Here is a 55,993-nt window from a genome sequence, read left to right on the forward strand (position 1 = left end):
GACGTCTTGCTGTCGGCGCTTCCTGGTAGGCACGCACGGAGGGCCATCGAATGCGAGTCGGAATTGTGCACGGGGAAGGCCATCTCGGGGATTCAATGGCGTCCGGGGCATGACGAAGTGCTGTTCACTGTCACCGATCCCCGCCAGGGTCTGGCGCAGTCGATCTTTCGATGGAATGTCGGGACCGGGAAGGTGCGTTTGGTCGTGGAGGCCAAGGGACTGATCGATGGCGGGCGCGATCCGGCATCGGAGTGTGGCGTCTCGGCCCAGGCGTTGGTGTGTGTGACGGCGGAAGCCGATCGTCCGCCGCGGCTGGAGAGGGTCGATCTGGAAAGCGGGCAGCGTCGTGTGCTGTTCGATCCCAACGCGGCGCTCGCGATGGACATGGCCAAGGTTCCCGTGCGTTTGCTCCGATGGGACGACAAGCAGGGCCGATGGTTCACGGGCCAGTTCTATCCGGCGCGACGCAGTGGCACCGAACCGGTTCCATTGTTCATCACTTACTACAGTTGCCCGGGCTTCGTACGTGGTGGGTTGGGGGACGAGTGGCCATTGGCTTCCCTGGCGCAGGCCGGTATTTCGGCGCTGTGTATCAACCGGCGGCCGGGTTACACGATGGACGCGGTTGCACGATACGGAGAGGGGCTGGCTGCGGTGGAGAGCGTGATCGATCTGTTGGTCGGGGAGGGCGAGGTCGACCGTGCGCGAGTGGGCATGGGCGGATTGAGCTTCGGCGGAGAGGTGACGATGTGGACGGCCATGAAGTCGGATGTGTTGGCCGCCGCATCGGTGGCCAGCCCGACGATATCGCCTCTCTACTACCTGATGAGAAGCCTGAAGGGCAAAGAAGCCTTCCTTAAGGGTTTGCGGGATATGTGGGGACTGGGTTCGCCAAGCGAGACACCGGAGCGCTGGAAGACGCTCTCGCCGGTATTCAACCTAGACAGCATCCGCGCGCCGATCCTGATGCAGACGCCCGAACAGGAGTATGTGTACGCGTTGGACTACGAGATTCCGCTGATTCGCGAGCACCTGGCGGACCTCTACGTGTTCTCGAACGAGTCGCATCAGAAGTTCCAGCCAAAGCACAAGCTTGCCGTGTACGAAAGGAACCTCGACTGGTTCCGGTTCTGGCTGCAGGGCTACGAGGATCCGGCACCCTCGAAGAGGGCACGGTACATGCGCTGGCGTGTCATGCGGGAGCACACACCGGAGAGGCGTCGGCCCCCAGTCTTCACGGCTCCCGGCTAGGCGTGGTTTCTTACCCAGTTCTCGATCATGCACAGGTCGAAGATGCGCATGAACGAATGGTCGCGGGCCGGTAGTGGACTTTCCAGAAAGAGATTCAATTTGCGCGGATCCAGCAGGCCGCGGGAGCAGAGATGGCCGTCCAACAGGAAGCGACCGATCGATTCTTTGTTCTTGCGGTAGACAGCGAAGGTGTAGTTCATGAAGGTGCCTTTGCTGCGTCGCTCCAGCACGTCTTGCGGAAGCCGTGCGGCGAATGCGGATCGGGCGGCGGCCCGGTTCTGGCCGCCCGATATCCACATCCAGGAGGGAACGCGCAGGCAGGCCTCCATCACCGGTTGAGAGAGCAGTGGCATCCGCACCCTTCGGTGACCGGCTCGAAGCGTGGCGTCCGCAAACATCTGGTTGCCGGCGAGATCGAAGATCCGTTCCCGATCGCCGTGAAGCGCATCGGCCGGTGCGGAGAACCATGGGTGGAGTTCCAGAGGGGGAATCTCGTCGGTTCGTGGCAGCAACGAGTAATCCGGTTTGTACGGGGCCTTGGGGCCAAGGTACAGCTTCCCCAGCGCCAGCCGTGCGGCTTTTGTCACGGTGCATCCATGCAGTCTGCTCAGATTGACGATGGCTTTGCAGCCTGCCGCCACCCCGCGCGTCTTGAAGGCATCGGCCGCGGGTGCGGCGGATCGGAGATAGCAGAAGACCGTATCGCCACCTCCTCCAGAGAACAGGCTGTTCACCCCCTGTGACTCTGCTGCATCGTCTATGGCGCGAGCGACTGCGCGGCCCAGCGCCCAGACCGCTGGTCGCGGTGAGTGCCTTGGCAGTTCGAAATCGATATCCGCATCTGCGAAGTCGAGTGGTCGCTGTAGCAGCTCGATGCCGAGCCGCTCTGCGATCTGGCTTGCGTAGCTGCGTTCGTCGGCGCCTGGTAACGGTGTGATGACGGTGCAACAGGCCACTCGCGCGTTCGCATCCGACAGGCAGGCGCCGACGATCGACGAGTCCAATCCTCCGGAGAGCTCGAGCAGCACGGTGCGGTCGGTCTCGGCCATGGCGTGGACCACCGAAGTCGTGGCCTCCCGAATCGTTCGCGCCGCCATAATGGGGTCGCTCTGCCGGGCTGTTGGCGTGACGAAGCGCCACGGGGACCAGGCCAGGCTGGTGGATGTTTTTTTCCCGTCCACCGAAAGGACGCAGCCGGGCAGCAGCTCGCCGATACCGGCAAGACCGGTACGGGATATCTTCATGTGCGGATAGGCCAAGCTGTGCCGCACGAAATCCCAATCGATCCGATCGCGATGCAGGCCGAGGCCCGAAGCGATCGCCAAGTCGGAGGTGATGAATCCGTTGTCTTGCTGCAACGAATAGACGCACGCAATGCCGCCGGAAGGATCCCGCGTGAGAGTGATGCTGTTGGCGTCCTCTTCAGTGGGCTGGAACAGCAGGTACTCGCCCCAGTAGTGGTCGAGAAGATGCTGCCGAAGTGTCGACTGTGTCGACAGATGTTGAAGGCCCGCCAGATCGTTGACTGGCCTGCCATCCTTGTCATACAGGTCGCCGAGAAGTATGCCGCCACCTGGCAAGTGCAAGGTGGGAGTCTCCTTGGACGCGAACAGTGCAATGCTGCCGACGCGGCCACGGCATTCCATGCCCAAGTTCTGCAGCGGATCTGCGAGTGGCCATTCGGAGGCTTCCGGACGGCCGACAGAATTGCCAGACAACGCGATATAGGGATAGCACATCAGACTACCCGGATCGGGACATGGGCTTGGGCAGTCCCAACGGTTTCGTTCAACACCAGCGGACCGTGTTGTACCCAGGCATGGGCGGAGAACGGATCGCAGGCCACTCCCATGACGAGGTGGGCATGCAGGCCTCGCTTGGCGAGGAACCTGACCATCGACAATGAGTCGATCAGACAGCTCATTTCGATGGGCACGTAGGGACGCGCACGGTTGAATGTGCTCGCGGCTTCCGACAAATGCTGCCGGAATTCGGTCTGGTCGCGGACAGGTGGCGACGTTCTGCTGTTGCGGTAGTCGCTCAGGGCCTGGAGGATGGACTTCAGGCGCCGTACTTCCAGTTGCCAACGCATCATGGCAACCATGAGAAAGACGTCTCGCACCGCATCGATGGGGACCCGTCTATCGGGACAGGGCATTTCAACCGCGCTCTCGCTGGGGAGGGCAATGTTCGTTGCCGCCCCATCGTACTCTGCTGCCGTGGTTGGCGGGATGAGGTTGTGTTTGACCAACCCACTGATGTCGACGCCCGAGTTCTCAGGGGCTTCCAGATAGCTGAGAAGGCTGCGCTCGAGTGCCCTGGAAAGTTGGAAGTATCGGTCGTTCTGTATATCCAAGAAGAACAGCCGGCCATCGAGTTCGCAGAACGATACGTCCGAATTCAGATGCCTGATCATTGGCGCTTCCCCTGAGGAAGGGGCGCGCTTTTCAGCGCGCCCCTTGGGGGTCAATCTTCGGAAATGCCCGGAAGGACGGGGCCGGCGCCGATCCCCTCGCCGATTGCAGGGCCTCCTTGGGTTTCGATGCTCGCGACGCCGAGCTCGATGGCATCGTCCTGCGCATTGCTGCGGATGTTCTCGTTCGTGTCCATCTCAGTCTCCTGCGGTTGTGTCATGGCAGTCCCATGACGCGGGCAGCGTAGGAGGCGGAGATTTTGATTTTCAAATGATTATTGCGCTGTCATCCGGTAATTATCCGGGAGTGTGATGGCCGTCCTGTCATGACGGATTCTGCTTCGACGCTTCTTCGGCTGATGCGCGCTAGTGGAGGTGATTGCTGCGGTCGCTGAGCAAGGCCACGATGCACGGGACGAGCTGCTTGCGGCGCTCGTGATAGTCGCGCAGTGCGGATTTCAGGGCCGGCATGTCGCGTGCCTGCCAGTGCCGGTTCAACCGCGAAAGCTCTTCGCCGGTGTGCTCGAACAATTCCTGCTTGGCGCGTCGTATCGGTGCCAGCTGATCGTTGGCCTGCTTTACCGCGCGGTGCAGGGGTTCGTGGGCTGTCGCGCGGGCGATCGCGTCGAACAGCTGCCACGTCAGTTTCACCAGATCGCCATCGGCGGCCACGAGCTCCGGTTTCCCGGTCTTCTGGAATGTCGGCGCCTCGCCGATATCGCATGCCATCAGCAACAGTCGCTCCATCCAGTCATAGAGGTTGCGCAAGGCGACTTCGTTGAGTAACGGCACGCGCAGGCCATTGCGCGCATGGTCGGTGACCATGCCTTCGCCCACCAGGCGGTACAGCGCGAATCGAACCGGCGTCGGGCTGGTGTTGAATTCGGAGGCGAGCGTGGCCGGATCGATTCGTTGCCCGGGAGCGTAGCGTCCCGCCTGCAGGGCACGCCTGACCTGTCGGTAGACGAATGCACTCTTGGAATCCACGACGGGACCTCCCAAGGCCGCTTTTAGCACGAAGGTTATTGCGATACAACGCAAGATATTTCAGGCGGCTGCCGCGTGCAGTAGCCGCAAGTGGGATCCAGGCAGGGGGCTGGCGATTGCGGCCTCGTCGCGGGGGAATGATGGTGTCCAGCCGGCCGATCGCCCTGGTTTTTCACACGACGCGTGGATTCATCCTTCAGATCCAGCTTGACGATGGCGTGGATGAGCCGAATTTCATCGGTAGGATCATTGATGTAGTTGTGCCGGTTCGGTCGAGGTCATCTAACTTCTTGCCTGATTGACGCTGGCGCGCGGCCGACGCGATGATGCGCGCAGTCGTCCGCCGCCTCGCGGTCCGTGATGACGCCGTGGAAGTCAGGACTGGGGGTCACTGATGTCAGGGAAGACCAGGAGCCGGAGTGCAACTGCCTGTCCGATCACAACGGACGGATTGATCGTGCGCATTGGCAGTGGACTGCAGGCTGTCGCCCGGCTGGCGCTCGTTTGCCTTTTGGCCAGTTTCAGCGCGTACGCTGCAGGAAGCGACTCCGCGCCTTTCGACTGCAACGCAGACCACTGCGGACTGCTCGTCGATGGCGCTTATCCGAATCTGGTCATTGGCCGGCTCGACCACGTGGACACCGCCGTGGATATGGCTCGGGCCTTTCATTGGGCCAGGGCGCACGGATACTGGAAGGCTTTGCCTGCGTTGACCGAACCCTAGATGCGCTCGTGACTGACCGCCACCTCGCCATGGCCGGCAATCTGGTCAGGACTCCAGTCCCCGCGAAGACGATCCTCCATCTGCAACCACGTGACTTCGTCGATGCGCGGCAAGGCGTTGGCGGCGTGCCGGCGATGAACACTCATTCGGTGCGCCGAGCGCGACTCATAGTCGCCTCGCTGGCGGGCATTGCGCCGCAGCTCGCGACTGATGGTGCTGTCGGCTCGCCCTATCTCACCGGGGATTGCCGGAGCGAGAAACCTGCCTTCTTCAGCCACTGGATCTGGTAGCGTTCGCTCTGGCTCAGGCGCGTGTAGCTCATGTGCAGTTCCACTTGGCGGTGAAGCTGCGCAGGCTACCGTACCTGCGCCACTTCAATGTTGAGGGTGCTGCACTTCAAAGTTGAATCCGCCTAGGGCCGACCTGCATGACGTCTTGTTACGTCTGCCAGCCAAAGTAGAAATTTCCGACTGGTTGAGCGCACGATCAAACAGCATCACCTGCGCAATCTTTCCGACGAAGCCATCCCCGATACTCAACGGGAAGGGATTGGCGGCCGGCTGCTTGTCGTAGCGGGTTTCGCGGGCCAATTTGCCGTCAACGTACAAGCGCAGGATGTTGCCATCGTAGGTAACGGCTACATGATGCCAACCGCGAGCGAGCTGCTGTTCGACCATCGCCCCCGCGGTATCCTCCGGGGCTTCGCTGCGATAAAGATAGTCTTCACCAGCGTTCACGAACCCCGACACGCTTCCCGACGCCGACATCCCGATGCCGTAAGAATCCCCTTTGCTCAGGATATTCGAGCCGGAATAGGCAAGAATGCCACTCTCGTGCCTCACGGTACGACCATTGCTTTCAACATAATGAAGTCTGTTGACGTCGTAATATGCCTTGCCGCCAACAACATCCAACATCTTGTATCCGGTCAGATAGTCGTCTCCATCGCCCCCAATGTGACGCTGTTGGGTCCAATGATCGCCATTCAGATCTGTACTCGCGGTCCAAAATGATATGCCAGATGATCCAACCTTCAGCATGGATTTCGAAGGCTGCTTGGTGGCAGAAAATGCATACAGGACTCTGTCGCCCACGATTTGAACACCGGCGGGTGTCGCATTTCCTATACCAAATGTCCGCTGGCGCTCCTGGAAATTGGAACCATCCGTCGCCATGCTTCCTGTCCACAGGTGCGCATTTCCTTTCGAATCGCCTTTGGAAAGCGAGAAATAGATAATATCCTTGTCAACCCTCAATTGAGCAATGATCCACCATGAGGAATCATGAATGCGGCGGATTTCGCTCCACCCGGAGCCATCAAGATTTGATGAGGCAATGATTACATCGTTTTTGCCATAAACGTGATCTTTCGATACCCCGGCAAGAAAAATATAATATATTTTATTTCCGGATACATGAAAGCTGGGTATCAATCCACCACTTGTCGTTTGCTGCCGCGCTTTCCAGGACGAACCATCGAGATTGGAGGTGGCCGTCCACAATTGCCACTTTCCGTTTCCATCTTTCATCGGAAACGCATAATAAACCTTGTTGCCTACGACCTGAACGTTGCGGGCCTGCTCTACATCATAGCGTCCTTTGGTGGACGTCCTCTGACTTGACTGCCAATCCTTGCCATCTGTCCGGCTCGTGCCGGTATAGATCTGCCAAGTGCCATCGGCAGCGTTTCCAAAGTATTGGAAAAACATGCGGTCTGCGACAACCTGCAGTTTCGGTTCGAGGCCGCTCATGGGCAGCTCTGTTCGTTTCTCATCATTCCATGAGCCGAGATTGACATCGGCAACCCCCGACCAGATAACAGACTTCCAATAAAAAGGAACTTTTTTAGGCGAGTCATAGCTGTCTACAGGCGGATCCGAATTTGTCACAAAATAAATATGGTCGCCAACGATCTGAAAGTTCGGGCTCCTCATGCCGGGTAGTTCCAAAGTACGAAACCGGACTCCTGATCCTTCCACCCAGGCCGCGGCCGAAAAGGCATGGTCAAAATTCAGGAGATTATCCGCGCTTACTGAAATACGGCTCTTTCCATCAAACTCTGCAGCGCATCCAAATGATGAGTCAACCTGACTGACGTTCCCTACAACGGCACTCCTTCTATCATGCGAGATAGCGTCTGCTCCCAAATTATTCATGTTTCTGAAGTCGAATGATGCAATCGATTTCATCCCAACGGTCGAGTTCGCCTCCGGGCGCGCAGCACCTGCTATCGAATGGCTTCCGATAGAAAATAGAACGAAAACTGCTGTCAACAGGATGAAATGATTCGATTGCCTTTGCATTGCTAAACCCTCTTTAGTTGTGCGACCTGTTGTTGGCCGCGATTTTCCCGACCTTGCCAACCTCTTTGCACACAGCACCCGCGCTGTGTATTTCGATACCCTGCTTACAGTCTCGGTACTAGGCCACGAATATTCATCGGATCACAGTGTGTGGATGAATCCGTGCTCGTTTTTAGTCACAAACCGGCATCACCAATGCTTTGATACGGAGAGGCTCAGGAAACGCCCCACCGCCGAATAGTTGGTGGGATCGTAAGGTGTGTAGGTCCACGAAGTGGGAGTAAACAACGGCGGAGCACGATCGAGTAAGTTCTGCACCGATAACTCCAACGCCAGATTCGACCATGCGTCATCGCGCGCGCCGGTGTTGTAGCGCAGCGTGGTATCGAAGGTGGTGAACGAAGCGCCCTTCTTGCCGTCGGCGATGTTGGTCACTCCGCTCTTGTAGTTTCCGAACAGCGAAGCGGTGAAGCCGCCCTGCTGCCACACCGCTCCGATCCGGCTGTTGATCCTGGCCGGATTGAACAAGGTGCCGGCCAGGTCGTAAGGGCTTTGCGCCGCCGTCAGCGCTTGGGTACTGTCCAACCAACTGGCCGAGCCGCGGAACGTCAACCGCCCCGGGCCCAAGTCGGCTCGATATGACCCTGACAGATCGACCCCTTTGATCCGTTGTCGGGCGGCATTGACATACCGGCCATCGACGATCGCCACGACCTTGCTTGCATCGTAAGGTGCGCCAACGTAGTTGTAGAAGTTGCTTGCGTTTGCAACTGCCTCAACCAGCACTGCTTCGGCAGGGTCGTAATGGACAAAATCCGCGTAGATCGGATTACCGAATACCCTGTAAGTGGTGATCGGTTGCAGAACACGCTCGGTGTAGTCGATATCGAACCATGTCAGCTCCGTTTCGAGCTGGGGCAACGCCTCCGGGTGGAATGCCAACGAGGCACTCCGTGTCCGGGCCCGCTCAGGACGCAGGTTTGCGTTGCCGCCCGACAGCCACAACGCCGTGGCATCCGTGGGATACCCCGTGCCAAACGTTGATGCCGGATAGTAGATGGCGTTCTGGGCGAGATAGCGCTGCACCAACGTCGGTGCCTTGAATGACTTGCCCCATGAGGCCTTCAAGGAGACATCGGCGCTGGGCGAATAGATCACACCAAACTTGGGCGTGGTCACCCTCCCGTAATCGCCATCTTCGGTGCGAACCGCGCCTGTCAGCGCAAATCGCTCAAGCCCGCCGATGCCCTGCTCTGGCCCGACCAGCGGCAGGCTCAACTCGGCATAGGCGAAGCGGCTGCTCTCGTCGCCATCGGCGTTGATCTTGTTACGGCTGATGCTCAGGTACAGAAAGTCGTTGTATCGATAGCCTGCACCCGTGGCCAGCCTCGCTTCGCCCCCGGGTAGCGTGAACAACGGACCCTCCGCACCGATCTCGTAAGTCAGGCTTTTGTTCCTGTACGCGACGAGGCCTCTGGGAGTGACCGCTCCGTCTGCCCTATTCACCATCGGTTGAGCAACAGAATTCTTCTCTTTCCCCACGGCCCCACTGAGCGTGAGCGTCCAGTCGCCCGGCAGCCATATTTCGAGACTGGGTGCCAGCAGGGTGGTCTTCGTCTTTACGTTGTAAGGGTAATAAATGCTGGGATACGCCAAGGCTGTGTGACTGTTCCGATCGTTCCCGAGCGCGTCCAGATGTAGTTCGACGGCATTTCCCAGCGACTGATGCAGGCTGAACAAGCCACTGCGAAGATCGCTGCCTTGCCACAGTGTCGAAGGCCGGTACATCGAACGGGTGTAGTCGCGCTGGTCCGAATAGATCGGATCGTTGGAGGTTTTCTGCCCCGTCGCGATCAAGCCTCCCGTGGCCCAGGTCGTGCCGGCGGTGGCGTTGTACTCGCGCGTGATCAGCCCACCGTCGGTGGCGCCGCCATAACGTGTACCAATGGTCACCCCGTCGAAGTCGCGCTTGAGGATCACGTTGGCCACGCCACCCACCGCATCGGAGCCATAGATGGCCGAAGCACCATCCGGCACGATCTCGAGACGCTCCACCGCCTCAACCGGAATCGCACTGATATCGACTGCCTGTGCGAAGCCGCCGTAGGACATGCGATGACCATTGAGCAGAGTCAGGGTCGCATCCGGCCCCAGGCCGCGTAGATTCGTGCCCGAGCCACCGGTGATGTCTTGATTGCTGGGGCTTCCCTGAGCAGCGCCTAACGAGACTCCCGGATTCTGTCCCCCACTGAAGTTCTGCGGGATGCTGCGAATCACCTCGCCGAGGTCGGTGAACCCTTCATCCTGGATCCGTTGCGCGCCGATGGTGATCGCCGGCGATGGTGTCGTGCCACCACGGATACGCGTGCCGGTAACGCTGACGGTATCCAACTGCGTCACTTTCTGCGCAGCAGCGGATGACGATGCCTTGGATTTCGACGCCGGCCTTTGATTGGTGTTCACCGGTTGTGGCGGCGGCGCCTTCTCGAGCGCATAGGTTTGCCCATTGACGCGCTTCCACGCGAGCCCCGTCCCGGCGAGCAACTGCGTCAATGCCTGCTCAGCGCTGTATTGGCCCGAAACACCTTTGGCCTGTTTGCCGGCAATCAGGTCCGGCGCGAAGACCACTTGCCTGTCGCTTTGCGCGCCCCACGCGCCGAGCGCGCTGGACAGCGAACCGGCGGGGATGTCGTACTGGCGAATCGATTCGCTCGATGCAGCGGATTGCGCATAGGCGACAGGCAGAGTGGCAACCAGCGCCCCGCATAATGCCGCGCACAAAACCTTCCTGACGATTCCCGGCCGATACTGATTGCCCGCTGTGTTCATGCACCCCTCCTCATGTAGGCGAACGCCGAAGCAGCGCCCTCTTGCATGGGGTAACAATCGAACGTCGCGCAACCCTACCTGCGCGGAAGCGATGCACAGCGAGGTCAGCGCGGCATCAGCACGATTTCGTGTGTGTCGCGGCGGGCCACGCGCACCGGGAATACAGCGGAAAGAGCTGCAGCGATGGCGGCGTTGTCGCCGGCACGGAAACTGCCACCCACCGGCAGCCTGGCCAGCCTGGGGTCGCCAAGGCGCAGCTTGACCGCGGAGTAGCGGTTGGCCTCGGTCACGGCCTGGCCCAGCGGCAGGCCGCTGAAATCCAGGCGGCCACGCATCCAGCTGGTGATCGCGGCCGTGTCCACACGACGCACGTCAATGCCGGTGGTGCCGGTGCCGTAGCGGGCCTGTTCGCCCGGCACCAGCTGCTTGTGTTCGTCCCGCGCAACGACCTCTACCCGCCCTTGCAGCAAGGTGATTGCGGCCATGTCGTCTTCATTGCGCACCTGGAACTGTGTGCCGAGATCGGTGACGCTGCCGTCGCCCGCGATGACCTTGAACGGGTGCCGGTCATCGTGCACGACATCGAACATCGCCTCGCCTTGCTGCAGCAAGACTTCGCGCTGCCGAGGGCTGTAGCGCACCTGCAGCGTGGTTTGCGTGTTGAGGACGATGCGGGTGCCATCGGGCAACTGCTCGGCACGTTGCTCGCCCAGGCCGGTGCTATAGACCACCGGCTGCGTGTGCGTCATCAGCGGCAACCACCGGATGCCACCGAATACCGCGATTGCCGCCAGACACGCCGCCGCCAGCAGCGGCCGCCAGCGACTGCCGTTCACTTGCCACCGCCTGGACGCGGTGGCCGCCATCGCTGCAGCCGCCATCTCGCGCATGCGCGCGGACCCCTGCAGTTGCTTCCACTGTTCCCAAGCACGCTCGGTCTCGGCGTAGGCGCGCGCATGCGCTTCACTACGGCCACGCCACGACTCGAAGGCCGCCTTCTCGCTGGGCGTGTGCAGACCGTCACGACGCCTGGCGAACCAGGATGCGGCTTCTTCGCGGATGGCATCGTTCGTGGGGTTCATATGGTTGCCAACACTCAAAGCTCGAAGTCCCCTACCTGTGCACGACACTGGACGATGGCCTTGGCGAGGTGTTTTTCGACCATCTTCACGGAGATGCCGCAGCGCTGCGCCACCTGGGCGTTGCTGAGTCCCTCGATGCGGCTAAGCAGAAACACCGTGCGGCATTTCGCGGGCAATGCAGCGACCGTCGCTTCCAGCGCATCCAGTTGGCGCCTCGCCTGCCACTGCCGTTCGAGGCCCGGTGCCGCGGACGCCACATCCACCTTGGAGAAATCGGTGGGCTCTTCGATCTGGTGCAGCGCATGCCAGCGCCAGTGATTGTTGAGCACGTTGCGTGCGATGGCGAACAACAACTTGCGCAACGACTCGGCCGTCTGGCCGTGCCGATAGCGCATCAGCTTGCTCCAGGACTCCTGCGCCAGGTCGGCAGCATCCTGTGCATGCGTCACACGACCGCGAAAGAAATGGAGCAACTCGGCCTGGTGCTCGCGCGCAAAGGCATTGACGTCGATGTCATACGACGGCGTTTCCGCTTCGCTCCATTCGGCCGATAGTTTCGACACACCAAGAACCCCGCCCCTGCCTGATTTGGCCCACTCAATGTGATGCTGCCCCAAGGTTCATGTCAACGCCTTGCCATATAAAAATCAAGAAAAAACCAGCATTTATGACCATTGAAGGTCATGGCCGCATGAGGCACGTTTGCAGTAAACACGCGAGAGCGGCCTGACCCTACCTTTGCTCTCGCTCGATCAAATCTCTGGGCCGGACCGGCTGCCGCCGATCACAGCACAATCCCCCTCACGAACGCCCAGCCGGCCTCTGATCGTACCGGTCGTACGGTATTCGCGTTTCCAGTACTCGTTACATCTAGCCCATCGATGTCGCGCTGAATGCCAAGAGCTACTTGGCCGACCCGTACTCGTCGTGGCAACGCGGCACCAACGAGAATGGCAACGGCCTCATCCGCCAGTACTTCCCCAAGGGCTGCAACCTGGCCTCCTTCGACGACGCCTTCATCCAGCGCATCGAGGGCAAAACCAACAACCGGCCGCCGAAGCGGCTAGGCTATCGCACGCCGCAAGGAGTGTTCGAGCGGTCGTTCAAACGCGCTGCACTTCGAAGTTGAATCCGCCCCTGGACATCCTCACCATGAAAAGCCGCTTCGCGCTTGCAGTCACGTTGTTGCTGCCGTTTTTGCTGCTGCCGCGGACAAGTTTCGGCATGCGCCATGAGATCGCGAACGGATCTCTGGTGTTCTCGATCGACGATGCCACCGGCGCCTATGCGCTCGACGACGGCGCGCTGCATTTTGGCGGTCGTTTGCCTCGCGGCGCGGCGCGCGTGACGAAGTCGGCGGGAGGGCTGCGCTTTCCGCTCATCGAGGGGATCGAGGCGAGCGTGGCCCCGGCGCCCGGCCGATCGAATGCTCTGTTGTTCTCATGGCGGGTTGCAGACGCGGGCCCGGTGGCGACGCCACCGGCGTTTCCGGATTTCGTGACGGTGCCCGCCGGGCTGCATTCGCTTTCGCACCGGCAGATGAATTTCGCGCCGCCGGTTTTCGACGATCCGCAGGACGTATCGACGCCCTGGGTGCTGTTCACCGGGGCCGGCCACGCCCTGATCATCTCGCCGGCGTCGGATTTCTTCCTCGCGAGCATGCTCGGTGACGCCAGGACACGTGTCGCGGTGGGATTGAATGCCGAAGTGGGGAAACTTCCCGCCGGCTTCAGTGCGGCGGCAGTGGTGGCGGCTGCGCCGGATATCGCCTCGGCCTATGACGCCTGGGGAGCTGCGTTGCGCGGGCTCTACCACCGCCGCCCCGCGTCGGCGGAGGCCGATCCGATCCTGCGCGATATCGGTGTGCTTACCGATAACGCAGGCGGCCATTACTACTACAACTACGAATATGCCGAGGGCCTGAATTACGAGGAGTCGCTGGTGCGATTCCTCGAGCGCAGCCGGGAGGCCGGTTTCCCGTTTGGCTACCTGCAGCTCGACAGCTGGTGGTACGCCAAGAGCTCATGGAATCCGGAGGAGAAGGTCGGCCGGATCAAGAATCCGGCACTCCCCGACGAGGACTGGAATCGCTACGGCGGGCTTGTCGAATGGAAGGCGCAGCCGGGCGTGTTTCCGAAGGGCATGGCCGCCTTCCACGAACGCGTGAAGCTGCCATTCTTCGCGCACAATCGCTTCATCGACAAGGACAGCCCCTATCGGAAGCGTTACCAGATCTCCGGCGTGGCGGCGGTCGACCTGGGTTACTGGAACGAGCTGGCGAACTACGCCGCGGCGAATGGCATCGCCGTTTATCTGCAGGACTGGCTCGATGCGACGTACAGATTCTCGCCGGAACTGCGTGCGGTACCCGGCAAGGGCGAGATGTTCATGGACGGCATGGCGTCCGCGATGGCTGCGCACGGGATCACCATGCAGTACTGCATGGCCTATCCGCTGCACATGCTGCAGGGCGTGAAATATCCGAACCTGACGACCATTCGTGCCGCCGGCGACGGCCTGACCCGCTCGAAATGGACGCAGCTGGCGTTCAATGCGCGCCTGATCCACGAGTTGGGCGCATGGCCGGCAACCGATGTGATGCCTTCGGGCGACACGGCAGCGATGCTGTTCGCCACCCTTTCGGGCGGACCGGTCGGCGTCGGCGACGCATTCGAGAAGCTCGACAGGACCAACATCTTCAGGGCGGCGCGTGCCGACGGCGAGATCGTGAAACCGGATGAGCCGCTCATGCCGCTCGGCGTCAGTTACCTGACCCAGGCGCAAAAGACGAGCGTGCCCATCATCGCCGCCACATTCACCCGGCACGGCGGCCATGCCACCGCTTACGTTCTGGCATTCGCGGATGATCCCCGCAGCGCCACGACGGACTTTTCCCTGACGCCGAAGGATCTGGGCTTCGGCGGAACCGTGGTGGTATTCGACCCGGCATCGGAAGCCGTCGTCATCAAGGACGCCGACCAGGCCATCACGGGAAAAACGACCGGCCCCGATGCGTTCGCGTATCGCATCGTTGCGCCGCTGTCCGCATCGGGCATCGCCGTTTTCGGCGACCTCGGGAAGTTCGTCAGCATGGGGCGCAAGCGTGTCGTTTCATACGAAGACGTTGCCCGGGGTGCCCGGCTGAAACTTGCCTTCGCAGCGAAGGACGGCGATGTCACCGTGGCCGGCTATGCAAGGTCGGGCATCGTTGCGCACGCAGAGGGTGCGACTGTCGTGTCGACGGAACGCGATCCGCGGACGGGCCTTTTCAAGGTGACACTCCGGTCTCCAGGCCGCTCGACTGTTGTCGCCACGCTTACGCTGAAGGCCCAGGGGTGACCCGCGACGAACCACTACTCTGAAAGGTCGCGACCGTCGGCACCTGTGGTGCACGCAGGGCCGCACGCGGACCGAGCCACCAAGGGGTGGGCCTTGAGCCCGAGACTCTGTGCGACGCACGACGCGCACCTGGACGGCATCCGCGAGAACCGATGAGTGTTTGGCTAGCAACAAGGGCTGCTGGCGCGGCCCCAACCAGAACGGTGACTGGTGCGATCTTGGCACCGCACGAAACACAACGGCTGGCGGTCAGCGGCAAGACGGGCAGATACTCCCCGCTACGGCTGGGGAAGAGCACCTACGTGCCTGTTGGCCCCAGCTGCGAAATGGTGGCCCCTGTTTGCATCGTCGCCCGTCCAGCAGGAGGCGCTCAAGCGCTGGCACGCGCCTTAGCCTGGCGCGGCTTGGACGCAAGCTTGGCCGTTTTCGCTATAACAGGGCGCTTGGCCTTGGCCTTGACCGGCTTGGCGACCATGCGCACCCCGAGGGCGCCCATGATCTTGGAAATGGTGGCGAAGCCGGGTTTCGCACCGGGACGCAGCGCCTTGTAGAGACTTTCGCGCCCGAGACCACTATCTTCGGCCACCTTGCTCATGCTCCGCGCGCGCGCAATGTCGGCAAGCGCGGACAGGAACAGGTCCGAATCGTTTTCTTCAATGGCTTCGTTGAGATACGCGGCGATGGCTTCGTCACTATCGAGATACTCGGCGACGTCGAACGCCGAGAACTTGGTGGACATGACACACTCCTTATCTTGGTATTGCCTGACTTGGTGTAGCGTAACTTTTGGCACAGCTAGTCCAACGGTGAACTTGCCGCCAGTATCTTCTTTGCTTTCTCGATGTCCTTCTGCTGGCTCGACTTGTCGCCGCCGCACAGCAGCAGATACAGCGTGTTTCCTTTCCTGGCGACATAGACCCGGTAACCCGGGCCGTAGTCGATACGCAGTTCACTGATACCGTCGAAGTGCTTCGACGTCGCCCATATTGCCGGCGGCAAGACGCTTGATCCGCACCAAAACCTTGGCCTTCGCGGTCTGATCCCTCAGGCCTTCGAGCCACTCCTTGAATTCATCGGACTGTTGGACGGCATTCATAGCGCAATTGTATCCAATTGGATACGTATGTCAAAGGTGCGGTTGTTACCATCAAGAACAAAAGTACGCGAACATTTCTGCTTTGCGGCGGTCCAGGGACGGGATGTCGGCGAGGAGAGACAGATGCGCGTTACCGATGGGCGAAAGTTGTCACACGAGACGCTGGAAGCGATGCGTATTCGGGCAGTCAGGCGGTGGAATCCGGACAGCGCTCCCCGCCCGGCGTTGGCCCGGACGTATACTGATGCCCGCTGCGCCACGGCCGCGACACCCGCCTGCTCCGGCCGCCCGACCCGTTCCGGGAGAGCCATCATGAAATCTTTCTCGCTGCTCCGCCTGCTGTGCCTTGCCTGCCTTGTCCTCGCGCCCGTCATCGCGCAGGCCGCGACGCCGCCCGACAACGTGAGCGTGCGCTACAAGGATCCGCAGCACTTCACCGAGGCGAAGCGCAGTGTCGGGGTGCACCTGATCGATCCCGACGCTTACCTGAAACCGCTCAGCGCCTATATCGTCCAGCGCGCCTCGCGCATCCTGGCGCCGGGCCAGCGGCTGGACATCGAGGTGACCGACGTGGTCCGGGCTGGCGCCTACGAGCCCTGGCGCGGCCCCGACTTCATCGACGTGCGCATCATCCGGGACATCTATCCGCCGCGCATCGACTTGAACTTCACCTTGTACGGCGCCGACGGCAAGGTGCTGCGCCAGGGCGAGCGCAAGCTGCGCGATGCGGCTTTCCTCAGCAGCAGCTCGCCGGTCGATCAGGATTCGTTGCGCTACGAGAAATCCCTGATCGATCTATGGCTTCGCCGGGGCGCCGGGAATCTCTGACGCTTGCCTCGCGACTCCTCCGGGAATGACCCGTCCAGGGAGACCGGAATCACAGGTCGGGGCGGATCTTGCTCGGCAAGTCGACTCCGACCCCCGTTTTGCTGCACTCTTCACCGACTTGTCATGAACAAGCCGGAGGCTCCGTGAGCGTGAGGTTGTCGCAAGCGCACTGCAACGTGGGCAACGGGATTTGCGTGCATCATGGATGAGCGCAAAGGTGTCCCCGGCTGGATCGCCGTTGCATCCGCCGCGTTGATTACCTTGCTCGCACTGGCAGCCCTTCATGCGCCGCGCCGCGCGCATTTCGCGGTGCAGACCGAAGTCACCCTGACCCCGCTGCCGGCAACCGCCGCGGTCAAGCTGTGGTTGAGCACGGCGGATCGCCGGCTGCGCCTGGTGCGGCAGCCGGACATCGAGGCGGGTGTCACCGGGTCGTCGCCCGCCGACGTGGTCGTCGACCTCGGCAGGAAATACCAATCCATCGTCGGCTTCGGGGCGGCGCTGACCGACTCGTCGGCGTGGCTGATCCAGAACCGGTTGAACGGGCGGCAGCGCAGTGCGTTGCTGCACGAGCTGTTCGGGCCGCCGCCCGCCCTCAACCTGGGCATGATGCGCCTGACCATCGGCGCTTCGGATTTCTCGCTACAGCCGTATACCCTGGACGACCTGCCGGCCGGCCAGGTCGACCCCGAGCTGCAGCACTTCAATGTCGCCTCCAATTTGCGCAACGTCATCCCGGTCGTGCGCGAGGTGATGTCCATCAATCCCCAGCTGCGCATCATCGCCTCGCCATGGAGCGCGCCGGCGTGGATGAAGGACAGCGAAAACCTGATTGGCGGCGCGTTGCTGCCGCAGTTCGAAAGCACGTACGCGGACTATCTGGTCAAGTACCTCGACGCCTACCGCGGCTACGGCATCCCCATCTTCGCCCTGACCGTGCAGAACGAGCCGGGCTTCATACCGCTGACCTACCCGGGCATGGATTTCCCGGCGGCCACCCGCGCGCGCATCATCGCGCAGTATCTCGGTCCGGCGCTGGCCGGGCGCAAGCCCAGGACGCTCATCCTCGGCTGGGACCATAACTGGGACAAGCCGGAACAGCCCCTGGGCGTGCTGGCCGACCCCGATGTCGCGCGCTATGTCGACGGCATTGCCTGGCACTGCTACAGCGGCAGCCCGTACGCGCAGGGCCGCGTGCATCGCGCGTATCCCGGCAAGGATGCCTACATCACCGAGTGCTCCGGCGGCGACTGGGAGTCGAGCGAGAACGGCGAGCTGATGTGGTTCACGCGCGACCTGCTGCTCGCCGGGCTCAGGCAGTGGGCGCGTGGCGTGGTGTACTGGAACCTGGCGCTCGACGAGCAGCACGGCCCGCATTTCGGAGGCTGCGACGCCTGCAAGGGCGTGGTGACGATCCACTCGCGCACCGGCGAAGTGGATCGCAACGACGAGTACTACGCGTTCGCGCACTTCAGCCGGTTCGTGCTGCCCGGTGCCGTGCGGGTGGGGTCCACCGCCACCGACAAGGGCATCGACAATGTGGCGTTCCAGAACGCTGCCGGCGGATCGGTGGTTCTGGTGGTGGTCAACAGCAATGCGCAGGCCAGCCGTATCTCCGTGAAGCAGGGCCGGACCCGCTTCGAATACGCGTTGCCGGCGCAGAGCGTGGCGACCTTCGAATGGAACCCGGACCAGGCAGGCAGCCCCGCGGGCACGACCGGCCCGTTGCCGCTCGATTCGCCGCTGGCCGGAAAGCCGCCCGGCCCCGCGGCCACCGGCGGGCGGGACGGCGAGCGCAAGCTGGCCGAGTGATGCCGTGTTCCAACGAGTGCCTTTTCTCCATCGACGGGGTCGCATGATGTACCCGATTTCCGCTTTGCTTCGAAGCGTGGCCGTCGCGGCGATGCTCCTCGCGGGCAGCGCCGTGCTGCCGCCTTGCGCGCAGGCGGCGCCCGCCACGCGCGGTCCGAAGGTGGTGGTCATCAGCCTGGACGCCTTCGGTGCGGCCAGCCTGCGCGAGCCGCAGCTGCCCGCGCCGACGCTGCAGGCATTGATGCGGCGCGGCGCCTATGCGGTTTCGATGCAGCCGATCAACCCCACCGTCACCTGGCCGAACCACACCGCCATGGTCACCGGCGTCGACGCGAGCCGGCATCACGTGCTGGTCAACGGGCTCATCGTCGACCAGCGCACCGCCACGCCGCCGCGAATCGACATGGGCGCGCCGAAGTCGCGGCTGGTCGCCGTGCCCACCGTCTATGACGCCGCGCACCAGGCGGGCATGACCACGGCACAGGTGGACTGGGTCGCCATCGAAGGCGCGCGGAGCATCGACTGGCAGTTCGCCGAACATCCCGATCCCGATGGCACCATCGAGCAGGGTCTGCTGCGGCAGGGCGTCGTCACCCACGACCAGCTCGCGCATTTCGGTGAGCCGTCGCAGGCGTGGCGCGATCGCATCTACACCCGCGCGGCGGTCGACATCATCCGGCAGCATCACCCCGACCTGCTGTTGCTGCATCTGCTGGCGCTGGACAGCATCGAGCACGAGACGGGCTTCGGCAACGACGCGGGGCGCAATACCATCGCCTTCCTCGACGACCGCGTAAAGGAGGTCGTCGACGCGGTGCGTGCCGCCGGCGATCTCGACCGCACCACCTTCATCATCGTCTCCGACCACGGCCAGCAGAGCGTTCGCCGGCTGTTGCACCCAAACGTGCTGCTCAGGCAGGCCGGCTTGCAGGGCGGCTCCACGGGTCGCCCCGCCTTCTGCCTGACGGATGACGGGTTCGCCCTGGTTTTCCAGCGGCACGCCACGGAAGCCTCGATCAGGAAGATGAAATCGCTGTTCGCGGGCAAGCCCGGCATCCGCGCGGTGCTGACTCCCGCCGAGGCGGCGAAGCAGGGCTGGCCGGTGCCGGCGCAGAGCGACCAGGCGCCCGATCTGCTGCTCTACGCCGCGGACGGCTACGCTTTCAAGGAAGGCGACACGGGCGACTACGTGACGCCGACCCGGGAAATCGGCGCCCACGGCTATCCCCATTCGAACCCGCTGATGCAGGGCATCTTCATCGCCGCGGGCGCCGGCATCCGGGCCAGGGGCGAAATCCCGGCCTTTCCCAACCTCGACATCGCGCCGACCATCGCGCAGCTCCTGCACGTTTCTCTCGGCACGGTGCAGGGCAAGCCGCTCATGGAAATTCTGGAACCGCCGGGCCAGGCAGCGCCGACGCCGGCGCGGGCGGCGTCCGCGGCGGGCAGGTAGGCCGAAGGCCGGGTGGCACGCGCGGAAAGGGGGGGCCGCGGTGCTTGCGGATGATGAACGGGTGCTCGGGATCGGAACGCCGGCGCGGCCGGCGGCGTTCCGGTCCGGTGCTACAGTGCTGCGCCTCCCCCCATGCCACTGCGAAGCGAGCCACGCGATGACGATCCAGGCCTTCTATCCCATCGGCACCCCCGGACGTCCCTGGGGCGACGCGGAGGTGGCGGCGTGGCGAGCGCGGCAGGCGGTCAGGCGCAGCTACGCCGCGGACGTGCTGAGCGCGATCGAGGCCCTGCGCGCGCGCTTCGACGTATCCGAATACGGCCGGCTCGACTATGCCTCCGGCAGCTATCCGCTGTTCGCGATCAGGAGCCGCGGCTGGCGCGACGAACTTCCCGTGGCACTGGTGACCGGCGGCGTGCACGGCTACGAGACCAGCGGCGTGCACGGGGCGCTGCAATTCGTCGAGCGGCATGCGGCGGACTACGCGGGGCGCATCAACCTGCTCGTGGCGCCCTGCGTGAGCCCGTGGGGCTACGAGCGCATCCATCGCTGGAACCCCGACGCGCTCGACCCGAACCGCTCGTTCCGCGCCGATAGTCCGGCGCAGGAATCGGCGGCGCTGATGCGGCTGGTCGCGCCGCTGCGCGATCGCGTGCGCGTGCACATCGACCTGCACGAAACCACCGACAGCGACGAGAGCGAGTTCCGCCCCGCGCTGGCCGCGCGCGACGGCAAGCCGTTCTCGCCGGGCACCATCCCCGACGGCTTCTACCTGTGCGCGGACAGCGCGGATCCCCAGCCGGCGTTCCAGCAGGCGGTGATCGCGGCAGTGGCCAGGGTCACCCACATCGCGCCGGCCGATCCCGACGGCACGATCATCGGTTCGCCGGTGGTGGCGCCGGGCGTGATCGAATACGCCTGCCGCGAACTGGGCCTGTGCGCCGGCATCACCGATGCGCCGTACCGGACCACCACCGAGGTCTATCCGGACAGCCCGCGGGCGACGCCGGAGCAGTGCAATGCGGCGCAGGCAGCGGCGATCCGTGCGGCGATCGACTTCGCGCTGGCGCACGGGGCGCTCGAAGGTGGCACGGAGTCCGCGTGAATCCGCCTCGATCGCGCGTGCCGTTCGCGCCGGCAGGCTCGCCTGAAGATCGCCGGATGCTCCGCGACGCCAGCCCCGCCGACTTCCCCGCCATCCTCGCCCTCAACGAGGCGTTCGTGGCCGTGCTGAGCCCGCTCGACGGCGCGCGGCTGGCCCGCTTGCATGCGCAGGCGGCGCTGCATCGGGTGATCGAATCCGCCGGACGGGTCGAAGCGTTCCTGCTCGCGTTCCGCGAAGGGGCGGACTACGACAGCCCGAACTACCGCTGGTTTGCGCAGCGCTATCCGCGCTTCCTGTACGTGGATCGCATCGTGGTGGCCGGCGACGTGCAGGCGAGCGGCGCCGGCCGCCGGCTCTACCGCGAGCTCCATGCGCTCGCCGTGCGCGACGCGGTGCCGCTGCTCACCTGCGAATTCGACGTCGAACCAGCCAACCCCGCGTCCGAACGCTTTCACGCCAGGTTGGGTTTCCGCGAAGTCGGTCGGCAGCAGCTGCATGGTGGGCGCAAGACCGTCTCGCTGCAGGCGCTCGACGTCGTCGCGGGGCACGCCCCGTTGGCCAACCCCGACGCCGCTTGAGAGCCTGCCGCCTTGCCGCGGCGGCAAGCGGCTATGCTGGCCGGGCGCTCACGCCAGGAAGTCCACGCCATGACCACGGTCTCCGGCAAGACCAAAAACGGGTTCGACTACGAAGGCGAGTACGAACAGGCGAGTGCCGGCCGTGTGATCTGGACGGCCACGTTCCGCCAAGAGGGCGAATACGCCGGCATGCGGCACGGCTGCCTCTATGGCTTGCAGGACGTTGCACCGGCGGCGCTCGATGAGCTGGTGAAGGCCGATATCGCATCGACGTGGACGGACGCGACCTGACCGGTGTTCGGCCCCGGCCATGCCGCGCCTCCCGCGCCGGGCGGAGCGCGATCGTGCCGACGCCCGCGCGCATCGCGGCGGTGGCGCGAAACGGCACGCGCGGTAGCCGATAATGTCCGCTCCTTCGATTGGCGGGCATGACCGTGACTGACCATCGGCAGCCGTTGCTGCTGCTCCCTGGATTCCTGTGCGACGAAGACCTGTGGCGCGACCAGCTGGCGGGCCTGGCCGACGTTGCCGATGGCCGGGTGGCCGACCTGGGCCATGGTGACAGCATCGCCGCGCTGGCGCAGCAGGTGCTGGCGACGGCACCGCCGCGCTTTGCGCTGGCAGGTTTCTCGTTCGGCGGCTATGTCGCCCAGGAAATCGCCCGGCAGGCGTCGCCGCGCATCGAGCGGCTGGCGCTGCTCGACACCTCGTTCCACGCCGATACGCCTGAGCGCATCGCGCAGCGCCGGGCGGCCAACCGCACGGTCGGCCTGCCCGGGAAGTTCCGCGGCATGACCGAGCAGCTGCTGCCGGGCTTCGTGGCGCCGGCGCGGTTGCACGATGCGGCGCTGGCGCAGCGGATCAATGCGATGACCTTGCGCCAGGGCCGCGAGGTGTTCATCCGGCAGAACGCGATGCTGCGCGAGGACGGCGAGGCGGTGTTGCGCGGCCTGAGCTGTCCGGTCATGGTGCTGTGCGGCCGGCTGGACGTGCTCACGCCGCTGCCGCTGCACGAGGAGATGGCGGCGCTGATGCCGCAGGCGCAACTGGTGGTGGTCGAGGACAGCGGCCACATGAGTCCGATGGAGCAGCCCGCGGCGGTCACCCAGGCCATGCGAACATGGCTGTCGGCGTAGGCAGGGCGCCACCGGTCCCCACCCACGGAGCAAGCTCCGGAGCGGCGGCCACCGGTTTCCGGGTCCACCGCGGGAGAGCGTGTCGATGATCGGCTTGCGTGTTCGAACCATGTCCGACAAGGCCTTCGCCGTCGGGCTCGGCCTGAAGGGACTTGATGGCCTCAGCGAGGTCGTCGGCGGACTCTGGCTGCTGCTGCTCGGTCCGCTGCGGTTGCAGGCCTGGATCGGTGCGCTGGTCGCGCCGGAGCTGCGCCAGGATCCCTCTGACTTCATCGCGACGCACGTGCTGCACTGGGCCGCGCAGTTCGACCAGGGCTCCGTGCTGTTCGCGGCGGTCTACCTGCTGTCCCACGGCGTGGCGAAACTGGTGGTGATCGTGGAGATCCTGCGCGGCAGGCTGTGGGCCTACCCGGGCCTGATCTGGCTGACCGCGGCGTTTGCCGCCTACCAGATCTACCACATGGCCGTGGCCGGGCCTTCGTTCGCGTTCGTGGCGTTGACCCTGTTCGACCTGCTGATCATCGCGCTCACCGTGGTCGAGTACCGCAAGCTGCGGCATCACGCCGGCGAATCGCGCGCGGCGGGCTGACCGGCGCGCGGCGCCGTCGCGACTGTCCGGCTGTCCGGCTACGGTGCGGCGGCTGTCCGCGGACAATCCGCCGCCATCCTGCGCAGCGCTGACGGATGCAGGCGGGACAAGGCTTCGCGCGTCCCCCGCCGGCTTGGCATGGCGATTGCAATCCGTGAATCACAGGGAAACCCATCCACGCGGAGACACGTCATGAAATACGAATCGATGATCCTGGCCAGTCTGTTCACTGCCTGCTTCGCCCTCTGTGTCCTGGTGATGGGCGCCATGCTGGTGACGAGCGTGCAGCCGGTGCAGATCGCCGGCGCGCAGGCGGCGCCGGTGCCGGCCGCCACGGCGGGTTAAGGCCGCGCCGTCGCACGAAGGCGGCAGGTGGCTGCGGACCATGGCTTTGGTCATGGGTGGCCGCGCGAAGGATTGGGTAGGATCGAGAGTCCGTTCCACGACAGAGATCCATCTCATGAAGCATTCCGTCGCGCTGGCCCTGGCGATCGCCCTGTCCGGCTCCATGGCCGCCTGCTCCGACGCCGGCTCCGACAGGAAGAACGCCGCCGCGCCGCAGGCGCAGGCCGGTTCGGCGGCCGCCGACGGCGGCAATCCGTTCTTCAGCGAAAGTCCGCTGCCGCTGCATTACCCGCAGTTCGACAGGATCAGGGACAGCGACTTCGCGCCCGCCTTCGACCGCGGCATGGCCGATCATCTCGAGGAAGTCGAGGCGATCGCCGGCAACGCCGAGGCGCCCACGTTCGACAACACCATCGTCGCGCTGGAGAAGTCCGGGCAGATCCTCACCCGCACCTCGACCGCGTTCTTCAGCCTGGTCGGCGTGGACATCAACGACGCGCGCAAGGCGATCCAGGCCGAGTACGCGCCGAAGCTGGCGGCGCATCGCGACGCGATCTCGCTGAATCCGCAGCTGTTCGCGCGCATCCAGCAGCTGTACGACACGCGCGACCGCCTGGGCCTGGACGCCGAGGGCGTGCGCCTGGTCGAGCGCTACCACACCGACTTCGTGCGCGCCGGCGCGAAGCTGTCCGACGCCGACAAGGCACGCCTGAAGGAGATCAACGGCGAGCTGGCGAAGCTGGGCACGACGTTCAGCCAGAACGTGCTGGCCGAGGTGAACGATTCCGCCGTGGTGGTCGACACGGAGGAGGAGCTGGCCGGCCTCACCGACGAGCAGATCGGCGCCGCCGCGGCCGCCGCGAAGGTGAAGGGCCTGGACGGCAAGTACCTGATCGCGCTGCTCAACACCACCGGCCAGCCGCCGGAAGCGCAGCTGCAGAACCGTGCCTTGCGCCAGCGCCTGCACGAGGCGTCGGTCGCACGCGGCAGCCGTGGCAACCCGTACGACAACACCGCGATCGTGTCGCAGGTGCTGAAGCTGCGCGCCGAGAAGGCGACCATGCTCGGCTATCCGACCTACGCCGCCTATGTGCTGGCCGACGAAACCGCGAAGACGCCGGAGGCGGTCAATGCGATGCTGACCAGGCTGGCGCCGCCGGCAGTGGCGAACGCGAAGCGCGAGGGTGCGGCGCTGCAGGCGATGATCGACAGGGAGCAGGCGGCCAAGGGCGAGCGGACGTTCGCCTTGCAGCCATGGGACTGGGCCTACTACACCGAGAAGGTGCGCGCCGAGAAGTACGACTTCGACCAGAGCCAGCTGAAACCCTATCTGGAGATGAAGAACGTGCTGGAGAACGGCGTGTTCTACGCCGCCGGCCAGCTCTACGGGCTCAGCTTCAGGCAGCGCACCGACCTGCCGGTCTACAACTCCGACGTGCTGGTGTACGACGTGTACAACGCCGACGGCAGCCAGCTGGCGATCTTCCTCGCCGACATGTACGCGCGGCCGTCCAAGCGCGGCGGCGCGTGGATGAACGCCTACGTGCAGCAGTCCGCACTGACCGGCAACCTGCCGGTGGTGGCCAACCACCTCAACGTCACCAGGCCGGCCAGCGGCCCGACCCTGCTGAGCTGGGACGAGGTGAACACGATGTTCCACGAGTTCGGCCATGCGCTGCACGGCATGTTCTCGAACGTGCAGTACCCGTACTTCAGCGGCACCAGCGTGCCGCGCGACTTCGTCGAATTCCCCTCGCAGGTGAACGAGATGTGGGCCGACTGGCCCAGCGTGCTGGCGAACTACGCGAAGCACTACCAGACCGGCGCGCCGATGCCCAAGGCGCTGCTGGACAAGGTGCTGGCTGCTTCGAAGTTCAACCAGGGCTTCGCCACCACCGAGTACCTCGGTTCGGCGATGCTTGACCAGAGCTGGCACCAGCTCGGCGCGGACAGGATCCCCGACGCCGCCGGCGTGATGGCGTTCGAGGCCGCCGCGCTGAAGGCGAACGGCACCGACTACGCGCCGGTGCCGCCGCGCTACCGCACGCCGTACTTCAGCCACATCATGGGCGGCTACGCAGCCGGCTACTACGCCTACATCTGGTCGGAAGTGCTGGACGCGAACACGGTGGAGTGGATCAAGGCCAACGGCGGGCTCACCCGCGCCAACGGCGACCGCTTCCGCGCCACCCTGCTCTCGCAGGGCGGCAGCAAGGACGCGCTGCAGCTGTTCCGCGATTTCGCCGGGCACGAGCCGCAAATCGAACCGTTGCTGAAGCGTCGCGGGCTCGACGCCGCGGCCGACTGATCCGAAACGCCTGCTGGAAACCCCACCGCCCGGAGCGATCCGGGCGTTTTTCGCGGAGCGGCCGCGCCGCGGCGATCTGGCTCGCCGGACTCAGTGCACGTAGTTGAGCGCCACCGCCGGGGTGACCGTGGTGGCGGTGCCATGCCCGCCGGTGATCACGCGCACGCCCAGCAGCATGCCCACGCGGGCACTCCAGTTGTATTCGACCGCCGGCGCGAAGCCGAACGCCGTGCTGGTGCCGGTATCGATGCGCAGGCGTGAGGTTGCCTGCGTGCCGCCGGGAAGTGCGATATCGCCGCGCACGCGGGTGTCGTGGCTGTGCCGGTAGGTGAGGTCGAATGCGAGCACCCAGCGCTGGCTCAGGCTGTATTCCCATGCCCCGTTGACGAGCAAGGAACGGCCGGGCCGGGCGCTGCCGCGGAAGCCGTCGGGCGTGCCGTAGACGCTGGCGCCATCGATCTGCGCCGTGCCGGAAAACGACTGCGCCACGTTGAAGCGCATGCGCAGGATGCGGCCGTTCGCCAGCCAGAAATACGTCTGCGTGTTGAGCTGCAGCGTGGTGGTGCGTGCCCCGCCGCCGAGGCCGTCGGCGTGGCGGTTGCCCAGCCGGTCGTACTTGCCGGTCGGCAACGTCTGCTGCAGCTGCAGCGAGATCGCGGGGGCCGAGCTGCCCTCGTGGAACTGGGTCAGCCGGTATTGCGCCTGCACGCTGACATCGCCGAATCCGATGCGGGAGCTGTCGGGGCCGCCGTCCATCCGGTTGTAGCCCAGCACCGGCACCAGCCCGACGGTGAGCCGGTCGGTGAGCCCGTACAACATGTAGGTGAGCGAGCCGTAGCCATCCGTGTGGGCCGAGTGCACGTCGTAGAGGTAGGGCTCGACCAGGACGTGGCCGCGCGGCAGCGTGGCGGCTGAATTGGCCAGCATCGGCCCGGTCCACCACGCGTCGTCCAGCGACTGGCGGGGTGTCGGCGCGGTCTGCGGATACGCCGCGTGCAGCGGCAGGGCAATGCCCAGCACACCGCAGAACAGCAGGATCCGGCGGCCGACCGGCGGGTTCCTGATGATCGGTCTCGCGCCGTTTTTCTTCGCGCACACGTGTCGTTCTCCCCCTAGCCTGATTTTTGGTTTCCCGGACCGTCGCCGTCGCCTGCGGTGCATCACAGCCCCTGCCGGGAGTGGCGCAGCATGCGCGCAAGGAACAGGCGCAACACCCCGTTTCTTGCCATGCCACGCGGCGGGCCGGGCGCAGGGCGGCCCCGGTCCACGGCGCAGGATACATGGCCGCCACGGCGCGCCGGTTGCATTGGCGGGGCGGTGGCGACACGCTGTCGTGCATGCAGCCACGAGGTCGGTCCATGACTATGAAAAAATTCCTGCCCATCGCGCTGGCCGGATGGTCGGTCCTGTTCGCCGTCACGGCGACGGCCGCCCAGCCCGATGCGCAGAAGACCCGCGCCTACATCGACCATGCGTGGACCACGCTGACGCGCTCGATGGACGACTGCTCGGCCCTGCGCGATTCCAAGCTGGGCACGCAGCCGGTGCTGTACCTGCCGGCGGATCTGCCCTCGCCGCCGGCGCTGGCCGCGGTGAAGAAGCGCTGCAACGTCGACGTGCGGGTGCTGCCTCGGGCGATCGGCCAGCTCGGCGACGTCGCGCCGGCCACGCTGCCGCGGCAGGGCCTGCTCTACCTCCCGCATCCGTACGTGGTGCCAGGCGGCTTCTTCAACGAAATGTACGGCTGGGACAGCTACTTCATCGTGCTCGGGCTGGTCGCCGACCACCGCGAGGCGCTGGCCCGCGACATGGTCGACAACGCGCTGTTCGAGGTGCAGTACTACGGCGCCGTGCTCAACGCGAACCGCAGCTATTACCTGACCCGTTCGCAGCCGCCGTTGCTGGGCGCGATGATCCGTGCCGTGCTGGACGACCCGGACAGCTTCAAGGACAAGACCGAAGCCCGTGCGTGGCTGGAGCACGCGTATCCGCTCGCCGTGCGCGACTACTCCACCTGGACGCGCAAGGAACACCAGGCCGGCGCGACCGGCCTGGCGCGCTACTACGACTATGGCGGCGCGGCCCCGGTGCTGGAGATGCGTGACAGCAGCTATCTGCGTGGCGTGATCGACTGGCTGCTCGCGCACCCGTCGGAGGATCCCGGCTATCTGGTCAAGGCCTCCGAACATCCGGATGCGGCGGAAGTCGCGCGGCTCAAGGCCGCCAGCTGCGACGTCGAGGCCTCGAAGGTCTGCGCCGGCGCCTGGTCGAAAGGCTATCGGCTGAGTGCCGACTACTACCTGGGCGACCGCGCGATGCGCGAATCGGGCTTCGATACCACGTTCCGCATGGGTCCGTTCGGCGGTTCCACCCACCAGTACGCGCCCGTGGACTTGAACAGCCTGCTGTACCGCTACGAGCGCGACCTGCACGATTTCGCCGTGCAGCTGGGGCGCACGGCGGATGCCGCGCGCTGGGCCGATGCCGCCGCGGCGCGGCACGCGGCGATCGACAAATATCTGTGGCGCGCCGACCAGGGCATGTACATGGACTACGACTTCGTGCGCGGCAAGCCATCCGACTATCACTTTGTCGCCACTTTCTATCCGCTGTGGGCCGGTGTGGCCTCGCAGGCGCAGGCCGCATCGCTACGCGGCAAGCTCGGCATCTTCGAGCGCAAGGGCGGCCTGCAGACCAGCGACCACGCCAGCGGTGCGCAGTGGGATGCGCCGTTCGGCTGGGCGCCGACCAACTGGCTGGCGGTGGCGGGGCTGGACGCCTACGGCTTCCACGATGACGCCCGCCGCATCGCGCGCGAATTCACCGCAACCATCGACCGCAGCCTCGCCGCCGACGGCACCATCCGCGAGAAATACAACATGGCCAGCGGCAACGCCGACGTGAAGATCAGCGCCGGCTATACCACCAACGTGATCGGCTTCGGCTGGAGCAACGGCGTGTACCTGAAGATGCAGGCGCTGCTGCGGGAGCCCTCCGGGAATCCGTAAGAGTCGTGCCCCTCACGCGGATTCAGGGCGCGGCGAGGCTCGCGGTCATGGCGCGTCCGCTGCTGCACTTGAGGTACGGCGAAGCGCTCAGCCAGCGCGAGTCGGGGTAGTAGGAGAACACGTACTGGCCGCCCTTGAGGGCGTCGATCAGCGGCCGCGCGATCGCGGTGCGCACGGCCGGGCAGCCGTAGCTGCGGCCGATGCGGCCCTGCTGGCGGGCGAGTGCGGGGTTGACGTAGGACGCGCCGTGGATCACCAGCGCGCGCTCCAGCGCATGGTCGTTGGTCCCCGGTTCGAGGCCTTCCATGCGCAGCGAGTAGCCGTTGTGGCCGTCATAGGTGCCCAGCGTGCGGAACAGGCCCAGGCTCGACTGCAGGCTTTCCGGCCGGTTCGAGAATGTCGTCGCCAGGTTCTCGCCGGTGTTGCGCCCGTGCGCCACCAGCTCGCGGTACAGCAGCTTGCGTTTGGCCAGGTCGAACACCCACAGCCGCGGCTCGGTGGAGGGCTTCGAATAGTCGATCACCGCCAGCCGGTCGGACGGCGGCTGGCCCCGCGCGGCGGCGCATTCGGTGGCGGCGAGCGCCAGGCCGATCACCTTGGGGTTCGCGTTCGGCGCCAGCCGGCTGAGCGCGTCCTGCAGCGACGGTTCCGCGGCATGCGACACGGCGGAGCCGGCGGCGAGAAGCAGGATCAGGGCGGCGACAGGGCGCAGGAGTCGGCTCATCGGGACGGCTGGGCGTGGGCGGCATCGGGCATGCGGCCGTACATCGTAGCAACACCCCGTTAAGAAGCCGTCGGCCGTTGGCCGCATGCCGCGGTCACTTGCATGGCCGGGATGCTGTGCTATCACAATAGGCAATACTCGAACGGGAGCATGCTGTGCCGCCCATCCGTCGCCGTTTCCTGGGGCGCATCGCCCTGTTGATGCTGGTGCTGGGAAGCCTGGTGCTGGGAAGCGCGCTGCACGCGCAGTCCACGGTCGAGCAGCCGTTGAGTCCGGTGGCCGAGCAGATCCGCGAACGGGTCGAGCAGTGGCGCGTCGCGCATGCCGACGGCGAAGCCGCCATGACGCCCGGCAATGTGGTGGCCGCCTTCTATGAGCAGAACCGGTTCGCGCCGGCGTGGACGCGCCCGGGCGATCTCGATCAGCTGCTTGCTGCGCTGGGCGACGTCGCCGGCGACGGCCTCGATCCGGAAGACTATGCGTTGAGTGAGCTGCAGCGTCGACGCAGCGTGCTGAGCGATCCGCAGGCCACGCCGCAGCAGCGCGCGCAGTTCGACCTGCTGGCCACCGATGCCTGCCTCGCCGCGCTGCTGCACCTGTATCGCGGCAAGGTCGATCCGGCCACGCTGGACACGCACTGGAACTACGACCAGCGCCAGCTCGACCAGGCGCAGGGCCTCAGGGCGGTGCAAGACGCGCTGGCGCAGGGCACGCTTGGCGGGCTGTTCGCGCGGGCACGGCCGCAGAACCCGTTGTACGGCCAGCTGCGCACGGCGCTGGCGAAGCTGCGCGAGGTGGCGGCGCAGGGCGGCTGGCCTGCGCTCGCCGACGGCCCCACGCTGAAACCGGGCAGCCGCGATCCGCGCGTGCCGGCGCTGCGCCAGCGGCTGCGCCTGGCCGGGTATCCGGTGGGCGAGGGCGTGGACGACCTGTACGACCCGGCGCTGGAGGCCGCGCTGGAGCAGTTCCAGCGCGAACAGTACCTGGCCGCGGACGGCCACCTGGGCAAGGCCACCCTGGCTGCGCTGAACCTGCCGGTCGCCGCGCGGATCGGGCAGCTGCGCGTGAACCTGGAACGCGCGCGCTGGCTGCTGCACGAGTTGCAGGGCAGGTTCGTGGTGGTCGACATCGCCGGCTACCAGGTGGCCTACTACCGGGACGGCAAACCGGTGTGGCGTTCGCGCGTGCAGGTGGGCAAGCCGTACCGCAGCACGCCGGTGTTCAAGTCGAAGATCACCTACCTCACGCTCAACCCGACCTGGACGGTGCCGCCGACCATTCTGAAGAACGACATCCTGCCGAAGCTGCGCAAGAACCGCGGCTACCTCGCCGCCAACCGCATCCGCGTGCTGGACGGCCAGGGCCGCGAGCTGTCGCCGGCCAGCGTGGACTGGGCGCACCCGCGCGGCATCGTGCTGCGCCAGGACGCCGGTCCGGGCAATTCGCTGGGGCGGCTGGTGATCCGCTTCCCGAACGAGTACGCGGTGTACCTGCACGACACGCCGCACCAGGATCTGTTCGCCAACGAGCAGCGCGCGAACAGCTCCGGCTGCATCCGGGTGGAGCGCCCGCGCGAGCTGGCCGAACTGCTGCTGGACGACCCGGCGCGCTGGAACCGGGCCGGGATCGACCGCGCGATCGACACGCTGAAGACGCAGACCGTGATGCTGCGCGAGCCGGTGACGCTGCTGCTGGCGTACTGGACGGTGGACCTGCGCGAGGACGGCCGGGTGGGCTTCCGCCCCGACGTCTACCAGCGCGATCCGCCGCTGCTCGCCGCACTGGAGCGCCCGCGCGTGTCGCCATGGCCGTCGGCAGCCATCACGCAACCTTGAGGGCACCTCGTGGGTCCGTCATCCCGGCGAAAGCTCACCGCTGTCGGGAATAAATCCATGCCTTGGTGACGAAGCAGTACTTGTGCGCCCTCCCCTGCTCGCAGGGGAGGGCTGGGGTGGGGCCGCTCTTGGCAAGCGAGGAGCAAGGGCAAGAGCTTTACCCCCTCCCAACCTCCCCCTGCAAGCAGGGGGAGGAGCAGAGGTTGTGCGGTCCGCCTCTGCTCGAAGCAAAAAACGCCGCACCCGGCGGGGGCGCCGGGCGCGGCCAAGGTTTGAACCGATCCACTACCAATGCATCGGGCGCCGGCGGCGGAGCGGTCCGCGCCGGCCGGGGCAGTGTGCCCAGCGTGGGTCTCACCGACCGGGATTGCCCTGATCCCGGTCAGGGCGCCCGGCCGGGCCGGACGCCACCATCGCCGGCGGCGGATGTGCCGCCATTGCCCTGGAGACCGTACCGATGCTGTTTCAAGTGAAGGATTTCGCCGGCGATACCGGCGCCATCGCCGCCATCCTGCGCGCCCATGACGCCAACGCACGGGTCACCGGCGAGCCCGTCGCGGGACAGCTCGACGTGGCGGCGCAGTTGACCTCCAGCCAGGTCATCGCCGCCCTGCACGAGGCTGGATACGAGGCCGTCCGCGTGTCCGAGCCGCGGCAGATCCACGTCAGCGGCGGCAGCTCGTGCTGCGGCAGCTGCTCATGACGCGCTGACGTCGTCCGCGCCGCGAGGCCGCGCCCGCGGCTTGCGCGGCCCCGGCGCGGAGCGGCGTCCCTGCGCCGCGTCGATCGTGTCGATCCAGCCCGCGCGCGCCTGCGGGAACGCGTCCGCGTACGGCACGTACGGCTTGATGTCGAGGATCGGCGTGCCGTCGAGCAGGTCCACCCCGCGCACCCGCAGCGCGCCTTCCTCCACCGCCACCAGTTCCACCGCCGACAGCCCGATCGCGTTGGGCCGGTGCGGCGAGCGCGTCGCCAGCACGCTGCGCTTGCCGCCGCCGCGCGGCGGGCGCACCTCGGCCTTCCAGCCCTCGCTGCGGTGGAACGCGAACAGCAGCCAGATCCGCTCGAAGCCGGCGAGGTCGCGGAATGCCGCCGCGGGAAAACCCGGCACGAACTCGACCACGGCTTCGGCCGCTGCCCCGGTCTCGGTGCCGGCCACCACGGTGGGCTGGTGCGGCGCGTCGATACGCTGCGCATACGGCGAGCGCACGAAGGCGATCGGATGGCAGGACAGGGCGTGCAAGCTATCGGGCGCAGTGCTCATTGCGGCATTATCGCTCCTTCGCCCCGCTTCCCCGCCGAGGACGCCATGAAATTTCTCGTGATGATCTACTGCGACGACGCCTTGCTGGAGGCACTGCCCGAGGGCGAGTTCGACACCCTGATGCACGGTTGCTTCGCCAAGGCCGACGCCCTGCGCGCGCAGGGACGACTGCACGATTCGCAGCAGCTGGAAGCACCGGCCACCGCACGCACGCTGCGCGTGCGCAACGGCCGCACCAGCGTGGTCGACGGTCCGTTCGCCGAAACCAAGGAATACCTGGGCGGCTTCAACCTGATCGAGGCCGCCGACATGGACGAGGCGCTGCGCATCGCCGCGACCTTCCCGTGGGCGCGCACCGGCGCGATCGAGGTGCGCCCGGTGCGCGACATGGACCTGGTACGGCAGCGGGTAGGTGCCTGACATGCGCGACGACGACGATTTTGACGACGACCGCGAGGTCGACGGCGACGATGATTCGGTCGAAGCCCTGGTCTGGCAGTTGCTGCTGCTGATCAATCCCGGCGACGAGGAGACCGCGCTGCAGCAGTTCGGCGAATATCGCGAGGCGCTCGCCGAAGACGGCGACGCCGAGCCGGTGGCCCTGATCGCGCGGGTGATCGACTGGCGCTCGGGCTTCATGGTCGCCGAGGATGATCTGCGCTCGCTGGTGCAGGCGCTGGACGAACTCAGCGCGCGCTGGAACCTGTCGATCGACTGGGCGGGCGATCCGGACGACGACGACTATTTCGACGATACCGATGCCGGCAGCCTGCTCGGCATCGCCTACGACCGCCTGGCCGAATCCGGCTATACCTTGTGGACGTGGGAAACCGACGACGATTCGTACGCCGGCTGGATCACCCTGACCCGCGACAGCGAACCGATGCGCGAACTGGCCGCCGCGTTGCACATCAACCTGCGCCTGGGCAGTGACGCAAGTTGAGCCCAGCGATGGGGCAAGTTGCAGCGAAGCGGGCTGAGTACTTGGGGTGGTGCAGGGTGCGGCATCAACGGCCGGTTCCGACAGGCAACGGGCTCCGGGGCATTCCATGCTGCGGCTGATCGGCCGGAATGGCGTGCCGCGCAGCCGCCGGTCGTGCGCTCAACGAGGCGGCTTGATATCGGGAAACATGATCCTGGAATCGTGCAGCCATCCCGGCTCTTCCTTGTACATCTCGCGGACGATGTCCTTGATCGTCTCGATGTAGTCGGACTGGTCGTTGGCCCGATGGATCATGATCAGCGGCGAGGTCGCGTCTTCGTCGTCGATGTCGCGGTAGTGGATGTCGTGGCGCAGCGCCTGGGCCGAGGCTGGCACCACGCACAGGCCGACCTCGGCTGCGACCAGTCCCAGTGCGGTCTGCAGCTCGCGCACTTCCTGCACTTCGCCCGGGCGCACGCCGCGGTCGGCGAGCAGCGACAGTACGGAGTCGGCGAAGCTGGGGCGTGGCTCCTTCGGATAGACGATCAGGTTCTGCTGGGCGAGCGCATCGATCGGTAGCGGGCCTTCGCCTGCGGACAGTGGGTGGTTGCCGGGTATCGCCAGCACCAGGCGTTCCTCGCGCATGATCACGCGCTCCACTGCCGGGTCCGGCACGCGGATGCGGCCGAATCCCACGTCGATGCGGCGATTCTTCAGCGCCTCGGTCTGTTGCGCGGAGAGCAGCTCCACCAGCTGCACGTCCAGGTCCGGATACCGCTGGCGCAGCCGCCGCACCACCAGCGGCAAGCCGCCGTACAGGGTGGAGGAGACGAAGCCGATCGACAGCACGCTGCGCTCGGACTTGCCCAGCCGCCGCGTTGCCAGCCTGGTCTGTTCGATGCGGCCGAGGATCTGCAGCGCCTGCTCGTAGAAGTAGCGCCCGGCGTCGGTGAGCTTGAGCGGACGGCTGCTGCGCACCAGCAGCTGCACGCCGAGGTCGTCCTCCAGCTGCTGGATCTGCCGGCTCAGCGGCGGCTGCGCGATATGCAGCAGTTCGGCCGCGCGGGTGAAGTTGCGCTCGCGTGCCACGGCGACGAAGTAGCGGAGTTGACGGAGGTCCACGCAGGCGCCTGCGACTAATGGCTATCCAGGGTATGTTGCAGTGCAGCTAAGTCATGAAAACCAAGGCTTGCGGGGGGAACTATACCGTACAGGTATCAAGCGAGACTGTAACAGTCTTGGACCGTGCGTGCCGATCGTACGAAGAATCGGCCCATGCACATCACCCCTGCTCATGTTCCGAACCAGGCGCCGCGCATCGAGCGCGTCGAGACCCTGCTGCTCGACATCCCGACCATCCGTCCGCACCGCATGTCGGTGGCGACGATGCATGCGCAGACCCTGATGATCCTCCGCCTATGGTGTTCGGACGGCATCGTCGGCATCGGCGAAGGCACCACCATCGGCGGCATGTCTTACGGCCCGGAAAGTCCGGAAGGCATCAAGCTCACGATCGATACATACATGGCGCCGCTGCTGAAGGACGGCGATCCGACCCGCGTGCGTGCGCTGATGGCGAAGATCGGCAAGCTGGTGAAGGGCAACCATTTCGCCAAATGCGCGGTGGAAACGGCGCTGCTGGATGCGCAGGGAAAACGCCTGGGCGTACCGCTCTCCGAGCTGTTCGGCGGTCGCCTGCGCGATCGCCTGCCGGTGGCGTGGACGCTGGCCTCGGGCGATACCGCGCGCGACCTCGCCGAAGCCGAGCGGATGCTGGCCGAGCGTCGCCACAACGTGTTCAAGCTGAAGATCGGCATGCGCCCGGTGCCGGACGACGTCGCGCACGTGGCGGCGATCAAGCGCGCCGTCGGTGACCGTGCCAGCGTGCGGGTGGACGTCAACATGGCGTGGAGCGAAACCGACGCGGTGCGCGGCCTGCCGGCGCTGGCCGACGCCGGCTGTGATCTGGTCGAACAGCCGACCGCGAATGCCGCGTCGCTGGCGCGGCTGACTCGGCGCTTCCCGATCGCGGTGATGGCCGACGAGTCGGTGCAGGGTCCCGAGACCGCCTACCAGCTGGCCTGCGCGCGCGCCGTCGACGTGTTCGCGGTGAAGACCGAGCAGGCTGGCGGCCTGTTCGCGGCGCAGCGCGTCGGCACGATCGCCGATGCCGCCGGCATCGAGTTGTACGGCGGCACGATGCTGGAGGGGCCGGTCGGCACCGCGTCCGCCGCGCATGTGTTCAGCACCTTTCCGAACTTGCAGTGGGGCACCGAGTTGTTCGGACCGCTGCTGCTGACCGAGGAGATCCTGGTCGAGCCGCTCGCCTACAGCGACTTCCAGCTCACCGTTCCCACCGGTCCCGGTCTCGGCGTCGTGCTGGACGAGGACCGCGTGCAGTTCTTCCGCCGCGATGCCGCGCACCGCACCGTCAGCGTGCCTGCCGGCACCGTTACCACAGGAGTCTGAGCATGCTTTTCCATGTCCGCATGGATGTGCGCATCCCGCACGACGTACCCGCCGAAACCGCGGCGAAGCTGAAGGCCGACGAGAAGGCGCGTTTCCAGCAGCTGCAGCGCAGCGGCCAGTGGCGCCACATCTGGCGCATCGTCGGGCAGTACTCGAACGTCAGCGTGTTCGACGTCGCCGACGGCAGCGAACTGCACGACCTGCTGCTGTCGCTGCCGCTGTTCCCCTACATGGACATTGCCGTGATGCCGCTGTGCCGGCATCCGTCGTCGCTGCACGACGACGACCGCTGATCCCGACCGCACAGATCGCCATCCAGTCAACACCGAACGAGAGAGAGCCGACACCATGAGCGTCAAGACCGTCCCAACTTCCGAGGTCCAGGACTTCCTGAAGGTCGCCAGCGGCCTGCAGTCCGTGGCAGGTACTGCCCGCGCCAAGCAGATCGTGCATCGCGTGATGAGCGACCTGTTCCAGGCGATCGAGGACCTCGACATCACTCCGGACGAGTTCTGGAGCGCGGCGAACTACTTCAACCAGCTCGGTGCTTCCGGCGAAGCCGGCCTGCTGGCTGCGGGCCTCGGCTTCGAGCGCTTTCTCGATATTCGCATGGACGCCGCCGATGCCGCCGCCGGCATCCAGGTCGGCACGCCGCGCACGATCGAGGGCCCGCTCTACGTCGCCGGTGCGCCGATCTCGGACGGCGTGGCCCGTCTCGACAGTGACGCCGACGAGGGCCAGGTGCTGATCATGCACGGCACCGTGCGCGACCTCGCCGGCAGGCCGCTGGCCAACGCGATCGTCGACGTGTGGCACGCCAACAGCAAGGGCATGTACTCCTATTTCGATGCGTCGCAGAGCGCGTTCAACCTGCGTCGCCGCATCCGCACCGATGCGCAGGGTCGCTACGAGTTCCGCAGCATGGTGCCGAACGGCTATGGCTGTCCGCCGGACGGTCCGACCCAGGCGCTGCTGGACTTGATCGGCCGTCACGGCCAGCGCCCGGCGCACATCCATTTCTTCGTCTCCGCCGACCAGCATCGTCACCTCACTACCCAGATCAACATCGATGGCGACGCCTATCTGCACGACGATTTCGCATTCGCGACGCGCGACGAGCTGATTCCGCCGGTCCGGCGGATCGATGCGCCGGAGGCGATCAAGGCGCGTGGACTGGATGCGCCCTATGCCGACATCGAGTTCGACTTCGTGCTGACTCCGCTCACCACGGTGGTGTCCGAGCAGGTCGTGCAGCGTGCACGCGCGGCGGCCTGACCCGGCGACGGCACTTTCCCACCCATGCCGCACCGGTCGCGTACGACCGGGCGGCCAGATGCGAGTTCAAGTCATGGTCCAGCCCATCATCGAGACACTGCAATCGGCCTTGATCGAGGACGCGGAGGCCGGCGTTTATCGCGTCCGCCGCGACATCTTCACCGACCCGGACATCTTCGAGCTGGAGATGCGGCACATCTTCGAAGGCAACTGGGTATACCTGGCGCATGAAAGCCAGCTGCCCGAGCCCAACGACTACCTCAGTACCTGGATCGGTCGCCAGCCGGTGGTGATCACGCGCGACAAGCAGGGCGAGCTGCATGCGCTGATCAATGCCTGTGCGCATCGCGGCGCGATGCTGTGCCGGCGCCACCGCGGCAACAAGGGCAGCTTCACCTGTCCGTTCCACGGCTGGACCTTCAGCAACAGCGGCAAGCTGCTCAAGGCCAAGGACGCCAAGAGTGGCGCCTACCCGCCGAGCTTCGATGTCGATGGCTCGCATGACCTGAAACGCGTGGCGCGTTTCGCCTCCTATCGCGGCTTCCTGTTCGGCAGCCTCAACGCCGACGTGCTGCCGCTGGAGGAGCATCTCGGCGAGACCCGCGTGATCATCGACCAGATCGTCGATCAGGCGCCGCACGGGCTGGAGGTGCTGCGCGGCAGCTCGTCCTACACCTACGACGGCAACTGGAAGCTGCAGGCCGAGAACGGCGTCGACGGTTACCACGTCAGCTCGGTGCACTGGAACTACGCGGCGACGATGGGCCGGCGCAACTACGACGAAGGCGGCACCCACGCGGTCGATGCCAACGGCTGGTCGAAGGGCGTCGGAGGCGTCTACGGATTCGAGCATGGCCACCTGCTGCTGTGGACCCGGCTGCTGAACCCCGAGGTGCGCCCGGTGTACGCCCATCGCGAGCGTCTCGTGGCCGAACTCGGCGAGCAGCGCGCCGACTTCATCATCAACCAGACGCGCAATCTCTGCCTCTATCCGAACGTCTATCTGATGGACCAGTTCTCCACCCAGATCCGGGTGACGCGGCCGCTCGCCGTCGACAAGAGCGAGATCACCATCTACTGCTTCGCGCCGAAGGGCGAGAGCGCCGAGGCGCGCGCGACGCGCATCCGCCAGTACGAGGATTTCTTCAACGTCAGCGGCATGGGCACGCCGGACGACCTGGAAGAATTCCGCGCCTGCCAGCACGGCTACCAGGGCATCGCCATGCCGTGGAACGACCTCAGTCGCGGCGCCGATGGCCACTGGGTCGAGGGTGCCGACGACAACGCGAAGGCGATGGGCATGCAGCCGCTGATCAGCGGCACGCGTCCCGAAGACGAAGCCTCGTACCTCAGGCAGCATGGCTACTGGGCCGAGTGCATGCGCAAGGCGATCGCCGCCGAGCGCGGCGACGCCGGGCAGGCCGCCGCGGTGGAGGCTGCGCCATGCGTCTGAGCCACGAACAGATCGCCGCCTTCGTCTACCGCGAGGCGCGCCTGCTGGACGACCGCGACTGGGATGCGTGGCTGGCGTGCTATGCACCCAAGGCGGTGTTCTGGATGCCGGCCTGGGACGACGACGACACGCTGACCGCGGATCCGCAGAGCGCGATCTCGCTGATCTACTACCCCAGCCGCGAAGGTCTGGAGGATCGCGTGTTCCGGATCAAGACCGAGCGCTCCGGTGCCAGCCTGCCGGAGCCGCGCACCGCGCACAACATCAGCAACCTGGAAGTGCTGTCGCAGGAGGGCGGGCGCATCGAGCTTCGCTTCAACTGGCACACGCTCAGCCATCGCTACAAGACCACCAACAGCTACTTCGGCACCTCGTTCTACACCTTGGACTCGAGCGGGCTGGACACCAGCGGCGGACAACCGCTGATCGTGAGCAAGAAGGTGGTGCTGAAGAACGACTATATCCACCAGGTGATCGATGTCTATCACATCTGACGCGCCTGTCTGCTTTCGTGAGGTGAGCTTGTGAGCTTCCGCATCGCGCTGAGTTTCGAGGACGGGGTGACCCGCTTCATTGACTGCCGGCCCGGCGAATCCGTCCTGGATGCCGCCTACCGGCAGCGCATCAACCTGCCGATGGACTGCTCCGATGGCGTCTGCGGCACCTGCAAGTGCCGTTGCGAACAGGGCGCCTACGATCTCGGCGACGACTACATCGAAGAGGCGTTGAGTGCGGACGAGGCCGGGCAGGGTCTGGTGCTGACCTGCCAGATGAAGCCGTCCTCCGATTGCGTGGTGGCGGTGCCGCAGCCCTCCACCGCCTGCAAGACCGGCACCGCCAGCTTCGAAGCCACCGTGCGGCGCATCGTGCCGCACGGCGACGCGGCGCTGGAGCTGGAGCTGGAGGTGGCCGCCGATGCGGCGGCGCCGGTGTTCCTGCCCGGGCAGTACGTCAACATCGACGTGCCCGGCAGCGGACGGACGCGCTCGTACTCGTTCAGTTCGGCGCCAGGCGTGCGCCGCTGCTCGTTCCTGATCAAGCAGGTGCCGGATGGGCTGATGAGCGGCTACCTGGGCCGCGCGCAGCCGGGCGAGACGCTGTCGCTGACCGGGCCGATGGGAAGCTTCTATCTGCGCGACGTGCAGCGCCCGCTGCTGATGCTGGCCGGCGGCACCGGACTGGCGCCATTCCTGTCGATGCTGGAAGTGCTGGCCGGCAGCGACGGCACGCCACCGGTGCAACTGCTGTATGCGGTCACCCGCGAGCAGGACCTGGTGCTGGTCGAGCAGTTGCAGGCCTATGCCGAGCGCCTGCCGAACTTCCGCTTCGCCACGATCGTGGCCGCGGCGGAGTCGGCGCATCCGCGCAAGGGCTTCGTCACCGACCACCTGGTGGCCGACATGCTGTACGGCGGCACGGTGGACGTCTACCTGTGCGGGCCACCGCCGATGGTCGATGCGGTTCGCCGTCATCTCGCCGAGCTGGGCGTGACCCCGGCCAGCTTCCACTACGAGAAGTTCACGGCCAGCATCGCAAGCGTGAAGGAGGCGGCGTAATGGCCCGCGCCGACCGCTTCAGCGGCAAGAGCGTGGTGGTCACCGGCGCCGCGCAGGGCATCGGTCGCGAGGTCGCGCTCGACATCGCCCGCGAGGGCGGCCGACTGGTGCTGGCGGATCGCGCCGCGTTCCTCGCCGAGGTCGCGGAGGAAGTGCGCGCGCTCGGTGCCGGATGCGTGGCGGTACAGGCCGATCTCGAGACCTATGACGGGGCGCACGAGGTGATGACGGCGGCGATGCGTGCGCACGGCCGCATCGATGTATTGGTCAACAACGTCGGCGGCACGATCTGGGCGAAGCCCTACGAACACTACGAGACGGCGCAGATCGAGGCCGAGATCCGCCGCTCGCTGTTCCCCACGCTGTGGTGCTGCCACGCGGTGTTGCCGGCGATGCTGGCGCAGGGCGGCGGCAGCATCGTCAACGTGTCCTCGGTGGCCACGCGCAGCATCCACCGCGTGCCGTATGCCGCCGCGAAAGGCGGCGTGAACACGCTGACCGCGTCGTTGGCGTTCGAGACGGCCGGCCGCGGCATCCGCGTCAACGCCGTCGCGCCGGGCGGCACCGAGGCGCCGCCGCGCAAGACGCCGCGCAACAGCGCCGCGCCGGATGCGCAGGAAGCCGCCTGGTACCAGGCCATCGTCGCGCAGACCGTCGACTCCAGCCTGATGAAGCGCTATGGCAGCCTGCGCGAGCAGTCCGCCGCGATCCTGTTTCTCGCCTCGGACGAGTCCTCCTACATCACCGGCACCGTCCTGCCGGTCGGTGGCGGCGACCAGGGCTGAGCATGGCTATGTACACCACCATCCCACTTTTCATGGCGGGCAGGACGCCGCTGGAGCTTTACCATGGCTGAAATATGTTCCCTGCGCGAGGCGGTGTCGGGCCTCATCCACGATGGCGACACCGTGGCCATGGAGGGTTTCACGCACCTCATTCCACATGCGGCCGGTCACGAAGTGATCCGCCAGGGCCGGCGCGATCTGTCGCTGGTGCGCATGACGCCCGACCTGATCTACGATCAGCTGATCGGCGCCGGCTGCGCGAAGGCGTTGCGCTTCTCGTGGGGCGGCAACCCCGGCGTGGGCTCGCTGCACCGCCTGCGCGACGCCGTGGAAAAGGGCTGGCCGCGCCGGCTCGATATCCGCGAGCACAGCCATGCGGACATGGCCAATGCGTATGTCGCCGGCGCTTCCGGCCTGCCGTTCGCGCTGCTGCGCGGCTACATCGGCTCGGACCTGCCCAGGGTCAACGACAGCATCAGGTTCATCGACTGCCCCTATACCGGCGAGAAGCTGGCGACCTCGCCGGCGGTCAATCCCGATGTCACCGTGGTCCACGCCCAGCAGGCCGATCGCCAGGGCAACGTGCTGCTGTGGGGCATCCTCGGCGTGCAGAAGGAAGCGGCGCTGGCGGCAAAGAAGGTCATCGTCACCGTCGAGGAAATCGTCGACCGGCTCGATGCCGCGCCCAATGCCTGCATCCTGCCCAAGTGGGTGGTCAGCGCGGTGTGCCTCGTGCCCGGCGGCGCGGCACCGTCCTACGCGCACGGCTATTACGAGCGCGACAACCAGTTCTATCTGGCCTGGGATGCGATCGCGCGTGACCGCGAGCGGTTCACCGCGTGGATCCAGAAACACATACTCGACACCGCGGACTTCGCCGGTTTCCAGCGCGTTCATGCCGAAGGGCTGAGGGAGGTGGCCGCATGAGCAGCTATACCACCAATGAAATGATGACCGTCGCCGCGGCTCGCCGCCTGCCGGATGGCGCGGTGTGCTTCGTCGGCATCGGCCTGCCTTCAACGGCGGCCAATCTGGCGCGGCTGACCAGTGCGCCGAACGTTGTGCTGATCTACGAGTCCGGCCCGATCGGCGCCAAGCCCGACGTGCTGCCGCTGTCGATCGGCGACGGCGAACTCGCCGATACGGCCGATACGGTGGTCTCCACGCCGGAAATCTTCCGCTACTGGCTGCAGGGCGGGCGTGTCGACGTGGGTTTCCTCGGCGCCGCGCAGATCGACCGCTTCGCCAATCTCAACACTACCGTGATCGGTCCGTACGACGCCCCGAAGACGCGCCTGCCCGGCGCCGGTGGTGCGCCGGAGATCGCCGGCTCGGCCAGGCAGGTGTTCATCATCATGCGCCAGTCCACGCGGGCGTTCGTCGGCAAGCTGGATTTCGTCACCTCGGTCGGGCACATGGGCGGTGGCGACGCGCGCAGGCAAGCCGGTCTGCCGGGCGGTGGCCCGACGGTGGTCGTGACCGACCTGTGCGTGATGGAGCCGGACCCGGTGACGCGTGAACTGACCGTGGTGTCGATCCATCCGGGCATCAGCCGCGAGCAGGTCACCGGGGCCACCGGCTGGCCGATCCGGTTTGCCGACAGCGTGGTGGAAACCGCTGCACCGGAAGTTTCCGAGCTGGAAGCCCTGCGCGGGCTGCAGGCCCGTACCGACGCCCACGGCAAGCAGCAAGGGAGTGCCGAATGATGGACGAGGTCTTCATCGTCGATGGCATCCGCACCCCGATCGGCCGTTACGGTGGCGCGCTGGCCGGCGTCCGCGCCGACGATCTCGGTGCCGTGCCGCTGGCGGCGCTGTTGAAGCGCCAGTCGTCGCTCGATCCCGAGCGCATCGACGATGTGTTCATGGGCTGCGCCAATCAGGCCGGCGAGGACAACCGCAACGTTGCGCGCATGAGTCTGCTGCTGGCCGGGCTGCCGGTCGGCGTGCCGGGAGTGACGCTCAATCGCCTGTGCGGTTCCGGACTCGATGCGGTGGGCAGCGCGGCGCGCGCGATCCGCGCCGGCGAGATGGATGTCGCCATCGCCGGCGGCGTCGAATCGATGTCGCGTGCGCCGTACGTGATGGGCAAGGCCGAGGGCGCGTTTGCGCGCAGCCAGCTGATCGAAGACACCACGATGGGCTGGCGCTTCATCAATCCGGCGATGCAGGACCGCTACGGCGTCGAGCTGATGGGCGAGACCGCGGAGAACGTCGCCGCACAATACGGCATCGCGCGCGAAGACCAGGACCGCTTCGCGCTGCGCAGCCAGCAGCGCAACGCGAAGGCGCGCGCCGCCGGTTTCTACGATGACGAAATCACGGCGGTCACGGTGGCGGGCCGCAAGCGCGGCGAGTCGACCCAAGTCACCGTCGACGAACATCCGCGCGGCGACACCACGCTCGATGCGCTGGCCAGGCTCAAGCCCCTGTTTCGCACGCCGGGCACCGTGACCGCCGGCAATGCTTCCGGGATCAACGACGGCGCCGCCGCGCTGCTGCTCGCCTCCGCGGCGGCTGTCGAGCGTCATGGCTTGCGGCCACGTGCGCGCGTGCTCGGCCTCGCCACCGCCGGGGTTGCGCCCACCGTGATGGGCATCGGGCCGGTGCCGGCGACGCAGAAATTGCTGGCCCGCCTCGGCCTCGGCATCCACGATTTCGACGCGATCGAGCTCAACGAAGCCTTCGCGGCGCAAGGGCTGGCCTGCATGCGCCAACTCGGCCTCGCCGACGATGCCGAGCACGTCAATCCCAACGGCGGCGCGATCGCGCTGGGCCATCCGCTCGGCATGAGCGGTGCACGGCTGGCGCTGACCCTGTTGCGTCAGCTCGAAGCCTGCGGCGGCCGGCGCGGCCTCGCCACCATGTGCATCGGCGTGGGGCAGGGCATCGCCCTTGCCATCGAACGCGTATGAGTGCGGCCATGGAAAACCGGTCCGGTTTTGTCGAGGCCAACGGCGTGCGCCTGCACTACCGGACCGATGGCCGCGCCGACGCGCCGTGGCTGCTGTTCTGCAACTCGCTCGGCACCGACCTGACGATGTGGGACCGGCAGATCGCGGCTCTGGGCGAGCACTTCCACCTCCTGCGCTATGACCGCCGCGGACATGGCCGCTCGGCCACGCCGGCCGGTCCGTATTCGATGGAGGCACTGGGCCGTGATGTGCTCGGCCTGCTCGACGCGCTCGGCATAGCGCGTACCCACTTCTGCGGGCTGTCGATCGGCGGCCTGGTCGGCCAGTGGATCGCGCTGCACGCACCGCAGCGGCTGGATCGGCTGGTGCTGTGCAGTACCGCCGCGAAGATCGGCACCGGGGACGGCTGGCGCGCACGCATCGAGCAGGTGCGCGAGCACGGCATGGCGTCGATTGCCGAAGCCACCGTGTCGCGCTGGTTCGAGCCATCGTTCGCGGCGACGCAACCGGCGGCCGTGGCCGACATCCTGGCACGCCTGCAGCAGACCGGGGTCGAGGGTTATGCCGGTTGCTGCGCGGCGTTGATCGACGCCGACTTCCGCGCCGCGCTCGGTCGTATCGACGTGCCGACGCTGGCGCTGGCCGGTCGCGACGACCCGGTCACGACACCGGACGATCTGAGGGCGCTTGCCGCGGGCGTGGTCGACGGTCGCTACGCCGACGTCGCTGGCCGGCATATCTGCAACATGGAATCGGCGGGGCCTTTCGATGATCTGCTGATCCGGTTCCTGACGGCGGCATAACGTCGAGCGCTGCGGCCCGCTATTCTTGGCCTCCGATTCCCTCCGCGAGACGACCATGCTGCAACTGATCGGTTTCGACGGCGACGACACGCTGTGGCACAGCGAGGGCTACTACCGCCAGGCCGGCGATGCGTTCGCCGCCATCATGGGGCGCTACGTGGACCTGGGCGACCAGCACGTGCACGACAGCATGCTGGCCACCGAACAGCGTAACCTCAAGCTGTTCGGCTACGGTGCCAAGGGCATGGCGCTGTCGATGGTGGAGACCGCGATCGCGGTCAGCGACGGCCGCATCAGCGCCGCCGACATCCATCGCCTGGTCGAGCTGGGCAAGGCGGTGCTGCAGCATCCGGTGGAACTGCTGCCCGGCATCCGCGAGGCGGTCGAGGCGGTGGCGGGCAAGTACGAGGTGGTGCTGATCACCAAGGGCGACCTGTTCCACCAGGAGAAGAAGGTGGCCGAGTCCGGGCTGGCCGATCTGTTCCGCCGCATCGAGATCGTCTCGGAGAAGAACGCCGCCACCTATCGCCGCGTGCTGGGCGAGTTCGCGCTGCAGCCGGCACAGTTCGCGATGGTCGGCAACTCGCTGCGCTCGGACATCGAGCCGGTGGTGCGGCTGGGCGGCTGGGGCGTGCACCTGCCGTATCACGTGACCTGGGCGCACGAGCTGGAGAACGGGCTGGACGCCGACGAGCCGCGCGTGCTCACGGTGGATGCGCCGGCAGCGATCCCGGCGGCGCTGGAGCGGCTGCGCGAGCTGGCGAGCGCAGCAGCGTAGGGCGGACATTGTCCGCCGCCGCACCTAGTCGTCGAAGCCGGTATAACCTTCGGGGAACACCGGCGTGCCGTCCGCTTCAAGCCCTGTCATGTCGGCCAGTGCCTTCGCCGCAGCGACCTCGGCAACGTCCTTGTCGCGGAAGCTGCGGTTTTCGCAGATCGAGTAGTACACCGGAAAACCGTGGCGGCGCGGGGTGATCGCCAGCCACGCCGCATAGCGCGAGCCTTCCAGCGTGGCGCCGGAGCGGGCAAGGTAGTCGTTGAACTCGCGCTCGGCCATGGACGACGGTTCCGGTCGGAAAGTGTGCAGTGTATAGCGTGGCCCGCTTGCTTCATCATGCCGCGATGAGTGCCGACCTGTCACCGCCGCCGCGTATCGTGCTGGACACCAACGTGTGCCTGGACCTGTTCGTGTTCCATGAGCCGCAGTCCGCCGCGCTGCACGTGGCGATGCAGTGCGGCACGATCGAAGCCGTCACGCGTGCCGATTGCCGCGACGAGTGGCTGCGCGTGCTGCACTACCCGCAGCTGCCGGTCACCGACGCCACGCGGCCGGCGATCGAGGCGGCGTTCGATGCGCTGGTGCGCTGCCTGCCGGACGAATTCGCCACGGCGCCGGGCGCGGCGCCGCTGCCGCGCTGTGCCGATCCGGACGACCAGAAGTTCCTGGAACTGGCGCGGGCATCGGGCGCGCGCTGGCTGGTCAGCAAGGACAACGAACTGCTGAAGCTGGCCCCGCGCTGCGCACGCGACGCACTGTTCTGGATCGGCCTGCCGCAGGCATGGTCGCTGCGCGAGGCTTGAGCGTCGCATCGCCGCCGCTACGGTGCCGTGGTGTACTTGATGGCCCGCCTGCCGAGATGCGCCATGCTCACCCCGTACACCATCGGCTGCCCGTACTGCGGCGAGCCGGTCGAGATCCTGCTCGACGCCTCGATCCCCAGCCAGCACTACATCGAGGACTGCCAGGTGTGCTGCCGGCCGATCACGCTCAGCGTGGAGATCGACGAAGACGGCGAACCGCAGGTACGCGCCAGCGGCGAGAACGAGGCCTGAAGTTGGCTCCTCCCCCCTGCTTGTCCCAAAGGGACTCCCTGCGGTCGCCACCCTCCCCTGCGTTGCAGGGGAGGGAGCCGAGACCTCCGGTGCCTCACCGTTGCCCGGCGAACGCGGTTGACCCGACGATGCCGATGCCTTGCGCCTGCAGCGCGGCGCGGGTGGTCTCGTCGCCGGCCGGTGTCACCGGGCGGCTGAGGTCCCACAGCACGCTGGCGCGGAAACCCAGTGCCTGCGCGTCCTGCGCGGTCCACAGCACGCACACGTCGCGCGCCAGCCCGCATACGAACACCTCGTCCACGCCGCGCTCGCGCAGCCAGCCGGCCAGCCCGGTGCTGGGGCGCGTGCCGTGCGGGCCGTGGTTTTCGCGGAAGCCGCTGTAGGAATCCACGGCGCTGTCGCTGCCCTTGCGGATCACCGCATCCAGCGCCGACCAGTCGATGCCGGGATGCAGCGCGGCGCCGGGCGTGCCCTGCACGCAATGGTCCGGCCACAGCGTCTGCGGCTGGCCGTACAGCGCGATCTGCTCGAACGGCGCGCGGCCGGGGTGCGAGCCGGCGAACGAGACGTGCCCGCGCGGATGCCAGTCCTGGGTGGCCACCACGTGGCGGAAGCGGCGCGCGCGCAGCAGCGCATCGATGCCCGGCACGATCGCGTCGCCCTCGTGGCAGGCCAGCGTGCCGCCGGGCATGAAGTCCGGCTGCACGTCGACCACGATCAGTGCGGCGTGCGGCGAGAGTGGCTGGTTCATGGGCTGACTTGTGCGGATGCTCCGGCGAAGTCTAGCGCGCGGCGCGCCATCCGCGGCGATGCCGCATAATGCGCGATGCAGTGGCAACGCGGTTCAGGGGTGCGCGATGCAGTACGACCAGTCGTGGATGGGTTACGGGATCGTCGGCGGGATCCAGGCCGGCGCGATCGCGGCAGCGGCGGGGCTGCTGCTGTTTTTCGTGATCCATTGGCTGGGCCGGCGCAACGGCTGGAGCTGGGGCCCGCAGATCGGCTGGTCGTTCCTGCTGGCGACCGCACTGGCCGCCAGCGGCGATCTGTGGAACCTGTTCTATTTCAATTACGGCCGGCTGCAGTCGCTGCAGCTGCTGAAGGTGAAGCTGGCCGAGGTGCACGACCCGGACCATATCGGCCTGCGCGCATTGTGCGAATTGCTGGGCGTGGTCGCCGGTGTCTACGTCGGCTGGGCACTCGCCAGCGGCGACTGGCGCCGGCGTTTCGGCGGGCGCCGCTAGCGTCGGTCAGCGCGCCGGCAGGTGGTGCGCGAACATCCACGGCCACAGCTGCGCGGTGGCGTAGGCCATCGGCCAGGAGACGTGGCCGACGCCGGGGAATTCGGTGTAGCGCACCTCGTTGCCGCGTGCCTGCAATGCCGCGTGCATGCGGTGGGATTCCGCCGGCGGCACCACGTCGTCGGCGGCGCCGTTGAAGATCCACACCGGCAAGCTGCCAATGTGCACGGCGATCCAGGCGTAGGGATCGGCCATCCCGGCGGGAATGCCGTCGACCTGCAGCCGGTCGCTGTCGTTGGGCTGGGCGATGCCGCCGCAGATGATGGCCGCGGCGGCGAACCGGCCGGGATGATCCACCGCGATCTGCCATGCGCCGTAGCCGCCCATCGACAGGCCGGTGAGGTAGAGCTGCCGGCGATCGCCGTGCCATTCGACGACGCTGTCGTCGAGCGCCTGCAGCGCCATCCGCTCGATCTCGCCGTGCCACGCGGCGCCCTCCGGCGCCTGCGGGATCACCACCACCGCATGGAAGTCCTTGCCGTGTTCGCGCAGCCATGGCGGCAGGCCCTGGCCAAGCTGTTTCCGGTTGTCGCTGCCGCGCTCGCCGCTGCCGTGCAGGAACAGCACCACCGGCCAGTCGCGTTTGGCCGTCCAGCCGTCCGGCACGAACACCTGGTAGCGGTAGGTGGTGCCGTGCAGTTCGAGCGAGCGCTCGACGAAGCGTGGCGGTTCGCCGGCGTGTACGGCCAGGCTCAGGGTCATCAGGCAAAGCAGCAGGGCGAGCTGGCGCATGGAAGGGTGCTCCGGGGCGATGTGCTTACAGCAGCGGGTCGAACAATCGTGCCACATGCATCGCCACCCGGCCCAGGTAGGGCGTATCGCGGTACTCGCGCTCGTCGATGGCCTTCGCGCGGGTGAAGTCCGCGTTGAGCATCGCCGCGACCTCGGCGGCGAAGGCGTGGTCGACGGCGAGGGCGGCGACCTCGAAGTTGAGCCGGAACGAGCGGCTGTCCAGGTTCAGGCTGCCGATCGCGGCGGTGTCGCGGTCGATCAGCAGCGCCTTCTGGTGCAGGAAGCCGGGCTGGTAGCGGAACACCCGGATGCCGGCGCGCACCGCAGTGTAGGCGTGCAGGGTGGAGGCGAGGAACACCGTGCGGTGGTCGGGCCGCGAGGGGATCAGGATGCGCACGTCCACCCCGCGCAGCACCGCCAGCTGCAGCGCCGCGCGCACCGCGTGGTCGGGCACGAAGTACGGCGTGCTCAGCCATACGCGCTGGCGCGCCGCGTTGATCGCGGCGGTGAAGAACAACGAGCCGGTTTCCTGCGGGTCGGCCGGGCTGCTGGCCACCACCAGCGCGCTGGCGTCGCCGTCGGCGGGCGGCGCCGGCGGCAGCGGCAGCGGCGGCGGCGCTCCGGTGATCCAGCGCCAGTCCTCGGCGAACAGCTGCTGCAGGTCGGCCACCGCCGGCCCGGACAGTTCCAGCTGGGTGTCGCGCCACGGCGCCAGCGGCGGCTTCAGGCCAAGGTATTCCTCGCCCACGTTGAGCCCGCCGACGAAGCCGCGCGTGCCATCCACCACCACGATCTTGCGGTGGTTGCGGAAGTTCAGCTGCAGGCGGTTGCGCCAGCGATGGGTGGCGAAGCGGTGGATCGCCACGCCGCCGGCGCGCAGTTCGTCGATGTAGCGCTGCGGCAGGGCGTGGCTGCCGATGCCGTCGAACAGCACGTACACGCATACGCCGGCCGCGGCGCGCTGCAGCAGCACCTGCTGCAGGCGCCGGCCCAGCGTGTCGTCGTGGATGATGAAGAACTGCACCAGCAGGCAATGTTCGGCCGCGGCCATCGCCGCCAGCATCGCGTCGAAGGCGGCGTCGCCGTCGATCAGCAGGCGCAGGCGGTGGCCGCTGCGGAACGGCCGGCCCTGCAGCGCGCTGATCGACGCGTAGCGCTCACACGCTGGGTCGGCCGCCGCCGCGGTGCCTGCGGCGGCGGCCGTCGGGTGCGCCCGCGGGTGTCCGATCCGATAGCCGAGGAAGCGGCTGGAGCCGAGGTAGAGGTACGGCAGCAGGGTGACGTACGGCAGCAACAGCAGGCCCAGGGTCCAGCCGATCGCACCTTGCGGCGTGCGCGTGTGCATCACCGCGTGCATCGCCGCAAGCATGCCCAGCAGGTGCAGCAGCACGACGCAGGCGGCGATCATCGCGGGCACCCGGAGGTCACGGCCGGGCGCTCAGCCGCCCAGCAACCGGTCCGCGAGATTGCGGGCCTGCTGGCGGATTTCCGGCATCGCGGTGGATTCCCACAGTGTGCCGCGCAACAGGCTGCCGATGGCGAACAGGTGGGGCCAATGCTGGCCGTCGTGTTGCAGGCGGCCGTCCTGGTTTGCCGCCATGCCGAGGCCGAGCGGATCGGGCACGATGTGCGCATTGGTGAGCAGTTGGCTGACCAGGCGGTGGTTGCTGCGGCGCACGTCAGTATCCAGGCCGACGGTCTGGATCACCAGGTCGGCATCGAGCACCTGGGTTGCGCCGGCGTGGCGGATACCCAATTGCAGCGCGTCGCCGGCGGCCTCCACCGCGTGCACGCGCCCGCGCCGGCGTTGCAGCCGGCCCTGCTGCTCCAGGGCGGCGATGGCTTCACCCACCAGCGGCGGCATGCGGTGGCGCACGCGTTCCCACGCCCAGCGCGCGTGGCGCATGAAGCGCGCGCGCTGCTCCGCCGACAGCTCGGCCCACAGGCCGGGCAGGTGCGGCCGCAGGCTGTCGACGACCGGGCGCCATTCGGTGCCTTCCTGCGCGATCGTCTCGCGCAGCAGGTGCATCCAGCGGCGGATCTCCGGTGCGTCGCGCATCGCCTCGACCAGTTCGGTGCCGTCCCCCGCCGGCGTGCCGGCGGCGTGCAGGTGCGCCTCCGGAAAGTGGCCGTGGCGCGAGACCGCGATCAATTCGGCCTGCGGCCAGCACGCGGACAGTTCCAGCACCACGTCGACCGCGGTGAGCCCCAGGCCGATGATCACCACCTTGCGTGGCGGCGGTTGCAGCTCGTCGAGCCGGGCCAGCAGTCGCCATGGATCGACCTCGTAGCGGCCGCTGGCCAGCGCTTCGGCGCCGACTGCGGCCAGCGGCTGCGGCGGCAGCGCGCCCAGCGCCAGCACGGCCGCGTCCGCCCGGTGACTTTCCTCGCCGTGGATCACGGTGACGCCGCCCGCTTCGGGCACCAGCGCGTCGACCGCGAACGGGACGATGTTGACGTGGTGCCCATGCACCTTGCCGTGTTGCAGCGCACGCGCCACCTCGGCTTCCAGGTAATCGCCGTAGCGGCGGCGCGGCAGGAAGTCGGTGCCGGCAGTGGCGGGATCGTCGCGCTGCACGAAATCCAGGAAGCCGCGCGGCCTGCCGGCGAACATGCTCATCGAGGCCGCGCGCACGTTCAGCAGGTGGCGCTCCGACGTGGTGGCATAGGCCACCCCGCGCGCGGGAGTGCCGCCGCCGGTGAACCAGTCCAGCTGCAGCGGTTGCGGCGACGCGCGCTCCAGCAATTCGCTGAGCAGGGTGGCGGCGGCGGCTCCGCCGCCGATGATGGCGACCCGTCGAAACATGGAACTCCCCGTGCGTGTGGTGTCGGGCGGGTCAGCCGGGCAGGCGGCCTGCGAGGGCGCTGCGTCGCGGCAGCGGCGCGCTCCACTGTCCGGTGGCTTCGGCCCGCTCGTAGGCGGAGTACTCGGCGAGGTTGCCGCCGTAGACGTGGAGCGACAGCGCTGTCTCGTGCCGCGACAGGTTGCGGCAGCGGTGCGCGTGGTGACGGTCGCCCTCGAACCAGGTGCCGTCGCCGGGGCCGAGCCAGTCGCGGCCGCGCAGGCGCAGATCGCCGGTGCTGGCGTCGCGGTGGTACGAATGCACCTCCAGCGCACCCACCAGGGTCATTTCCAGGCCCCACAGGCCGGCATGGTCGTGTACCGGGGTGACGTGGTTCGGCGGCCACGCCAGCACCAGCACGCTGACCGGCGGCCGGCCGCGCTCGGCCAGCAGCCAGCGTTCGAGGCCCTGTTGGCGGCTGCGCAACGAGGCCAGCCGGGTGGCCAGCGACAACGCATCCTGATGTACCACGCGTCCCAGTTCGCGCGCCATCAAGGCGAGGTCCGGTTGCTCGGTGGTGTGCTCCAGCGCGATCGCGCGCAGGGTATTCAGGATGTTCTTGTGCTTGCCCATGCGTGGAACCCGGCAGGGTGAGTGGGCGCCAGTGGAGCATGCGTATCGTTAAAGGCACGTAAGCCGGCGAGCCACCCGGCAGGCTCCCGCGCGGGCCTCTGGAAGCGGGGTTTTCGCCATGGCGAAAAGGCCCGGCCGGCATGGTTGCCGGCCGGGCACCCGCGTCAGGATGTCATTCGCGCAGGCTGAACGCCACTGGCACCCGCGCCCAGGCGCGCACGGGCCGGCCGTCCACCACCGCGGGCCGGAACAGCCAGCCGGCCAGCACCTGTTCGACCGCGCTGTGGTCGAGCAGCAGGTAGCCGCTGCCATGCTCCACCAGCACCTGTACCGGCTTGCCGGTTTCGTCCACCAGTACCCGCAGCAGCACGGTGCCTTGCATGCGCTGCTGCAGGGCGCGGGTGGGGAAGCGCAGCGGGGCCGAGCGGTAGGCCAGGCTGGCCTCGACCGGCGCAGCCGCTGCCGGGCCGGGCGTGGCAGCGGTCGGCAGCAGGGTCGGGGCCGCCGGCGGCGCGGCGACGTTGCCTTCGGTGGTGGGCACAGCGGCCGGCGGACTGCTCGGCAGCGGCCGCGGGTGCGCAACGGGCGCGGCGGGCGGATGCGGCAGGGGTTTCATCACGATCGGCGGCAGAGGCGGTGGCGGTTTCGGTTCGTCGAAACGGAGCGTGGGTATCGGGTTGATCCGTTCGATCGCGTGGAAAAACGCCGGGGCGCTGGGGCGCGAGGCGATCACGATCACGGCGAGGTTGAGTGCGATCGCCGCGCTGATGGCGGCGATGCGGTCGGGGTGGGGACGATGAGCTACGGCCAGGCTTGCGGACGACATGGCGACCTCCTGACAGCGATGGCTGGATGCGTCCATGCACGCTGCGCGGGGCGCAGGGGGAATCGTGGGGACGCGTCTGCAGGCTATGCCCGGCGCAAGTTTCCGCGCAAGTGGCCGTCCAGAAGGCTATCCGTCGGAGGGTGGTTCCGTGCGCCGCCCGCCTCGGCAGGCGGCCGTGCGGAAGGATCGGTGCGGCCCATCGCGAACGGGTTCCGGCTGCCATCACGGACAGGCGCGGGCGTGGATTCGCGGAGACCGGCGCGGTGCGGTACCCCGAAGCCGACCGTTGCGCAGCTTCCCGCACGACGTGGAAGGCGAAGTTGGAGCAATCGAAAGATCTTGCAAATGAGAATAAATATCAATATCGTCCAGTACCCAACCGGGCCGATGTGCCCGTCCGTCCACCCAAGGCAGCTCCATGTCCAATCCCAACCCTCTCGCTGCAGCGCTCGCCGTGGCGCTTCTTCTCGCGTTCGCCCCGCCAGTCGTCGCCGGATCCGCGCCGGGTCCGGAACAGGCCACCAATCTCAAGCCGATCAATGTCCGTGCGGCGAGCGTCGACAGCTACGCGGCGGCCGGCACGGACACGGCGACCCGGACGCGTTCCCTGCTGCGCGATATCCCGCAGTCGATCACGGTGGTGAGCGGCGACCTGATCCGCGACCTGGCGATGACGAGCATGGCCGACGCCGTGCGCTACATGCCCGGCGTCGGCATGGGGCAGGGCGAGGGCCACCGCGATGCACCGATACTGCGCGGCAACGGCTCCACGGCCGATCTGTTCATCGACGGCATGCGCGACGACGTGCAGTACTTCCGCGACCTGTACAATATCGAGCGGGTGGAGGCGTTGAAGGGGCCGAACGCGATGATCTTCGGTCGCGGCGGTTCCGGCGGTGTGCTCAACCGGGTCAGCAAGGTGGCCGATGGCCAGCAGCACCGCGAGCTGTCGCTGCAACTGGGCGAGCAGCAGCGCCGGCGCCTTACCGCCGACCTCGGCGAGGCGATCGGGGAGAATGCCGCGTTCCGTGTGACCGGGCTGTACGAGGATTCCGGGAGTTACCGCGATGGTGTCACGCTGAAGCGCTACGGCATCAATCCGACGCTCGCGTTGCGCGTCGGCGGGCACACCCAGGTGACGCTGGGCTACGAGCATTTCCGCGACGAGCGGGTCACCGACCGCGGCGTGCCGTCATACCGGGGGTTGCCGCTGCCCACCGCCGCCTCGACCTTCTTCGGCGATCCGCGGCGGAGCCCGACCTGGGTCACGGTGGACGCATTCAATGCCCTGGTCGACCACGATTTCGGCAACGGCGTGAGCTTGCGCAACCGCACCCGCTACGCCGATTACGACAAGTTCTACCAGAATGTATTCCCCGGTGCGGTCAACGCCGCCGGTACGCAGGTGTCGATCTCGGCCTACAGCAACGCCACCCGGCGCCGGAATCTGTTCAACCAGACTGATGTGACGTATGCACTGGTGACCGGCACAGTCCGCCACACCCTGCTCGGCGGAGCCGAGCTGGGCCGGCAGAGTACCGACAATCTTCGTCGTACCGGCTATTTCGGCGGGCCCGGCTTCGCCGCGACTTCGGTCAAGGTGCCGGTGTCGGACCCGCGCTACACGCTGCCGGTCGATTTCCGGCAGAGCGCGACCGACCCCAGCAATCACGGCATCGCCAAGGTCGCCGCGCTGTATCTCCAGGATCAGATCGAATTCTCGCCGCAATGGCAGGCGGTGCTCGGTCTGCGCTACGACCGCTTCACGGTCGATTTCCATGACAATCGCAGCGGCCAGGATTTCTCCAGCACCGACAACCTGGTGTCGCCGCGCGCAGGCCTGGTCTACAAGCCGGTTGAACCGCTGTCGCTGTACGCCAGCTACAGCATCGCCCACCAGCCACGTGCCGGCGAGCAGCTCACCTCGCTTACGCTGGGCAACCGCACGCTGGAGCCGGAGCGGTTCACCAACCGCGAACTCGGTGCGAAGTGGGATGTGAGCCCCGCGCTGGCGCTGACCGCGGCGGTCTACCGGCTCGACCGCAGCAACGTGGCCGTGACCAACCCGGCCTGGAACCCGGCGACCAATCCGGGCGTGCCGCAGTCGCTGCTGGTGGACGGCCAGCGCATCAAGGGCGTCGAGCTCGGATTCAGCGGCAGGCTGACTTCGGCGTGGAGCGTCATGGGCGGCTATGCCTGGCAGGAGGGCGAGATCACCAGGCCGTTGTCGCCGAGCCTCCCCGCCGGCACCCGGCTGGCGCAGTTGCCGAAGCACAGCGCTTCGCTGTGGAACCGCTACGACTTCAATCCGATGTGGGGTGCGGGTTTCGGCGCGATCCATCAAGGGTCGGTGTTCGCCTCCACCAGCAATAAGGTGACGCTGAAGAGCTACACCCGCTACGACGCGGCGGTGTTCCTGACGCTGAGTCCGCAGCTGCGATTGCAGCTCAATGTCGAGAATCTTTTCGACAAGCGGTATTGCGTCAGCGCGCACAACGACAACAACATCACCCCGGGTTCGCCGCGCGCGTTCTACCTGGGGGTGAACGTCAGGCTCTGAACCGGGGAGGCGGCCGTGGCCTCCGGCGGGAAGGGCATGTGGAAACGGCATGCATGCGAGGTTGTCGCCGGTAGGCAAGCGCCGGCGCGCCCGCTAAGGTGGGGGGACGAGAGCCGGCCCCAGGAGCGCTGCCATGTCC

At 66.6% G+C, this 55,993-nt stretch carries 56 protein-coding genes and 1 pseudogene (2 of these 57 only partly in view); 36 read left to right on the forward strand and 21 right to left on the reverse strand.

Annotated features, from left to right (window positions below):
- Positions 1-1,251, forward strand: partial view of an Atxe2 family lasso peptide isopeptidase gene (locus AC1Q5A_RS13520; RefSeq protein ID WP_492701434.1) — the 3' portion only. 846 nt of this gene lie to the left of the window's left edge; only the last 1,251 of its 2,097 coding nucleotides appear in the window; the start codon falls outside the window, past its left edge; the stop codon is at positions 1,249-1,251.
- On the opposite strand, the gene AC1Q5A_RS13525 is transcribed toward AC1Q5A_RS13520, so the two are convergent.
- The 4 genes from AC1Q5A_RS13525 to AC1Q5A_RS13540 form a co-directional block, all read right to left on the reverse strand.
- Positions 1,248-2,990: an asparagine synthase-related protein gene (locus AC1Q5A_RS13525; RefSeq protein WP_492701436.1), complete on the reverse strand. Its 1,743-nt coding sequence runs from the start codon at positions 2,988-2,990 to the stop codon at positions 1,248-1,250. The genes AC1Q5A_RS13520 and AC1Q5A_RS13525 overlap by 4 nt on opposite strands.
- Positions 2,990-3,667 carry a lasso peptide biosynthesis B2 protein gene (locus AC1Q5A_RS13530; RefSeq protein ID WP_492701438.1) on the reverse strand — a complete coding sequence of 226 codons (678 nt, stop codon included), beginning with the start codon at positions 3,665-3,667 and terminating at the stop codon, positions 2,990-2,992. The genes AC1Q5A_RS13525 and AC1Q5A_RS13530 overlap by 1 nt, the downstream gene beginning before the upstream one ends.
- A 50-nt stretch (positions 3,668-3,717) precedes the next feature.
- Entirely contained in the window at positions 3,718-3,861 is a 144-nt protein-coding gene (locus AC1Q5A_RS13535; RefSeq protein ID WP_492701440.1) for a benenodin family lasso peptide, read from the reverse strand.
- A 169-nt stretch (positions 3,862-4,030) separates the two neighbouring features.
- Positions 4,031-4,651, reverse strand: a complete 621-nt coding sequence (locus AC1Q5A_RS13540; RefSeq protein ID WP_492701442.1) for a GntR family transcriptional regulator — start codon at positions 4,649-4,651, stop codon at positions 4,031-4,033.
- A gap of 732 nt (positions 4,652-5,383) precedes the next feature.
- On the opposite strand from AC1Q5A_RS13540, the gene AC1Q5A_RS13545 reads away from it, so the two are divergent.
- A complete protein-coding gene (locus tag AC1Q5A_RS13545; protein WP_492701444.1) occupies positions 5,384-5,665 on the forward strand; it encodes a hypothetical protein in 282 nt (93 codons plus the stop codon).
- An 84-nt stretch (positions 5,666-5,749) separates the two neighbouring features.
- On the opposite strand, the gene AC1Q5A_RS13550 is transcribed toward AC1Q5A_RS13545, so the two are convergent.
- The 4 genes from AC1Q5A_RS13550 to AC1Q5A_RS13565 all read right to left on the reverse strand — a co-directional run bounded on the left by AC1Q5A_RS13550 (position 5,750) and on the right by AC1Q5A_RS13565 (position 12,152).
- A complete protein-coding gene (locus AC1Q5A_RS13550) occupies positions 5,750-7,678 on the reverse strand; it encodes a LamG domain-containing protein (protein WP_492701446.1) in 1,929 nt (642 codons plus the stop codon).
- A gap of 189 nt (positions 7,679-7,867) precedes the next feature.
- Positions 7,868-10,507 (reverse strand): TonB-dependent receptor domain-containing protein, encoded by a 2,640-nt coding sequence (locus AC1Q5A_RS13555; RefSeq protein WP_492701448.1) that lies wholly within the window; start codon positions 10,505-10,507, stop codon positions 7,868-7,870.
- 104 nt (positions 10,508-10,611) lie between these two features.
- The gene (locus tag AC1Q5A_RS13560) at positions 10,612-11,589 is read right to left on the reverse strand and encodes a FecR family protein (RefSeq protein WP_492701450.1); all 978 of its coding nucleotides are present in this window, start codon (positions 11,587-11,589) and stop codon (positions 10,612-10,614) included.
- Between the two features lie 14 nt (positions 11,590-11,603).
- A complete protein-coding gene (locus tag AC1Q5A_RS13565; protein ID WP_492701452.1) occupies positions 11,604-12,152 on the reverse strand; it encodes an RNA polymerase sigma factor in 549 nt (182 codons plus the stop codon).
- 344 nt (positions 12,153-12,496) lie between these two features.
- Here AC1Q5A_RS13565 and AC1Q5A_RS13570 point away from each other — a divergent pair, with 344 nt between their 5' ends.
- The gene (locus tag AC1Q5A_RS13570) at positions 12,497-12,718 is read left to right on the forward strand and encodes a transposase (RefSeq protein WP_492701454.1); all 222 of its coding nucleotides are present in this window, start codon (positions 12,497-12,499) and stop codon (positions 12,716-12,718) included.
- 23 nt (positions 12,719-12,741) lie between these two features.
- Positions 12,742-14,928 carry a hypothetical protein gene (locus tag AC1Q5A_RS13575; RefSeq protein WP_492701456.1) on the forward strand — a complete coding sequence of 729 codons (2,187 nt, stop codon included), beginning with the start codon at positions 12,742-12,744 and terminating at the stop codon, positions 14,926-14,928.
- Positions 14,929-15,385: 457 nt separating this feature from the next.
- On the opposite strand, the pseudogene AC1Q5A_RS13580 reads toward AC1Q5A_RS13575, so the two are convergent.
- Both AC1Q5A_RS13580 and AC1Q5A_RS13585 read right to left on the reverse strand, forming a co-directional pair.
- Positions 15,386-15,667, reverse strand: a pseudogene (locus AC1Q5A_RS13580) (addiction module antidote protein); the annotation flags it as partial.
- Between the two features lie 56 nt (positions 15,668-15,723).
- Positions 15,724-15,927: a type II toxin-antitoxin system RelE/ParE family toxin gene (locus AC1Q5A_RS13585; protein WP_492701458.1), complete on the reverse strand. Its 204-nt coding sequence runs from the start codon at positions 15,925-15,927 to the stop codon at positions 15,724-15,726.
- Positions 15,928-16,147: 220 nt separating this feature from the next.
- On the opposite strand from AC1Q5A_RS13585, the gene AC1Q5A_RS13590 reads away from it, so the two are divergent.
- The 10 genes from AC1Q5A_RS13590 (at position 16,148) to AC1Q5A_RS13635 (ending at position 26,178) form a co-directional block, all read left to right on the forward strand.
- Positions 16,148-16,852 carry a DUF3016 domain-containing protein gene (locus AC1Q5A_RS13590; RefSeq protein WP_492701460.1) on the forward strand — a complete coding sequence of 235 codons (705 nt, stop codon included), beginning with the start codon at positions 16,148-16,150 and terminating at the stop codon, positions 16,850-16,852.
- Between the two features lie 201 nt (positions 16,853-17,053).
- On the forward strand, positions 17,054-18,664 hold the full coding sequence (locus AC1Q5A_RS13595; protein WP_492701462.1) for a glycoside hydrolase family 30 protein: 1,611 nt from the start codon (positions 17,054-17,056) through the stop codon (positions 18,662-18,664).
- A gap of 43 nt (positions 18,665-18,707) precedes the next feature.
- Positions 18,708-20,117, forward strand: coding sequence for an alkaline phosphatase family protein (locus tag AC1Q5A_RS13600; protein ID WP_492701464.1), 1,410 nt, complete (start codon positions 18,708-18,710; stop codon positions 20,115-20,117).
- 157 nt (positions 20,118-20,274) lie between these two features.
- Positions 20,275-21,222 carry a M14 family metallopeptidase gene (locus AC1Q5A_RS13605; protein WP_492701466.1) on the forward strand — a complete coding sequence of 316 codons (948 nt, stop codon included), beginning with the start codon at positions 20,275-20,277 and terminating at the stop codon, positions 21,220-21,222.
- Positions 21,223-21,278: 56 nt separating this feature from the next.
- Positions 21,279-21,800, forward strand: a complete 522-nt coding sequence (locus tag AC1Q5A_RS13610; RefSeq protein WP_492701468.1) for a GNAT family N-acetyltransferase — start codon at positions 21,279-21,281, stop codon at positions 21,798-21,800.
- A gap of 69 nt (positions 21,801-21,869) precedes the next feature.
- Entirely contained in the window at positions 21,870-22,091 is a 222-nt protein-coding gene (locus tag AC1Q5A_RS13615) for a TonB-dependent receptor (RefSeq protein WP_492701470.1), read from the forward strand.
- Between the two features lie 143 nt (positions 22,092-22,234).
- Positions 22,235-22,936, forward strand: a complete 702-nt coding sequence (locus AC1Q5A_RS13620) for an alpha/beta fold hydrolase (protein WP_492701648.1) — start codon at positions 22,235-22,237, stop codon at positions 22,934-22,936.
- A 109-nt stretch (positions 22,937-23,045) separates the two neighbouring features.
- Entirely contained in the window at positions 23,046-23,525 is a 480-nt protein-coding gene (locus AC1Q5A_RS13625; protein WP_492701472.1) for a DUF2127 domain-containing protein, read from the forward strand.
- 192 nt (positions 23,526-23,717) lie between these two features.
- Entirely contained in the window at positions 23,718-23,870 is a 153-nt protein-coding gene (locus AC1Q5A_RS13630) for a hypothetical protein (protein WP_492701474.1), read from the forward strand.
- A 115-nt stretch (positions 23,871-23,985) separates the two neighbouring features.
- A complete protein-coding gene (locus AC1Q5A_RS13635; protein ID WP_492701476.1) occupies positions 23,986-26,178 on the forward strand; it encodes a M3 family metallopeptidase in 2,193 nt (730 codons plus the stop codon).
- Positions 26,179-26,268: 90 nt separating this feature from the next.
- Here AC1Q5A_RS13635 and AC1Q5A_RS13640 read toward each other — a convergent pair whose 3' ends face one another.
- A complete protein-coding gene (locus tag AC1Q5A_RS13640; RefSeq protein WP_492701478.1) occupies positions 26,269-27,276 on the reverse strand; it encodes a transporter in 1,008 nt (335 codons plus the stop codon).
- 266 nt (positions 27,277-27,542) lie between these two features.
- Here AC1Q5A_RS13640 and AC1Q5A_RS13645 point away from each other — a divergent pair, with 266 nt between their 5' ends.
- A complete protein-coding gene (locus tag AC1Q5A_RS13645; RefSeq protein WP_492701650.1) occupies positions 27,543-29,186 on the forward strand; it encodes a trehalase family glycosidase in 1,644 nt (547 codons plus the stop codon).
- A 22-nt stretch (positions 29,187-29,208) separates the two neighbouring features.
- On the opposite strand, the gene AC1Q5A_RS13650 is transcribed toward AC1Q5A_RS13645, so the two are convergent.
- Positions 29,209-29,910, reverse strand: coding sequence for a murein L,D-transpeptidase catalytic domain family protein (locus AC1Q5A_RS13650; protein WP_492701480.1), 702 nt, complete (start codon positions 29,908-29,910; stop codon positions 29,209-29,211).
- A 155-nt stretch (positions 29,911-30,065) separates the two neighbouring features.
- On the opposite strand from AC1Q5A_RS13650, the gene AC1Q5A_RS13655 reads away from it, so the two are divergent.
- Complete coding sequence (locus AC1Q5A_RS13655; protein ID WP_492701482.1) at positions 30,066-31,745, forward strand: L,D-transpeptidase family protein; 1,680 nt, start codon at positions 30,066-30,068, stop codon at positions 31,743-31,745.
- Between the two features lie 457 nt (positions 31,746-32,202).
- Positions 32,203-32,448 carry a hypothetical protein gene (locus AC1Q5A_RS13660; RefSeq protein WP_492701484.1) on the forward strand — a complete coding sequence of 82 codons (246 nt, stop codon included), beginning with the start codon at positions 32,203-32,205 and terminating at the stop codon, positions 32,446-32,448.
- Here AC1Q5A_RS13660 and tsaA read toward each other — a convergent pair.
- Positions 32,443-33,009 carry a tRNA (N6-threonylcarbamoyladenosine(37)-N6)-methyltransferase TrmO gene (gene tsaA / locus AC1Q5A_RS13665; RefSeq protein WP_492701486.1) on the reverse strand — a complete coding sequence of 189 codons (567 nt, stop codon included), beginning with the start codon at positions 33,007-33,009 and terminating at the stop codon, positions 32,443-32,445. The genes AC1Q5A_RS13660 and tsaA overlap by 6 nt on opposite strands.
- Positions 33,010-33,054: 45 nt before the next feature.
- Between tsaA and AC1Q5A_RS13670 the strand changes: the two genes are divergently transcribed.
- On the forward strand, positions 33,055-33,429 hold the full coding sequence (locus tag AC1Q5A_RS13670; RefSeq protein ID WP_492701488.1) for a YciI family protein: 375 nt from the start codon (positions 33,055-33,057) through the stop codon (positions 33,427-33,429).
- A 1-nt stretch (position 33,430) separates the two neighbouring features.
- Complete coding sequence (locus AC1Q5A_RS13675) at positions 33,431-33,952, forward strand: DUF6630 family protein (protein WP_492701490.1); 522 nt, start codon at positions 33,431-33,433, stop codon at positions 33,950-33,952.
- A 159-nt stretch (positions 33,953-34,111) separates the two neighbouring features.
- On the opposite strand, the gene AC1Q5A_RS13680 is transcribed toward AC1Q5A_RS13675, so the two are convergent.
- The gene (locus AC1Q5A_RS13680; RefSeq protein WP_492701492.1) at positions 34,112-35,053 is read right to left on the reverse strand and encodes a LysR family transcriptional regulator; all 942 of its coding nucleotides are present in this window, start codon (positions 35,051-35,053) and stop codon (positions 34,112-34,114) included.
- 153 nt (positions 35,054-35,206) lie between these two features.
- Between AC1Q5A_RS13680 and AC1Q5A_RS13685 the strand changes: the two genes are divergently transcribed.
- The 12 genes from AC1Q5A_RS13685 (at position 35,207) to AC1Q5A_RS13740 (ending at position 45,964) form a co-directional block, all read left to right on the forward strand.
- Positions 35,207-36,400, forward strand: coding sequence for a muconate/chloromuconate family cycloisomerase (locus AC1Q5A_RS13685; protein WP_492701494.1), 1,194 nt, complete (start codon positions 35,207-35,209; stop codon positions 36,398-36,400).
- A gap of 2 nt (positions 36,401-36,402) precedes the next feature.
- Positions 36,403-36,693 (forward strand): muconolactone Delta-isomerase, encoded by a 291-nt coding sequence (gene catC / locus AC1Q5A_RS13690; RefSeq protein ID WP_492701496.1) that lies wholly within the window; start codon positions 36,403-36,405, stop codon positions 36,691-36,693.
- 55 nt (positions 36,694-36,748) lie between these two features.
- Positions 36,749-37,675, forward strand: a complete 927-nt coding sequence (gene catA, locus AC1Q5A_RS13695; RefSeq protein ID WP_492701498.1) for a catechol 1,2-dioxygenase — start codon at positions 36,749-36,751, stop codon at positions 37,673-37,675.
- Between the two features lie 73 nt (positions 37,676-37,748).
- Positions 37,749-39,128, forward strand: coding sequence for a Rieske 2Fe-2S domain-containing protein (locus tag AC1Q5A_RS13700; protein WP_492701500.1), 1,380 nt, complete (start codon positions 37,749-37,751; stop codon positions 39,126-39,128).
- A complete protein-coding gene (gene benB, locus AC1Q5A_RS13705; RefSeq protein WP_492701502.1) occupies positions 39,119-39,622 on the forward strand; it encodes a benzoate 1,2-dioxygenase small subunit in 504 nt (167 codons plus the stop codon). Before AC1Q5A_RS13700 ends, benB begins: the two co-directional genes overlap by 10 nt.
- A gap of 30 nt (positions 39,623-39,652) precedes the next feature.
- Positions 39,653-40,684, forward strand: a complete 1,032-nt coding sequence (gene benC, locus AC1Q5A_RS13710) for a benzoate 1,2-dioxygenase electron transfer component BenC (RefSeq protein WP_492701504.1) — start codon at positions 39,653-39,655, stop codon at positions 40,682-40,684.
- On the forward strand, positions 40,684-41,469 hold the full coding sequence (locus tag AC1Q5A_RS13715) for a 1,6-dihydroxycyclohexa-2,4-diene-1-carboxylate dehydrogenase (protein ID WP_492701506.1): 786 nt from the start codon (positions 40,684-40,686) through the stop codon (positions 41,467-41,469). Before benC ends, AC1Q5A_RS13715 begins: the two co-directional genes overlap by 1 nt.
- Positions 41,470-41,532: 63 nt before the next feature.
- Positions 41,533-42,396 (forward strand): CoA transferase subunit A, encoded by an 864-nt coding sequence (locus AC1Q5A_RS13720; protein WP_492701508.1) that lies wholly within the window; start codon positions 41,533-41,535, stop codon positions 42,394-42,396.
- The gene (locus AC1Q5A_RS13725) at positions 42,393-43,175 is read left to right on the forward strand and encodes a CoA-transferase subunit beta (RefSeq protein WP_492701510.1); all 783 of its coding nucleotides are present in this window, start codon (positions 42,393-42,395) and stop codon (positions 43,173-43,175) included. The genes AC1Q5A_RS13720 and AC1Q5A_RS13725 overlap by 4 nt, the downstream gene beginning before the upstream one ends.
- Positions 43,175-44,383, forward strand: a complete 1,209-nt coding sequence (pcaF, locus tag AC1Q5A_RS13730) for a 3-oxoadipyl-CoA thiolase (protein WP_492701512.1) — start codon at positions 43,175-43,177, stop codon at positions 44,381-44,383. Before AC1Q5A_RS13725 ends, pcaF begins: the two co-directional genes overlap by 1 nt.
- Positions 44,384-44,391: 8 nt before the next feature.
- Positions 44,392-45,186 (forward strand): 3-oxoadipate enol-lactonase, encoded by a 795-nt coding sequence (gene pcaD / locus AC1Q5A_RS13735; RefSeq protein WP_492701514.1) that lies wholly within the window; start codon positions 44,392-44,394, stop codon positions 45,184-45,186.
- Between the two features lie 25 nt (positions 45,187-45,211).
- Positions 45,212-45,964, forward strand: a complete 753-nt coding sequence (locus tag AC1Q5A_RS13740) for an HAD family hydrolase (protein ID WP_492701516.1) — start codon at positions 45,212-45,214, stop codon at positions 45,962-45,964.
- Positions 45,965-45,988: 24 nt separating this feature from the next.
- On the opposite strand, the gene AC1Q5A_RS13745 is transcribed toward AC1Q5A_RS13740, so the two are convergent.
- Positions 45,989-46,243, reverse strand: a complete 255-nt coding sequence (locus tag AC1Q5A_RS13745) for a hypothetical protein (protein ID WP_492701518.1) — start codon at positions 46,241-46,243, stop codon at positions 45,989-45,991.
- Positions 46,244-46,308: 65 nt separating this feature from the next.
- Here AC1Q5A_RS13745 and AC1Q5A_RS13750 point away from each other — a divergent pair, with 65 nt between their 5' ends.
- Both AC1Q5A_RS13750 and AC1Q5A_RS13755 read left to right on the forward strand, forming a co-directional pair.
- Positions 46,309-46,767, forward strand: coding sequence for a putative toxin-antitoxin system toxin component, PIN family (locus tag AC1Q5A_RS13750; RefSeq protein WP_492701520.1), 459 nt, complete (start codon positions 46,309-46,311; stop codon positions 46,765-46,767).
- 63 nt (positions 46,768-46,830) lie between these two features.
- Positions 46,831-47,019 (forward strand): CPXCG motif-containing cysteine-rich protein, encoded by a 189-nt coding sequence (locus AC1Q5A_RS13755; protein WP_492701522.1) that lies wholly within the window; start codon positions 46,831-46,833, stop codon positions 47,017-47,019.
- 94 nt (positions 47,020-47,113) lie between these two features.
- Here AC1Q5A_RS13755 and pncA read toward each other — a convergent pair whose 3' ends face one another.
- Positions 47,114-47,770, reverse strand: a complete 657-nt coding sequence (gene pncA, locus AC1Q5A_RS13760) for a bifunctional nicotinamidase/pyrazinamidase (protein WP_492701524.1) — start codon at positions 47,768-47,770, stop codon at positions 47,114-47,116.
- 106 nt (positions 47,771-47,876) lie between these two features.
- Between pncA and AC1Q5A_RS13765 the strand changes: the two genes are divergently transcribed.
- Entirely contained in the window at positions 47,877-48,263 is a 387-nt protein-coding gene (locus AC1Q5A_RS13765; RefSeq protein WP_492701526.1) for a hypothetical protein, read from the forward strand.
- A gap of 6 nt (positions 48,264-48,269) precedes the next feature.
- Here the strand turns inward: AC1Q5A_RS13765 and AC1Q5A_RS13770 are convergent, their stop codons facing one another.
- The 5 genes from AC1Q5A_RS13770 to AC1Q5A_RS13790 form a co-directional block, all read right to left on the reverse strand.
- The gene (locus tag AC1Q5A_RS13770) at positions 48,270-49,052 is read right to left on the reverse strand and encodes a carboxylesterase family protein (protein ID WP_492701528.1); all 783 of its coding nucleotides are present in this window, start codon (positions 49,050-49,052) and stop codon (positions 48,270-48,272) included.
- Positions 49,053-49,077: 25 nt separating this feature from the next.
- Positions 49,078-50,460 (reverse strand): cardiolipin synthase, encoded by a 1,383-nt coding sequence (cls, locus tag AC1Q5A_RS13775; RefSeq protein WP_492701530.1) that lies wholly within the window; start codon positions 50,458-50,460, stop codon positions 49,078-49,080.
- 30 nt (positions 50,461-50,490) lie between these two features.
- On the reverse strand, positions 50,491-51,858 hold the full coding sequence (locus AC1Q5A_RS13780) for an FAD/NAD(P)-binding protein (protein ID WP_492701532.1): 1,368 nt from the start codon (positions 51,856-51,858) through the stop codon (positions 50,491-50,493).
- Between the two features lie 31 nt (positions 51,859-51,889).
- Positions 51,890-52,468, reverse strand: coding sequence for a cysteine dioxygenase (locus AC1Q5A_RS13785; protein ID WP_492701534.1), 579 nt, complete (start codon positions 52,466-52,468; stop codon positions 51,890-51,892).
- Between the two features lie 172 nt (positions 52,469-52,640).
- Positions 52,641-53,294 carry an energy transducer TonB gene (locus tag AC1Q5A_RS13790; RefSeq protein WP_492701536.1) on the reverse strand — a complete coding sequence of 218 codons (654 nt, stop codon included), beginning with the start codon at positions 53,292-53,294 and terminating at the stop codon, positions 52,641-52,643.
- 418 nt (positions 53,295-53,712) lie between these two features.
- On the opposite strand from AC1Q5A_RS13790, the gene AC1Q5A_RS13795 reads away from it, so the two are divergent.
- Both AC1Q5A_RS13795 and trhA read left to right on the forward strand, forming a co-directional pair.
- Positions 53,713-55,854: a TonB-dependent receptor gene (locus tag AC1Q5A_RS13795; protein WP_492701538.1), complete on the forward strand. Its 2,142-nt coding sequence runs from the start codon at positions 53,713-53,715 to the stop codon at positions 55,852-55,854.
- A gap of 133 nt (positions 55,855-55,987) precedes the next feature.
- Positions 55,988-55,993 carry the start of a PAQR family membrane homeostasis protein TrhA gene (gene trhA / locus AC1Q5A_RS13800; RefSeq protein WP_492701540.1) on the forward strand. The gene runs 660 nt beyond the window's last position, so 6 of the gene's 666 nt are visible here — the first part of the coding sequence; the start codon lies at positions 55,988-55,990; its stop codon lies beyond the right edge, outside the window.

It is taken from the genome of Rhodanobacter sp. GW835-FHT13D09 (assembly GCF_058793995.1).

Coding starts and splice junctions, on each gene's coding strand:
- AC1Q5A_RS13525 (WP_492701436.1), bottom strand. CDS start 2,990: ATGTGCTATCCCTATATCGCGTTGTCTGGCAATTCTGTCGGCCGTCCG.
- AC1Q5A_RS13530 (WP_492701438.1), bottom strand. CDS start 3,667: ATGATCAGGCATCTGAATTCGGACGTATCGTTCTGCGAACTCGATGGC.
- AC1Q5A_RS13535 (WP_492701440.1), bottom strand. CDS start 3,861: ATGGACACGAACGAGAACATCCGCAGCAATGCGCAGGACGATGCCATC.
- AC1Q5A_RS13550 (WP_492701446.1), bottom strand. CDS start 7,678: ATGCAAAGGCAATCGAATCATTTCATCCTGTTGACAGCAGTTTTCGTT.
- AC1Q5A_RS13555 (WP_492701448.1), bottom strand. CDS start 10,507: ATGAACACAGCGGGCAATCAGTATCGGCCGGGAATCGTCAGGAAGGTT.
- AC1Q5A_RS13560 (WP_492701450.1), bottom strand. CDS start 11,589: ATGAACCCCACGAACGATGCCATCCGCGAAGAAGCCGCATCCTGGTTC.
- AC1Q5A_RS13575 (WP_492701456.1), top strand. CDS start 12,742: ATGAAAAGCCGCTTCGCGCTTGCAGTCACGTTGTTGCTGCCGTTTTTG.
- AC1Q5A_RS13590 (WP_492701460.1), top strand. CDS start 16,148: ATGCGCGTTACCGATGGGCGAAAGTTGTCACACGAGACGCTGGAAGCG.
- AC1Q5A_RS13595 (WP_492701462.1), top strand. CDS start 17,054: ATGGATGAGCGCAAAGGTGTCCCCGGCTGGATCGCCGTTGCATCCGCC.
- AC1Q5A_RS13600 (WP_492701464.1), top strand. CDS start 18,708: ATGATGTACCCGATTTCCGCTTTGCTTCGAAGCGTGGCCGTCGCGGCG.
- AC1Q5A_RS13605 (WP_492701466.1), top strand. CDS start 20,275: ATGACGATCCAGGCCTTCTATCCCATCGGCACCCCCGGACGTCCCTGG.
- AC1Q5A_RS13610 (WP_492701468.1), top strand. CDS start 21,279: ATGCTCCGCGACGCCAGCCCCGCCGACTTCCCCGCCATCCTCGCCCTC.
- AC1Q5A_RS13615 (WP_492701470.1), top strand. CDS start 21,870: ATGACCACGGTCTCCGGCAAGACCAAAAACGGGTTCGACTACGAAGGC.
- AC1Q5A_RS13625 (WP_492701472.1), top strand. CDS start 23,046: ATGTCCGACAAGGCCTTCGCCGTCGGGCTCGGCCTGAAGGGACTTGAT.
- AC1Q5A_RS13630 (WP_492701474.1), top strand. CDS start 23,718: ATGAAATACGAATCGATGATCCTGGCCAGTCTGTTCACTGCCTGCTTC.
- AC1Q5A_RS13635 (WP_492701476.1), top strand. CDS start 23,986: ATGAAGCATTCCGTCGCGCTGGCCCTGGCGATCGCCCTGTCCGGCTCC.
- AC1Q5A_RS13645 (WP_492701650.1), top strand. CDS start 27,543: ATGAAAAAATTCCTGCCCATCGCGCTGGCCGGATGGTCGGTCCTGTTC.
- AC1Q5A_RS13650 (WP_492701480.1), bottom strand. CDS start 29,910: ATGAGCCGACTCCTGCGCCCTGTCGCCGCCCTGATCCTGCTTCTCGCC.
- AC1Q5A_RS13660 (WP_492701484.1), top strand. CDS start 32,203: ATGCTGTTTCAAGTGAAGGATTTCGCCGGCGATACCGGCGCCATCGCC.
- tsaA (WP_492701486.1), bottom strand. CDS start 33,009: ATGAGCACTGCGCCCGATAGCTTGCACGCCCTGTCCTGCCATCCGATC.
- AC1Q5A_RS13670 (WP_492701488.1), top strand. CDS start 33,055: ATGAAATTTCTCGTGATGATCTACTGCGACGACGCCTTGCTGGAGGCA.
- AC1Q5A_RS13675 (WP_492701490.1), top strand. CDS start 33,431: ATGCGCGACGACGACGATTTTGACGACGACCGCGAGGTCGACGGCGAC.
- AC1Q5A_RS13685 (WP_492701494.1), top strand. CDS start 35,207: ATGCACATCACCCCTGCTCATGTTCCGAACCAGGCGCCGCGCATCGAG.
- catC (WP_492701496.1), top strand. CDS start 36,403: ATGCTTTTCCATGTCCGCATGGATGTGCGCATCCCGCACGACGTACCC.
- catA (WP_492701498.1), top strand. CDS start 36,749: ATGAGCGTCAAGACCGTCCCAACTTCCGAGGTCCAGGACTTCCTGAAG.
- AC1Q5A_RS13700 (WP_492701500.1), top strand. CDS start 37,749: ATGGTCCAGCCCATCATCGAGACACTGCAATCGGCCTTGATCGAGGAC.
- benB (WP_492701502.1), top strand. CDS start 39,119: ATGCGTCTGAGCCACGAACAGATCGCCGCCTTCGTCTACCGCGAGGCG.
- AC1Q5A_RS13715 (WP_492701506.1), top strand. CDS start 40,684: ATGGCCCGCGCCGACCGCTTCAGCGGCAAGAGCGTGGTGGTCACCGGC.
- AC1Q5A_RS13720 (WP_492701508.1), top strand. CDS start 41,533: ATGGCTGAAATATGTTCCCTGCGCGAGGCGGTGTCGGGCCTCATCCAC.
- AC1Q5A_RS13725 (WP_492701510.1), top strand. CDS start 42,393: ATGAGCAGCTATACCACCAATGAAATGATGACCGTCGCCGCGGCTCGC.
- pcaF (WP_492701512.1), top strand. CDS start 43,175: ATGGACGAGGTCTTCATCGTCGATGGCATCCGCACCCCGATCGGCCGT.
- pcaD (WP_492701514.1), top strand. CDS start 44,392: ATGGAAAACCGGTCCGGTTTTGTCGAGGCCAACGGCGTGCGCCTGCAC.
- AC1Q5A_RS13745 (WP_492701518.1), bottom strand. CDS start 46,243: ATGGCCGAGCGCGAGTTCAACGACTACCTTGCCCGCTCCGGCGCCACG.
- AC1Q5A_RS13750 (WP_492701520.1), top strand. CDS start 46,309: ATGAGTGCCGACCTGTCACCGCCGCCGCGTATCGTGCTGGACACCAAC.
- AC1Q5A_RS13755 (WP_492701522.1), top strand. CDS start 46,831: ATGCTCACCCCGTACACCATCGGCTGCCCGTACTGCGGCGAGCCGGTC.
- pncA (WP_492701524.1), bottom strand. CDS start 47,770: ATGAACCAGCCACTCTCGCCGCACGCCGCACTGATCGTGGTCGACGTG.
- AC1Q5A_RS13765 (WP_492701526.1), top strand. CDS start 47,877: ATGCAGTACGACCAGTCGTGGATGGGTTACGGGATCGTCGGCGGGATC.
- AC1Q5A_RS13770 (WP_492701528.1), bottom strand. CDS start 49,052: ATGCGCCAGCTCGCCCTGCTGCTTTGCCTGATGACCCTGAGCCTGGCC.
- cls (WP_492701530.1), bottom strand. CDS start 50,460: ATGATCGCCGCCTGCGTCGTGCTGCTGCACCTGCTGGGCATGCTTGCG.
- AC1Q5A_RS13780 (WP_492701532.1), bottom strand. CDS start 51,858: ATGTTTCGACGGGTCGCCATCATCGGCGGCGGAGCCGCCGCCGCCACC.
- AC1Q5A_RS13785 (WP_492701534.1), bottom strand. CDS start 52,468: ATGGGCAAGCACAAGAACATCCTGAATACCCTGCGCGCGATCGCGCTG.
- AC1Q5A_RS13790 (WP_492701536.1), bottom strand. CDS start 53,294: ATGTCGTCCGCAAGCCTGGCCGTAGCTCATCGTCCCCACCCCGACCGC.
- AC1Q5A_RS13795 (WP_492701538.1), top strand. CDS start 53,713: ATGTCCAATCCCAACCCTCTCGCTGCAGCGCTCGCCGTGGCGCTTCTT.